Annotated in this window: 39 protein-coding genes (1 of these 39 cut by a window edge); 15 read left to right on the top strand and 24 right to left on the bottom strand. The window is 69.8% G+C overall.

The window, feature by feature from the left end; translation table 11 throughout:
• Nucleotides 1–427: 427 nt before the first annotated feature.
• The 9 genes from tyrS to AB0L91_RS31900 form a co-directional block, all read right to left on the bottom strand.
• Nucleotides 428–1,714: a tyrosine--tRNA ligase gene (tyrS, locus tag AB0L91_RS31940; protein ID WP_355281836.1), complete on the bottom strand. Its 1,287-nt coding sequence runs from the start codon at nucleotides 1,712–1,714 to the stop codon at nucleotides 428–430.
• A gap of 70 nt (nucleotides 1,715–1,784) precedes the next feature.
• Complete coding sequence (locus AB0L91_RS31935; protein WP_365016302.1) at nucleotides 1,785–2,633, bottom strand: alpha/beta hydrolase; 849 nt, start codon at nucleotides 2,631–2,633, stop codon at nucleotides 1,785–1,787.
• A gap of 192 nt (nucleotides 2,634–2,825) precedes the next feature.
• Nucleotides 2,826–3,251 carry a DoxX family protein gene (locus tag AB0L91_RS31930; protein WP_365016300.1) on the bottom strand — a complete coding sequence of 142 codons (426 nt, stop codon included), beginning with the start codon at nucleotides 3,249–3,251 and terminating at the stop codon, nucleotides 2,826–2,828.
• Between the two features lie 73 nt (nucleotides 3,252–3,324).
• On the bottom strand, nucleotides 3,325–3,957 hold the full coding sequence (locus tag AB0L91_RS31925; RefSeq protein WP_365016298.1) for a DNA-3-methyladenine glycosylase: 633 nt from the start codon (nucleotides 3,955–3,957) through the stop codon (nucleotides 3,325–3,327).
• 36 nt (nucleotides 3,958–3,993) lie between these two features.
• Nucleotides 3,994–5,142, bottom strand: coding sequence for a low temperature requirement protein A (locus tag AB0L91_RS31920; protein ID WP_355281824.1), 1,149 nt, complete (start codon nucleotides 5,140–5,142; stop codon nucleotides 3,994–3,996).
• A gap of 53 nt (nucleotides 5,143–5,195) precedes the next feature.
• The gene (locus tag AB0L91_RS31915) at nucleotides 5,196–6,620 is read right to left on the bottom strand and encodes a hypothetical protein (RefSeq protein WP_365016296.1); all 1,425 of its coding nucleotides are present in this window, start codon (nucleotides 6,618–6,620) and stop codon (nucleotides 5,196–5,198) included.
• A gap of 15 nt (nucleotides 6,621–6,635) precedes the next feature.
• Complete coding sequence (locus AB0L91_RS31910) at nucleotides 6,636–7,130, bottom strand: hypothetical protein (protein WP_365016294.1); 495 nt, start codon at nucleotides 7,128–7,130, stop codon at nucleotides 6,636–6,638.
• Nucleotides 7,131–7,203: 73 nt separating this feature from the next.
• A complete protein-coding gene (locus AB0L91_RS31905; RefSeq protein WP_365016293.1) occupies nucleotides 7,204–8,094 on the bottom strand; it encodes an RNA polymerase sigma-70 factor in 891 nt (296 codons plus the stop codon).
• Nucleotides 8,095–8,195: 101 nt separating this feature from the next.
• The gene (locus AB0L91_RS31900; protein WP_365016291.1) at nucleotides 8,196–9,374 is read right to left on the bottom strand and encodes an FAD-dependent oxidoreductase; all 1,179 of its coding nucleotides are present in this window, start codon (nucleotides 9,372–9,374) and stop codon (nucleotides 8,196–8,198) included.
• Nucleotides 9,375–9,586: 212 nt separating this feature from the next.
• On the opposite strand from AB0L91_RS31900, the gene AB0L91_RS31895 reads away from it, so the two are divergent.
• The 4 genes from AB0L91_RS31895 (at nucleotide 9,587) to AB0L91_RS31880 (ending at nucleotide 13,333) form a co-directional block, all read left to right on the top strand.
• Complete coding sequence (locus AB0L91_RS31895) at nucleotides 9,587–11,107, top strand: multicopper oxidase domain-containing protein (RefSeq protein ID WP_365016289.1); 1,521 nt, start codon at nucleotides 9,587–9,589, stop codon at nucleotides 11,105–11,107.
• Between the two features lie 73 nt (nucleotides 11,108–11,180).
• Entirely contained in the window at nucleotides 11,181–11,915 is a 735-nt protein-coding gene (locus tag AB0L91_RS31890; RefSeq protein ID WP_365016288.1) for an ABC transporter ATP-binding protein, read from the top strand.
• Nucleotides 11,912–12,676: an ABC transporter permease gene (locus AB0L91_RS31885; RefSeq protein ID WP_365016286.1), complete on the top strand. Its 765-nt coding sequence runs from the start codon at nucleotides 11,912–11,914 to the stop codon at nucleotides 12,674–12,676. Before AB0L91_RS31890 ends, AB0L91_RS31885 begins: the two co-directional genes overlap by 4 nt.
• 21 nt (nucleotides 12,677–12,697) lie before the next feature.
• On the top strand, nucleotides 12,698–13,333 hold the full coding sequence (locus AB0L91_RS31880) for a TetR family transcriptional regulator (protein ID WP_365016285.1): 636 nt from the start codon (nucleotides 12,698–12,700) through the stop codon (nucleotides 13,331–13,333).
• Nucleotide 13,334: 1 nt separating this feature from the next.
• Here AB0L91_RS31880 and AB0L91_RS31875 read toward each other — a convergent pair whose 3' ends face one another.
• Nucleotides 13,335–14,141, bottom strand: coding sequence for a class I SAM-dependent methyltransferase (locus AB0L91_RS31875; protein WP_365016283.1), 807 nt, complete (start codon nucleotides 14,139–14,141; stop codon nucleotides 13,335–13,337).
• Nucleotides 14,142–14,212: 71 nt separating this feature from the next.
• A complete protein-coding gene (locus AB0L91_RS31870; RefSeq protein ID WP_365016282.1) occupies nucleotides 14,213–15,160 on the bottom strand; it encodes a LysR family transcriptional regulator in 948 nt (315 codons plus the stop codon).
• A gap of 109 nt (nucleotides 15,161–15,269) precedes the next feature.
• On the opposite strand from AB0L91_RS31870, the gene AB0L91_RS31865 reads away from it, so the two are divergent.
• On the top strand, nucleotides 15,270–16,487 hold the full coding sequence (locus AB0L91_RS31865; protein WP_365016280.1) for an MFS transporter: 1,218 nt from the start codon (nucleotides 15,270–15,272) through the stop codon (nucleotides 16,485–16,487).
• On the opposite strand, the gene AB0L91_RS31860 is transcribed toward AB0L91_RS31865, so the two are convergent.
• Genes AB0L91_RS31860 through AB0L91_RS31850 form a run of 3 tightly spaced genes read right to left on the bottom strand, consistent with a single transcriptional unit; the run spans nucleotide 16,471 to nucleotide 19,352 of the window.
• Complete coding sequence (locus tag AB0L91_RS31860; RefSeq protein ID WP_355281793.1) at nucleotides 16,471–16,695, bottom strand: Trm112 family protein; 225 nt, start codon at nucleotides 16,693–16,695, stop codon at nucleotides 16,471–16,473. The genes AB0L91_RS31865 and AB0L91_RS31860 overlap by 17 nt on opposite strands.
• Nucleotides 16,696–16,704: 9 nt before the next feature.
• Nucleotides 16,705–17,148 (bottom strand): GtrA family protein, encoded by a 444-nt coding sequence (locus tag AB0L91_RS31855; RefSeq protein WP_355281791.1) that lies wholly within the window; start codon nucleotides 17,146–17,148, stop codon nucleotides 16,705–16,707.
• Nucleotides 17,145–19,352 (bottom strand): hypothetical protein, encoded by a 2,208-nt coding sequence (locus AB0L91_RS31850; protein ID WP_365016313.1) that lies wholly within the window; start codon nucleotides 19,350–19,352, stop codon nucleotides 17,145–17,147. Before AB0L91_RS31850 ends, AB0L91_RS31855 begins: the two co-directional genes overlap by 4 nt.
• A 296-nt stretch (nucleotides 19,353–19,648) precedes the next feature.
• On the opposite strand from AB0L91_RS31850, the gene AB0L91_RS31845 reads away from it, so the two are divergent.
• Together AB0L91_RS31845 and rffA are read left to right on the top strand one after the other, a co-directional pair.
• Complete coding sequence (locus AB0L91_RS31845) at nucleotides 19,649–20,689, top strand: glycosyltransferase (protein ID WP_365016312.1); 1,041 nt, start codon at nucleotides 19,649–19,651, stop codon at nucleotides 20,687–20,689.
• On the top strand, nucleotides 20,686–21,822 hold the full coding sequence (gene rffA / locus AB0L91_RS31840; protein ID WP_365016277.1) for a dTDP-4-amino-4,6-dideoxygalactose transaminase: 1,137 nt from the start codon (nucleotides 20,686–20,688) through the stop codon (nucleotides 21,820–21,822). Before AB0L91_RS31845 ends, rffA begins: the two co-directional genes overlap by 4 nt.
• 23 nt (nucleotides 21,823–21,845) lie before the next feature.
• Here rffA and AB0L91_RS31835 read toward each other — a convergent pair whose 3' ends face one another.
• The 3 genes from AB0L91_RS31835 to AB0L91_RS31825 form a co-directional block, all read right to left on the bottom strand.
• Entirely contained in the window at nucleotides 21,846–23,075 is a 1,230-nt protein-coding gene (locus tag AB0L91_RS31835) for a lipase family protein (protein WP_365016275.1), read from the bottom strand.
• Between the two features lie 95 nt (nucleotides 23,076–23,170).
• Complete coding sequence (locus AB0L91_RS31830) at nucleotides 23,171–26,131, bottom strand: AMP-binding protein (protein ID WP_365016273.1); 2,961 nt, start codon at nucleotides 26,129–26,131, stop codon at nucleotides 23,171–23,173.
• 140 nt (nucleotides 26,132–26,271) lie between these two features.
• The gene (locus AB0L91_RS31825; RefSeq protein WP_365016271.1) at nucleotides 26,272–27,057 is read right to left on the bottom strand and encodes a hypothetical protein; all 786 of its coding nucleotides are present in this window, start codon (nucleotides 27,055–27,057) and stop codon (nucleotides 26,272–26,274) included.
• Between the two features lie 339 nt (nucleotides 27,058–27,396).
• On the opposite strand from AB0L91_RS31825, the gene AB0L91_RS31820 reads away from it, so the two are divergent.
• From AB0L91_RS31820 to AB0L91_RS31800, 5 genes are all read left to right on the top strand, one after another.
• Nucleotides 27,397–28,803, top strand: coding sequence for a family 2B encapsulin nanocompartment shell protein (locus tag AB0L91_RS31820; protein WP_365016269.1), 1,407 nt, complete (start codon nucleotides 27,397–27,399; stop codon nucleotides 28,801–28,803).
• 12 nt (nucleotides 28,804–28,815) lie between these two features.
• The gene (locus tag AB0L91_RS31815; RefSeq protein ID WP_365016268.1) at nucleotides 28,816–30,090 is read left to right on the top strand and encodes a family 2 encapsulin nanocompartment cargo protein terpene cyclase; all 1,275 of its coding nucleotides are present in this window, start codon (nucleotides 28,816–28,818) and stop codon (nucleotides 30,088–30,090) included.
• Complete coding sequence (locus AB0L91_RS31810) at nucleotides 30,087–30,962, top strand: geranyl diphosphate 2-C-methyltransferase (protein WP_365016266.1); 876 nt, start codon at nucleotides 30,087–30,089, stop codon at nucleotides 30,960–30,962. The genes AB0L91_RS31815 and AB0L91_RS31810 overlap by 4 nt, the downstream gene beginning before the upstream one ends.
• The gene (gene idi, locus AB0L91_RS31805) at nucleotides 30,959–31,528 is read left to right on the top strand and encodes an isopentenyl-diphosphate Delta-isomerase (RefSeq protein WP_365016264.1); all 570 of its coding nucleotides are present in this window, start codon (nucleotides 30,959–30,961) and stop codon (nucleotides 31,526–31,528) included. Before AB0L91_RS31810 ends, idi begins: the two co-directional genes overlap by 4 nt.
• Nucleotides 31,529–31,726: 198 nt before the next feature.
• Complete coding sequence (locus AB0L91_RS31800; protein WP_355281768.1) at nucleotides 31,727–32,080, top strand: hypothetical protein; 354 nt, start codon at nucleotides 31,727–31,729, stop codon at nucleotides 32,078–32,080.
• Nucleotides 32,081–32,096: 16 nt separating this feature from the next.
• On the opposite strand, the gene AB0L91_RS31795 is transcribed toward AB0L91_RS31800, so the two are convergent.
• The 3 genes from AB0L91_RS31795 to AB0L91_RS31785 form a co-directional block, all read right to left on the bottom strand.
• Complete coding sequence (locus AB0L91_RS31795; RefSeq protein ID WP_365016262.1) at nucleotides 32,097–32,825, bottom strand: aspartate/glutamate racemase family protein; 729 nt, start codon at nucleotides 32,823–32,825, stop codon at nucleotides 32,097–32,099.
• On the bottom strand, nucleotides 32,825–34,315 hold the full coding sequence (locus tag AB0L91_RS31790) for an NCS1 family nucleobase:cation symporter-1 (RefSeq protein WP_365016260.1): 1,491 nt from the start codon (nucleotides 34,313–34,315) through the stop codon (nucleotides 32,825–32,827). The genes AB0L91_RS31795 and AB0L91_RS31790 overlap by 1 nt, the downstream gene beginning before the upstream one ends.
• Before the next feature lie 83 nt (nucleotides 34,316–34,398).
• Nucleotides 34,399–35,121, bottom strand: coding sequence for a GntR family transcriptional regulator (locus AB0L91_RS31785; protein ID WP_365016259.1), 723 nt, complete (start codon nucleotides 35,119–35,121; stop codon nucleotides 34,399–34,401).
• A gap of 106 nt (nucleotides 35,122–35,227) precedes the next feature.
• On the opposite strand from AB0L91_RS31785, the gene AB0L91_RS31780 reads away from it, so the two are divergent.
• The 3 genes from AB0L91_RS31780 (at nucleotide 35,228) to ilvA (ending at nucleotide 38,636) form a co-directional block, all read left to right on the top strand.
• Nucleotides 35,228–36,406: a serine hydrolase domain-containing protein gene (locus AB0L91_RS31780; protein WP_365016258.1), complete on the top strand. Its 1,179-nt coding sequence runs from the start codon at nucleotides 35,228–35,230 to the stop codon at nucleotides 36,404–36,406.
• Between the two features lie 160 nt (nucleotides 36,407–36,566).
• On the top strand, nucleotides 36,567–37,385 hold the full coding sequence (locus tag AB0L91_RS31775; RefSeq protein WP_365016256.1) for an anti-sigma factor antagonist: 819 nt from the start codon (nucleotides 36,567–36,569) through the stop codon (nucleotides 37,383–37,385).
• A 33-nt stretch (nucleotides 37,386–37,418) separates the two neighbouring features.
• A complete protein-coding gene (gene ilvA, locus AB0L91_RS31770; RefSeq protein WP_365016255.1) occupies nucleotides 37,419–38,636 on the top strand; it encodes a threonine ammonia-lyase in 1,218 nt (405 codons plus the stop codon).
• A gap of 10 nt (nucleotides 38,637–38,646) precedes the next feature.
• Here ilvA and AB0L91_RS31765 read toward each other — a convergent pair whose 3' ends face one another.
• From AB0L91_RS31765 to AB0L91_RS31750, 4 genes are all read right to left on the bottom strand, one after another.
• Entirely contained in the window at nucleotides 38,647–38,970 is a 324-nt protein-coding gene (locus AB0L91_RS31765) for a multidrug efflux SMR transporter (protein WP_355281748.1), read from the bottom strand.
• A 27-nt stretch (nucleotides 38,971–38,997) separates the two neighbouring features.
• Nucleotides 38,998–39,498 (bottom strand): hypothetical protein, encoded by a 501-nt coding sequence (locus AB0L91_RS31760; RefSeq protein WP_365016252.1) that lies wholly within the window; start codon nucleotides 39,496–39,498, stop codon nucleotides 38,998–39,000.
• Between the two features lie 146 nt (nucleotides 39,499–39,644).
• Nucleotides 39,645–41,063 (bottom strand): argininosuccinate lyase, encoded by a 1,419-nt coding sequence (gene argH, locus AB0L91_RS31755; protein WP_365016250.1) that lies wholly within the window; start codon nucleotides 41,061–41,063, stop codon nucleotides 39,645–39,647.
• Nucleotides 41,064–41,161: 98 nt separating this feature from the next.
• Nucleotides 41,162–41,490, bottom strand: partial view of an argininosuccinate synthase gene (locus AB0L91_RS31750; protein ID WP_355281740.1) — the 3' portion only. Its footprint extends 874 nt past the window's final position; 329 of the gene's 1,203 nt are visible here — the last part of the coding sequence; its start codon lies beyond the right edge, outside the window; the stop codon is at nucleotides 41,162–41,164.

The following is a 41,490-nucleotide window of genomic DNA, read 5'->3' as shown; positions in this document are numbered from 1 at the left end:
CAACCGGGGGGTATGAGAGGCCGGAACCAATAATAATATTGGCACTGACATTCATCGACACACTATTGAGTTCTCAAAGAACACACGCACAAGCAGAACCACCGGCTCTCGTCCGGATCTTCTGCAGGGCAACTGTTCAAGCCTAACGGTGCTTCCAGGCGATGTCAATCGTAACGCTGGTCACACAGTCGAGGCAACGCCAGGCGCTCCCCGTCCTACCGCGTTTTCCCTGGCCCGCCGATCCTCTGGATCAGCGTCTCGGCTCCGGGTTGGTGTCCGTGTCGCTCTGACTTCCAATAAGTTACGCGCCGGAAAACGCTGCGTCAAATCGCCTGGACAGCAGGGCATCTGCGCAGGTCAGCGCGATGCCATCGGACCGCGTACCGGCCTGAATCACACCGATGTGACTCAGGCCTCCGCCGCGCGGTCAGGCTATGCGGCGCACGCCGGCCATGTTCTTCTTGCCGCGACGCAGCACCAGCCACTCGCCGTGCAGGTAGTCGGCGTCGGACGGGGTCCACTCGATGTCGCCGATGCGCTCGTTGTTCACCGACGCACCGCCCTCGGTCACCACGCGCCGGGCCGCTCCCCTGCTCTCGGCCAGGCCGGACGCGACGAGCAGATCGACGATCGTGTTCGGTTCACCGGGCACTACCTCGGCGACCTTGCCGTCGATCGCGGTCTCGCGCAGGGCGGCACCCAGGGTGGACGCGGGCAGGTCGCGCAGTTCGCCGCGACCGAACAGGGCCTGGCTGGCCAGTTCCACCGCGGTGGTCTCGGCCTCGCCGTGCACCAACGTGGTCATCTCCGCGGCCAGGCGCTTCTGGGCCTCGCGAGCGAACGGACGCTCGGTGGTGGCCTGCTCGAGCGCGTCGAGCTCCTCCCGGCTCAGGAAGGTGAACCAGCGCAGGTACCGCACGACGTCGGCGTCGGCCGTGTTCACGAAGTACTGGTACCAGGCGTAGGGGCTGGTCAGCTCGGGGTCGAGCCAGAGGCTGCCGCCGCCGGTGGACTTGCCGAACTTCTTGCCGTCGGCCGAGGTCACCAGCGGGACGGTGAGGGCGTGCACGTGCGCGCCGTCGACCCGGCGGTTCAGCTCGACGCCGGCGATGATGTTGCCCCACTGGTCGGAGCCGCCGACCTGCAGCGTGCAGCCGTACTCGCGGCGCAGCTGCAGGTAGTCGTTGGCCTGCAGCAACATGTAGCTGAACTCGGTGTAGGAGATGCCCTCCCCTTCGAGCCGCCGCTTGACGGTGTCGCGGGCCAGCATGACGTTCACCGAGAAGTGCTTGCCGACATCGCGCAGGAAGTCGACGGTGGACAGCGGTCCGGTCCAGTCCATGTTGTTGGCGATGATCGCGCCGGTCGGCGAATCGTCGAGGTCGACGAACCGCTCGAGCTGGGAGCGGATGCGGCCCGCCCACTCGGCGACGGTGTCGGTGGAGTTCATGGTGCGCTCGCCGACATCGCGCGGGTCGCCGATCAGGCCGGTGGCGCCACCGGCGAGCACGATCGGCCGGTGACCGGCGCGCTGGAACCGCTTCAGGGCGAGCAGTGGGACGAGGTGACCCGCGTGCAGGCTCGCCGCGGTGGGATCGAAGCCGGCATACAGGGTCAGCGGCGCCGCGGCGGCCGCCGCGCGCAGTTCGTCCAGGTCGGTGGACTGCGCGATCAGGCCGCGCCAGGTCAGTTCGTCGAAGATGTCGCCGGTCACGGTGTTCTATCTTTCCGTACTCGTTCCGCCGCCCGCGCGCAGGTCGGGCCGTGTTCGGCGGACGGCGTGCTCAGACCCGGGCGCGGGTGACCCAGGCGGCGAGATCGGCCTCGACCTCGTCCCGGTTGACCTCGTTGAGCACCTCGTGCCTGGCACCCTGGTAGATCCGGTAGGTGATGTCGGTCAGCCCCGCCTCGCGATAGCGCTCGACGAGCCGATCCGACAGCCGGGTGCCGTCGTTGAGCGGGTCCTGATCGCCGACCATCACGTAGACCGGCAGATCGGGGCGCACGGTGCTCGGATCCGACAGGCGCTGGTAGGCGGTGGTGGCGAGCAGCGCCATATTGGCGTCGTCGACCGGGAAGCCGCACCACGGGTCGGCGAGATAGGCGTCGACCTGAGCCTCGTCGGTGCTGATCCAGTCGGCGTCCGTGCGCGTCGGCTGGAAGCGCGCGTTGAAGAACGCGGTGAGGTCGCCGCCGGCGGCCGCGATCGCGTCGAACAGGCCGTCGACCGCCGTCGACCCGCAGAGCACGGCCTCGTCGACGAGCGCGGAGTGGTCGAGCAGGTACTGCTGCACCGCGAAGGACCCCAGGCTGTGCCCGAACAGGGTGACCGGCAGACCGGGATGACGCTCGCGCAGCAGTCCGGTCAGCGTCACCTGGTCGGCGACCAGCAGGTTCCAGCCGTCCGCGCCGAGCTGCCCCGGCTCGGAGAACATGCTGTAGCCGTGGCCGCGGTGGTCGGCGGCGTAGACCACGTAGCCGGCGCCGGCCAGCGTGGCGGCCAGGTGGCTGTACCGGTCGGAGTGCTCCCCCATCCCGTGCGCGATCTGCACGACGCCCACCGGTTCCGCGGCGGTGGGCGACCAGCTCCGGACGTGGATGGTGATGCCGTCGCTGCTGGTGAACGTGAGCACGAATTTCTCCTGCGGAAGGCCGTCGGGGCATGTAGGCATCGATCGTCGCATCGGAAGTACCCTGCGTCCCATAGGATTCGCCAACGAGTTCCGCGCCGGGACCTTGTGCCCACGGACAACCCCACCGGTGTCCGTGGACGCCGAAAATCGCCGGACCCGAGGGGTCCGGCGATGCTCAGCGCGGTCGGTGGCTCACCGGGCCGAGAAGGGCAGGCTGCCGCGGCGCTCGTAGGCGATCCAGGCGAAGATCGCGGCCAGCACCAGCGGGAAGATCGCCATCGACGGCTTGTCGGCGATGAAGGCCTGGGTCGCGGCGGCGAGCACGGTGAGCACCGACAGGCCCGCGGCGGCGAGGGCGGTGAGCCGCGGCACCATCAGGCCGATACCACCGGCCACCTCGGCGACGCCGATGAAGACGAGCAGCCCGAGCGGGATGGTCAGGTTCTCGGGAGCGTTGTCCATCAGCATGTTCGGGATGACGAGCTTCGGGCCACCCGAGGCGATGATGAAGAACAGGCCGAGCACCACCTGCAGGGTCCACAGGACGCGGTTGCGGATCGTGCCGGGGCGGTAGGCGGTGCCGGAGAAGTTCGCGGAAGCGGTGGCGGTGGTGGTCATTTCGTGTCCTTCGGGTCGGTCGCGCGCGGTGGGTAGCGCGTTCACCAGATAGGACGGACCCCGTCCGCGGAATTCATCGCTGCGCGGAAGAATTCTTCGGCGGAAGTTCCGGAGCGCGCGGACTGCGGCGATAGACCGACACCGCGGGCGACGGCAACCGGAACCGCCACGGCACCTCGGCGGCCACGCTGACACCTACGCGCGGACCCTCGGTGATCTGGGCCGCGGGCACCGGTTCGGCCAGGTGCAGCCGGATGTCGGCGAAGGGATCGAACAGCTCGGTGCCGTAGTCGGACAGGCTGATTCCGAGCGCGCTGCCGACATTGCCGGGTCCACGCGCCAGATCGGCGTCGGTGCGGGCGGCGGGCCTGCGCGCGCGGGCGACGTCGAGACCGTCGACCACTTCCCCCGCGCGGATCAGCACCGCGCCCGCGATTCCGTCGAAACCGGTGGTCACGTTGACGCACAGGTGGATTCCGTAGGACCGGTAGACGTAGAGCCGCCCGGCGGGGCCGAACATCACCGCGTTGCGGGCGGTCGGTCCCGGCCAGGAATGGGCGGCCGGGTCGGGCCATGGCCCGGCCGGATCGCTGCCGTAAGCCTCGACCTCGACGACGCGCAGCGCCACCCGACCGGACGACAGGGTCGCGCCGAGCAGCCTGCGCGCGGCGGTGGGCGGATCGACGGCCAGTTCCTGTGCGGACACGATCGTCATTGTCGCCCATCCCGCCGCGCGGCCGGGTCAGGCGTAGGCGCTGTGCTGGCCCGCGCGCAGGATGCGCCGGTCGTCGAGGATGACGACCGCGTACGCGAGGGCGACCAGCGCGGCGAGCTGCGCCCACGCGACGGTGTACACCCCGATCGGGGCGGTCGCGGCGACCACGACGGCACCGATCAGCCGGGCGCGGGCACCGGCCAGGCCCAGGGTCGCGCGGAACCACGCCTGCCCGGCGAAGTACAGCGCGACACCGCCCGAGAGCGCGCCGGCGGCACCCCAGCCCACCGGCTCGTCACCGTGCGCGATGCTCAGCGCAATGCCCGCCGAGGTCAGGATGACGCCGATCAGCAGCGGGTAATAGGCGTAGTCGTAGGCGACCAGGGCGGGCCGGACGCGGTCGGTGGCCGGGCGCGCGGCCAGCGCGTGCTCGCCGCGTTCGTCGTCGAAGCCGAAGTAGGCCCACCACAGCACGTACGCCAGCGCGAGACCGAGGGCGACCATCGCCATCAGCCCGACCGTGATGGGCTCGTCCGCGAGGCCGACACCGAGCGCGACGATGGACTCACCGAGCGCCACGATGATGACCAGGCCGTGCCGCTCGCAGAAGTGCGACGCGCGCACCACGAAACCGCCCGCGTCGACGAGGTACGGGCTGAGGATCTGCACCGCGAACGCGGCCGCCCACAGCAGGTATTGCACCGGCGGGTGGGTGAACCCACCACCGAGGACCAGCGCGGCCGACAGCGCGTTGAGCGGCCCGATCCGCCGGATCGCCAGGCTCGCCGAGGCACCGCCCGCCGAGGCGAACATCGCCGTGTGGATCGCGGTCACCAGCGCGTACCCCACGCCGAACGCGATCCCGGTGCCGTGGAAGGCATCCGGCACGGCGAGCGCGAGCACGAAGAACGCCGACATCCCGACGAGCAACCAGGTGCGCCGCGACGAACTGCTCGGCGCGACCTCGTTGGTCAGCCACACGTACCCGCCGTACATCCACCAGATCACGCCGAACATCAACGCCACCTGCAACAGCGCCTCCCAGTCCGGGTGGTGCACGAACACGTGGGTGAGCTGGGTGATGGTGAAGACGAAGACGAGATCGAAGAACAGTTCGAGGGTGGAGACCCGCACCTGCCCGCCGTCGGGGCCGGGCGCCGGAGATGTATCTGTCACCGGCGAATAGTAGGTCGGCGGCGGGCTCGGCGCGCGGCATGATGACCGGTCGGTTATGCCCGGCCCCTGCGGCGTTCGAGAAGCTGGGCCATGAGCGCGCGATCGGCATCGCGACCGGCGCCGGTGATGGCGACCAGGACCGTGCGCTCGCCGACGCCCGCGTTGGGGGAACCGGCCGCCATGCGGGTCCAGTGGTAGTGGATCTGGGCGCGCAGGAAGGTGCGGTCGGCGGACTCGTCACACAGCAGGACGACACCGGTGAGCGGGAACCGGTCGATCACCCGTTGCAGCTCGAACTGGGTTCCGGTGTTGGCGGGGAGGTAGCCGGACAGGTCGACGACGACGAATCCGACGCGGGCGAGCAGCATGTCGACGGCGCTCTGCCAGAAACTGCCGTGACACAGCAGGGCCCGGACCGGGTAGCTGCCCGCCGGGTCGTGCACGCGTTCGGCGGTGTTGGTGATGCCGGTGAGCCTGCGTCTGCCGGGCGGCAACGGTTCGGTGGGACACGCCGCCAGCGCGGCGCGGAAGGTGCGCGGCGAGGTGGCGAACAGGGTGCGGATCGCGTTGCCGGACCTGGCTTGCGCCACCTCCGCCGGACTGACCGATCCCGAACCGCGCAGGATGTGGACGTAGCCGAATTCCCGCCACGCCCCGCGCAGGAAGCTGCGGATCCTGGCGTGGTTGTCGAACAGGCGCAGGTAGGCGATCTCCTCGGGCGGCCAGCCGAACACATTGCGGGTGGCCGATACGGTTCTCACCTTGTAGGCGGCCGGGCTCGGCCGCACGAACTGCACACGCAGCGTGGGGATGTCGGCCGCGCGGACATCGACGGGGTCGGCGGCCAGGCGATCCAGCGCGGCCGCGTAGGCGGGGTCGCGCGACCACTTCTCCGCGGTAGCGCCCGCCTGCCAGCGCCGCCAGCGGGGCAGCGCCGCGCCGACGACGGCGAGCGCGATCAGCACGAGCACCACCACGTACGGCGCCGCGGGCACGTCCCGCATGGTGCCGTCGGGCTCCTCCACCTGGACGCCCCAGATCGCGATGGCGACGACCAGGCCGACCGGGATCACCACCCACCTGGCTCGTCGCCACATCACCTGCCGATGTCCGCGGACCGCGCGCAGCGCGCTGAGGTGATCCTCGAGCGGCGGTATCAGCAGCGCGGCGTGCTCGGGCCGCCGGTCGACCGCGAGCCGCACGCTGTGCGCGCGCTGCCAGTCGTACCAGTCGCGAGTGCCGTTCCATCCGCGCTCGAACAGGCCGAAGCAGCACAGCACCACCGGGAACAACACCAGCGTCCGCCAGGTCGACAGGGGTACCTCGGGCACGGCGTCGGCGAGCGGTTCGGGGGCGAAGACGACGAGTCCGACGATCGCGGCCGCCCACGGCACCGCCAGCACGGTGTTACCCAGCGCCGAGCGCAGCGACTCCGTTTCCTTCGCGCGGACGCGTTCCCGGAGATCCTCGGCGGTCATGTCGTTCCCCCACCGTCACGTCAGCACGGCGACGAGGTAGATGACCACATAGGTGCTCGCGAAGACCACCGGCACCCACTGTTCGAGGTGGGTGATCGGGGTGTAGAGCTTGCGGTCGCGGCCCTGCCCGAGCGCCGCCCACTCCGCCCGCCAGTACGGCGAGGCGGGGAGCCGTTCCTCCAGTTCGCCCACCACCCGGTACTTGGCGGCATTGAGCTGACGATAGGACCGCAGCGTGTAATACCAAGCGCCGCACTGCACGACCAGCGCCACCGTCGGGAAGATCAGCGTCCACACGCCCCGGCCCGGCCGCAGCTGCAGCACGAGCCCGATGACGGTGAAGGCGCTGGTGTTGAGGGTGAGGAAGAAGCCGTTGGTGACGGCGCGACGCGCGCTGATCCGGTCGGCCATCTCGACGTAGAGCTTGTACTGCTCGAGGACGAGATCGTGATAGCGGTCGGCAAACTCCGCGGGCGTTCGGTCGGGGTTCCACACGCCGGGACCTGGCATCGCAGCCACCTTCCGCGCGGGGCGAGGCGTCGACCTCGATGATATTCCGAAGTCGGCTCGCCCGCAGCGGGATTCAGCCGAGCAGCTCGGTGCCGTGGTAGAGCCCGGCCAGCTTGCCCGGGTTGACCTGGAAGCGCAGGTTCTGGATGCGCCCGTCGACGAGGTCGAAGGTGAACGCGGCGCCGGGGTTGCCGCCGAAGGAGGCGAGCGTGCCGAGTTCGCCGTTGATCTCGGCGGCGCTGAGTTCGGCGCCCGCCGAGGACGGTTTGGCCAGCACACCGAGAATCCAGCGGGCGACGTGGTCGGGACCGTACAGCGGCCTGCGGGCCGCGGTGACCACCCCGCCGCCGTCGGACCAGCAGGTCACGTCGGGGGCGAGCAGGTCCATCAGCGCGTTCAGGTCGCCGCCCGCGCAGGCCGCCATGAACCGTTCGGTGATGTGGGCGCGCGCGGCCTTGTCGGTGTCGAAACGCGGCCGACGCGACTGCACGTGGTTCTTGGCGCGGTGCGCGATCTGGCGCACGCTCGCCTCCGAACGGTCCAGGGTGTCGGCGATCTCGGCGTGCGAGTAGCCGAACACCTCGCGCAGCAGGAACACCGCGCGTTCGACCGGGGTCAGGGTTTCCAGGACCACCAGCATCGCGGTGGAGACGGTGTCGGCCAATGCGGTGTCCTCGGCGATGTCGGGTGAGGTCAGCACCGGTTCGGGCAACCAGGGGCCGACGTAGGACTCGCGGGTCACCCGGGCGGAGGTGAGCCGGTTCAGCGACAGGTTGGTGACGGTGCGGACCAGGTAGGCCTTGGGATGGTCGACAGCGGCCCGATCGGTGCCGTTCCACTTGATCCAGGCGTCCTGCAGGATGTCCTCGGCGTCGGTGACGGTGCCGAGCATGCGGTAGGCGGTCGAGAACAGCAGGCGGCGGTGTTCGAGGAAAGGGTCCTGGTCCGGCATGGGGTCAACCATGGCGCATGCTCCCTCGGTGCGGCGAATCATCCGCCGGGCCGGTTCCGTCGTCGGCGTGGACTCGGGAACCGGCGCCGGCACGGTGGCGGCGGTCGGCGTGCTCATGCGGTGGCGCGAGTCGCCTTGCCGCCCTTCGACAACTGGACGCTCGCGGTCATCCGCTTGCTCATCTTGAACGAGGGCACCGGGCTGCTGCTGACCATCTCCTTGTAGGTCCGGGCGGCCCAGCCCGTCAGGTAGAACCGGCGCGGGGTGTCGTCGGCGTTCGTGAACTGGATGACCGCGGCGCGGCGGCCCAGGCTCACCGGCTGGTGGACGTAGCCGAAGCGGAACGGCCGCACCGTCTTGCCGCGCAGTTCGGCCGCGATCGCGTCGGCCGCGTAGGCGGCGGTGGGCAGCCCGCTCTGGCAGGTGCCGTGGATCTGCCCCCAGGCCTGACGGACGGCGGCGGCGTCACCGATCGCGTGAATCGTGGGGTGCGACACCGACTTCAGGGTGGGGTCGACGATGATCAGACCGCGCTCGTCGGTCGCGATGCCTGCCTCGGCGGCCAGCGGAGACACGCGCACGCCGCTGGTCCACAGGGTGAGGTCGGCGTCGATCCTGGTGCCGTCGGCGAGTTCGACCGCGTCGGGCAGCACTTTGGTGACGCGCAGGCCGGTCGCGCGGACGATCCCGAGCCGGTCCAGCACCGTGTTCAGGTAGGCGCGCGCCTTCTCCCCCATCATCGCGCCCGGTTCGGCCGAGCCGACCAGGGTGACCCGCAGGCCCGGGTGGCTCTCGGCGATCTCGGCGGCCGCTTCGATGCCGGTGAGGCCGCCGCCGCATACCGCCACCGTGCCTCCGATGGCGGCGAGTTCGGTGAGCTCGCCCGCGAATTCGTGGGCGCGGCGGGGGTCGTTCAGGGTCCAGGCGTGGTCGGCGACGCCCGGGACCGCGGTGGTGTCGGTGGTGCTGCCCAGGGCGTAGACCAGTTGGTCGTAGGCGAGGTCGCCGACGCCGTCGACATGCACGCGGCGCGCGTCCGGATCGACGGCGGTGGCCCAGCCCCACACGAAGTCGATCCCGGTACCGGCGAGCAGATCCGGGATGTGGTGGTTGGCGAGTTCCTGACCGGCGGCGATCTGGTGCATCCGCAGCCGCTCGGTGAACCGCGCCGACGGGTTGACCAGGGTGATCGCGACGTCGAGCTTGCGCGTCCGCCGGGCCAGGCGGATCGCGGCCAGCATGCCGGTGTAGCCGGCGCCGAGGACGACGATGCGGTGCGTGGTGGTGTGCATTGCGGTGCTCCTTGTCGGTGGGATGTCGATAGGACAAACGACCCAGCAGGAACGTGACAGGCAGCGTATGTGACCCGCATCACATCACCCGATCGAGGTTCGGAAACTGGTGGTGACCTGCCGGAATACCGGTGCGGTCAGGGTGTGGGCCAGGGTCGGGTGGGGGAATCTTCCCGATGCGCGAGCACGCTCGCCGTCCCTACCGTCGGGACATGGCTTCCCCCTCTCGACCCGGCCGCGTGCGCCGGATACTGCTCGGCGCCGCCGCGCTCGCCCTCACCCTGGTGCTGGCGATCGCCGGCCTGGTGACCTGGACCTGGGCCGGCGCCGACGTGTCCACCGTAGGCAGCACGGATTTCGCCCGGCCACTGGCCATTCCGCCCCTGGCGCCCTCGACCGTCGACCCGGACGGCACCCGGGTGTTCGCCCTCGACATGCGTTCCGGCACCACGGAATTCGAGCCGGGCCGGGCGACCGAGACCTGGGGGTTCAACGGCAGCTACCTGGGCCCGACCCTGCGGGCCGCCCGCGGCGAGCGGGTGCGGGTGCAGGTGCGCAACCAGCTGCCCGAGGCATCGACGGTGCACTGGCACGGCATGCACCTGCCCGCGAAGATGGACGGCGGCCCACATCAGATGGTCGACGCCGGCCAGACATGGACGCCGGAATGGACTGTCGCGCAACCCGCTTCGACGCTCTGGTACCACCCCCACCCACACGGGGCCACCGAGGACCATGTGCGCCGCGGCCTGGCGGGCATGTTCCTCGTCGACGACGACGCCGCGGGCGCACTGCCGCTGCCCGACACCTACGGCGTCGACGACATTCCGGTGATCGTGCAGGACATGCGCCTGCGCGGGGACCGCTTCGACGGCAGCCACGGCGCCTTCCGCGATGTCGGGTTCCTCGGTGACCGGCTGCTGGTCAACGGCACCCTCGCGCCGTACCAGGAGGTCGGCGACGAACTGGTCCGACTGCGCCTGCTCAACGCCTCGACCGCGCGGATCTACAATTTCGCCTTCCGCGACAGCAAGCGGTTCTCGCTGATCGCCTCCGACGGCGGTCTGCTCGAACGCCCGGAAACCATGACGGCCCTGCATCTTTCGCCCGGCGAGCGGGCCGAGATCGTGGTGCGGATGCGGCCGGGTGAGCGCGCGGTGCTGCGCAGCGAACAGCTCGACGTAGGCCTGGACTTCTGGACCAACCGGTTCTCCGGGGGCGACGACCGCTTCGATGTCCTCGAACTCCGCGCCGCGAACACCCTGCGCCCCTCCCCCGAACTGCCCGACGCGCTCGTCCCCCCGTCGACGCCGGACGGCGCCGACGCCGTCGTGGAGCGCCGCTTCGATCTCACCTTCGCCGGAATCAACGGCTCCCCCATGGCGATGGACCGCGTCGACGCGACCGTCACCCGGGGCACGACCGAGAAATGGGTGGTCCGCAATGCCGACGGGATGCCGCACAACTTCCACGTCCACGACGTGCAGTTCCGGGTGCTCGACTACGGCGGCGCCCCGCCGCCGCCCGCGCTGACCGGCGCCAAGGACACCATCTTCCTGCCGCCGAACACCGCCGCGACGCTGGCCCTGCGCTTCGACGGACCCGCCGATCCGGACACCCCGTACATGTATCACTGCCACCTGCTCTGGCACGAGGATCTGGGGATGATGGGCCAGTTCGTGGTCGTCGAGCCTGGTCAACAGGCCGCGACACCCCCTCGACACGCGCACTGACTCTTGTCCCGCCGACGTGGTCGCGCTAAATTCATCACGTAGTGAATTCAACACTCGATGAATTGAGGCGACCATGTCGCACCCCACGCCGCCACCGTCCGCCGTCCGGGTCGACGGACTGACCGTCACGCGCGGCAAACGCACCGTCCTGCACGGGCTCACCCTCGACATCCCGCGCGGTTCGATCACCGGCCTGCTCGGGCCGTCGGGCTGCGGCAAGACCACCCTGATGCGCAGCGTCGTCGGTACCCAGATCGTCGAGTCGGGCAGCGTCACCGTGCTCGGCGAGCCGGCGGGCAGCGCCGGACTGCGGCGCCGGGTCGGCTACGTCACCCAGGCGCCGAGCATCTACGCCGACATCAGCGTCCGCGAGAACGTCGCCTACTACGCCGCGCTCTACGGCCGCGATCGCGACGACATCGACTCCGCGCTCACCTCGGTCGGGTTGCGCGACTACGCCGACCAGCTCGGCGACCAGCTCTCGGGCGGGCAGAAGACCAGGGCGTCGCTGGCCTGCGCGCTGGTCGGCAAGCCGGAACTGCTGGTGCTCGACGAACCGACCGTCGGTCTCGACCCGGTGTTGCGGGTCGAGCTGTGGAAGCAGTTCCACGAACTGGCGGCGCAAGGCACGACCCTGCTCGTCTCGAGTCACGTGATGGACGAGGCCGAGCACTGCGATCGACTGCTGCTGATGCGCGACGGCCACCTGCTCGCCCAGCTCAGCCCCGACGAACTGCGCGAACGCACCGACGAACAGAACCTCGAGACCGCCTTCCTCACCCTGATCACGATGGGAGAGCGCGCATGAGCACCACCCTGCGCCCGTACACCGCCACCACCGGCCGGATCCTGCGACAGCTGCGCAACGATCACCGCACCGTGGCCATGATCCTGGTGGTCCCGGCCCTGCTCATGACACTGCTGTACTTCATCTACCAGGACGCGCCCCGCCCGCCGCACGCCCCGCTGACGATCTTCGACCGGGTCGGCATCACCATGCTCGGGATCCTGCCGTTCATCGTGATGTTCCTGATCACCGCCATCGCGATGCAGCGCGAACGCACCTCGGGCACGCTCGAGCGCCTGCTCACGACCCCGCTGCGCAAGCTGGACCTGCTGGCCGGCTACGGCAGCGCGTTCTCGCTGGCCGCCGCCGCGCAGGCGGCCGTCGCCTGCCTGGTGGCCTTCTGGCTGCTCGGGATGAACGCGGCGGGCAATCCCGGCTGGGTGATGCTCATCGCCATGGTCGACGCGGTGTGTGGAGTGGCGCTCGGACTGCTGGCCAGCGCGTTCGCGCGCACCGAATTCCAGGCCGTGCAGTTCATGCCGGTGGTGGTGGCGCCGCAGATCTTCCTGTGCGGCCTGCTCGTTCCGCGCGACCAGCTGCCCGACTGGCTGGAGGCGATCAGCAATGTGATGCCGTTGAGCTACGCGGTGGACGCGCTGCAGCAGGTGTCGCTGTATCCGGAGCCGACCGCGACCATGTGGCGCGATATCGCGGTGGTCACCGGGTTCGCGGTGATCGCGCTGTGCCTCGGCGCGGCTACCCTGCGACGACGGACCCCCTAGCGGACGAGGAGAGACGGACACATGACCGACGGCGAATCCGGTTCGGACACCACGCGATCCGGTCGGACCGGGCGCAGGCCCGGCAACACCGATACGCGCGCGGCGATTCTCGCCGCGGCCCGGATCCGGTTCGCCGACACCGGTTTCGACAAGACCTCCATCCGGGCGATCGCCGGCGACGCCGACGTCGACCCCGCGCTGGTGCACCACTATTTCGGCACCAAGCAGCAGTTGTTCGCCGCGGCCGTGGAGTTCCCCGCCGATCCGGAGGCGACCTTGACCGCGATCGACCACGCACCGCTCGACGAACTCGGGGCCACGATCGTGCGCTCGGTGGTCGGGGTGTGGGACTCGCCCGCCGGGCCGGGCGTCGTCGCCATGGCGCGCAGCATCTTCGGCGGCGGCGAGGCGAGTCCGGCTCGCTCGTTCCTGCTCCAGGTGGTGTTCGAACGGATACGCGCGCGGATCGCCACCCCCACCGACGACGGCCGGGCACGGATGGCGCTGGCGGCTTCGCAGATGATCGGCCTGCTCACCGCGCGCAAGATCGTCGACATCGAGCCGTTGGCGTCGATGCCGATCGACGAGGTCGTCGCCGCGGTGGGCCCCACGGTGCAGCACTACCTGACCGGCGATATCGGTACCGGCGGTGTGTGATTCAGCGCGAGCGCACCCGCACGATGGCCGGTGGGATGTCGCGCAGCACCGGTAGCGCGGCGAACAGCGGCAGGGTGGCGGCGAGCGGACCGTGCGAGGGTCCGTAGGAGCTCACCGTCACCTCGTCGACGGCGGGTGTCCACGACCGCAGCAGCGCGGCGATCCGGCTCCGTTCGACACCCCACGGCATCGGCGGCGCGAGGTAGTCCGGCGTCTTGCGGAAGCCGCGCATCGTCTTGCGCGAGAACCACGGTGGAATGGTGTCGAACATCAGCTCGACGCCGGGGAAGCGTTCGAGGACCGCGGTGACCAGATGGCACACGTCCTCGGGCGCGAAATACATGAAAAGCCCCTGGGCCGTGACGAACACGCCGCGCGCCGGGTCGACGTGGTTGAGCCAGCTCAGATCGAGCGCGCTGATCGGCAGGTACTCGCAGCGCTCGGTGGGCGGCAGGAATCGACGGCGGATCTCGATCGATTCGGGCACGTCGACACACAACCAGCGCACCGTGCCGTCGTCGCAACGCTGGAACTGGGTCTCCAGCCCGGCGGCGAGTTCGACCACGGTCCCGCCGGGGTGGGCGGCCAGCCACGGCCGCAGCGCCTCGTCGAAGCGCGCCGAGCGCACCGCGTGCGTGCCGTCGGGTGCGCCGAAGGTGCGGACGTAGTCGAAATCGATGGTGTCGTACAGGCGTTCGCAGTCGGGGTCGGTGAGGACCGCGTCGGGTCGCTTCACCTCCGACCCGCGGTTGTGCAGGGTCCAGAGCATGGTCAGCGGGACCCCGCTCAGAGCTACGTCGTCGGACATCGAAGGCACCTCTTCCGGTCGCCGGACGGATATCGCCACCCGCCGGGTGACGACTGAGGTAACCCTAACTCCTAAAGCGGGCCGGTGGGGAGACTCGCGTCGGCGCGTGCCCACGGCGGCAGCCAGCGGTCGGCGGGTTCGGCCGGACGGCCGGTCGCGAAATGCGCCAGCAGGGTGGGCACCGCCGGGTGGGTGTCGTCGGTGCGCACGCAGACCGACCAGGGGTAACAGGGTGTCGGGTCGATCAGCTCGATGCGGCGCAGATTCCGGCGGGAGGCGGCCTCGATGCGGGTGTCGAGGCTGATCAGGGTCGCCGTCCGCGGGTCGCCGCCGATCGTGTCGAGGAGGTGCTCCATCCCGAAGTTGGGTCCGGCGCGATCGATGTCGAGGTCGAAGTCGGCGGTGAGATCGCGGTAGTAGGCGTCCCATTCGGTGCCGGGCGCCAGGCCCGGCATCCACAGCCGCACCGCACGCAGCTCGGCCATCCGGATCGAAGGCCGTTCGGCCAGTGGGTGTTCCGCGCCGACGAGCAGTTGCAACGGTTCGTCGTAGACCCGGTGCGCGACGACCGCGTCCGGCAGCGTCGGCGTCGCGACCGCCAGCAGCGCCGCGTCGATCTCGCCGTCCGCGACCGCCTGCACGGCCGCGTCGCCGCGCAGGGTCACGACGTCGAGCTCCACGGTCGGATGGGCACGGTGGAAGCGCTGCAGCAGGGCGGCCGAACCGACCCTGGTGGCGATCACGTCGACGCGCAGGGGCCGCGTCGGTGGCCGCAGCGCCGCTTCCGCGCGGTGGCAGGCCAGCAGGATCTCGCGGGCGTGCGGCAGCAGCTCCCGGCCGGTGGCGGTCAGCTCGGCGCCGTGCGGCGTGCGGCGGAACAGCTGCGTGCCGTACGCGGCCTCCAGGCCCGCGATGCGCTTGGACACCGCCTGCTGGCTGATGCCGAGGTCGATCGCGGCCTCCTGGAACTGCCCGGTGTCGACGACGGCGACGAAGGTGGCGACGGCTCGGAAATCCACGGGACCCACCCTAGACAGGCACGCGGACATCGGCGGACAACCGTGGGTTGTGCGAATCGCGCGATCCGTTGTTTGATCCGGTGGGGTGCGCGGTGTTTCGGTGTCGGGCATGCGCAGCACCGCCGTCTCGGCGCCCCGGCTCGGCCGCGACTTCCGCAGGCTCTGGACCTCGTTCGGGGTCAGTGCCCTCGGCAGCCGGATCGCGCTGGATTCGTTCGCCCTGCTCGCGGTGACGCAGTTGCGGGCAGGGGCGTTCGCGGTGGCGGCGCTGGCCGCGATCGGACCGGCGGCCGGTGCGGTGCTGGCGGCGCCGCTGGGTGGCTGGGCGGAGCGCGCGCCCAAGCGCGCGGTGCTGATCGGCGCCGACCTGGTGCGCTGCGCGGTGCTGGCGAGCGTGGCCACGGCGTGGTGGCTGGGGATGCTCGGGTACGGACTGCTGGTGACGGTCGCGGCCGTCACCGCCGCGGCGACGATCGTGTTCACCGCCGCGCGGGGTTCGCTGCTGCGCGTGGTGGCACCGCCGGAACTGCTGCTCGCGGCCAACAGCAGGCTCGAGGCGACGCAGTGGGCGGTCACCGCGACCGGACCGCCCGTCGGCGGGGTGCTGCTCGGGGTGTTCGGGCCGGTGATCACCGTGGCGATCGATGCGGTCAGCTATCTCGGGTCGGCCTGCGCGCTGGCCGGGATCCGGGCGCGCGAGTCGGTCGCGACGCGGTCAGCGGTGGTGGGCGGTACCGGGGCGGGTCTGCGGATCATCGTCGCGGACCCGGCGCTGCGCCTGCTGTGTGTGAACACCTGCCTGGTCAGCGGCTTGATCATGGGCAGCGCGCCGGTGCTGACGGTGCTGCTCATCCACGATCTCGGCTTCGCGACCTGGCAGTACGGTGTCGTCCTCGGGGTGCCGTGCCTGGGCGGGCTCGCGGCGACCCGGCTGACCGGGCCGCTCGTGCGCCGTTTCGGCGCGGGCGTGGTCCTGCGGGGCGCGGGAGTCGCGCGGGCCGGGGTGTCGATCGGGTTGGCGTGGACGCCCGCGGGCGTGCCGGGGATGGTCGTCGTGCTGGTGATCCAGACCTGGATCGTCGCGGCGATGGCGGTGTTCACCCCCGTGTTCGCGACCTACCGGCTCGAACGCATCGCGCCCGGCGTCACCACCCGTGTGCTGACCGCCTGGACCGTCACCAACAGCGCGGTCGTCGCCGCGACCACGGTGACGGTCGGGGTGCTCGCGCAGGTGTGCGGTGGCAGGCAGGCGCTGCTGGTGGCCGGGATCGCACTGCTCGTCAGTGCCGCGGCGCTGTTCGCCGTTCCGGTCAGGACTGGGCGGTGAAGAACTCGTGCTCGGCGTCGTCGACGTCGCGGGCCTCGTCGACCAGCAGCACCGGGATGCCGTTGTCGATCGGGTAGGCCCGGCGCAGGCGCGGGTTGTAGAGCACACTCGCGTCCGATTCGGTGCGCACCAGCTGCAACGGGCCCTTGTCCTGGGGGCAGGCCAGCAGGCCGAGCAGGGTTGCGTCGATGGTGGATTCGTGCGCCATGTCCCTAACCTACCGCGCCCGCCGGAACGAGATGTAGCGGTGCCCGAAGAAGCTGAGCACCGCGACCAGACCCATCACGATCACCGACGCCGGCGCGGCCGGGAACCCCAGCGCCGTCACGGCCACCTCGACCAGGATCACGTTGAGCACCAGCCCGCCCGCGTTGACCCCGCAGAAGGCGACGAAGTCGCGCAGCACCCGCCCCCGCACCCGGAACACCAGGGTGCGGTGCAGCACGAACGCGAGCACCATGCTGACCGCGTACGCCGCGACCACCGCGAGCCCGGGCCTGCCGTCGCCGAAGACGCTCAGCCAGAACACCGTCAGCGCCATGCCGAGCAGGGTGTTGAAGCCGCCGACGATCGCGAACGCCAGCTCCTGGCGCTTGACGATGCGCAGCAGCGGGCCCGGCGTCTCGAGGACGCCGCCCGCCGACGCCGCCTCGGCGGTCATCGCACCGCGTCCGCGAGCTCGGTGTCGTCGGCGGGGATCGACTCGGCCGCGGGCGCGTCCTGTTCGTCCTCGGGCTTGCGGCCGCGCACGTAGAGCCACTGGAACAGCCCGAGGCCGAGCAGGCCGAGCACGATGGCGGCGCCGCCGATCTTCCAGCCCGGCGGACGCCAGGTCAGCTCGAGGTCGCCGTTGCGGGTGCCGGCCGGGATGTCGACCGCGACGAAGCTCTTCGCGACCACCGTGAACGGCACGTCCTTGCCGTCGATGCTCGCCCGGTAGCCCGGCCAGCCGAGCCGTGCGAACACCACCCGGCCGCCGTTCTCGGAACTGACCCTGACCTCGCTGGTGGTGTCGGACTCCGACACCGAGACCGCGGTGCCGCCCTCGACCGCGGAGACGCGGCCGTTACGGGTGGAGATCAGGCCGTTCTCGCGTTCGAGCACCGCGATGTACTTCTCGTGGCCCGGGTAGTCGACCCACTTCCAGCCCGCGGGCGCTTCCTGGGCACGCGCGTCCGGGTAGAGCGCGCGCTGCAGCACGACCCGGTCGACGTTCATCAGGTCGACGATGGCCTTGCCGGTCGACGGCTCGACCGCGAACGCGCGCCGGTACGCGTCGGGGCAGACGCTGGTGTCCCAACGCATGCAGAGCATGTCGCCGAACCAGTAGTGCCCGTTCGGGGTGTACCCGCTGACGTAGGTGAGTTCGAGGTCCTTGGCGTAGTTGCCGAACACCAGCGAACCGTAGGCGCCGTCGAGGGTGCGCTCCCCCGGCTGGATCAGCGCACGATCACCCAGTTGCAGGGTGGTGCCCGCGAAGTCGGGGAACGCGGCCATGGCGGCCGCGCGGTCGCTGGGCAGGTTCCAGCTCATCGGGGTCGGTTGCGCCCGGTCGACCTGGAACCAGGCAATCGGGAACACCGCGACGATCGCCAGCGCGACCGCCGCCGAGGTGCCCTTGTGGACCGCCAGCCACACCACCCCGGCGCCGAGCGCGGCCAGGACCAGCGCCGCGGCGACGTGGACCGCCCAGTTGTGCGGGTCGGCCGAGAACGAGCGCACCCAGAGCAGGCCGATCAGCACCGCGGCGGCGATGCCGCGCGAACGCCAGTCCTTGAAGGTGGCGAACCGGCCGAGCAGCACGCAGACCAGCAACAGCAGACCCAGCGCCACCATCGGCAGCACGCGGGCGGGCCAGCGCAGCGGGCCGATCGTGCCGGGGCCCGCGGTCCACATCAGCGCCGCGATCGCGAACAGCGCGATGCCGCTGAGCTCGCGCCACGCGGCCCGCGCCTTACCCCAATCGATGAACGCCAGCGCCGGGATCAGGAACCAGGCGATGTAAACCACCGGCAGCGGCTGCACATAGCCCCACCACGAGGTGAAGGCGGGCAGCGTCGAGGGCAGGCTGGCGTTCAGCGATTCCGACCACGGCACGGTGAGGAACTGGTCGTTGTTGATCTGGGCGGTGCCGCGCCAGGTCACCTTGGCCGACAGCATCGACGGCAGGTAGGTCGCCACGCCGGCCAGCGCCGCCAGCCCGGCGACCGCCAGCAGCCGCAGCGGCGGCTTCCACGCCTTCTGGTAGATCAGCTCGCCGACCGCGACGGCACCGATCATCAGACCGGCCTCCACCGCCGGGAAGATGTACTGCACCGAGATCGCGAGGTAGAGGTAGACGAACACCGGGATCGGCCCGCCCCGGCCGCGCGCGTAGCGGACTCCCGAGGCCCACGCGTGCACCATCCACGCGGTGCCGGTGAACGCGGTCATCCAGCTGGCCTCGTCGAAGAACAACAGCCACCCGGTGAACGGAATCGAGACGCCGGCCAGCGCGGCCCACTGCACCTTCGAGCCGTAGGCCAGGCAGATCCGGTACACGCCCAGGCCGAGGATGATCGCGAAGATCAGTTTCACCACGGTCGCGTACAGCACGAGATTGTCCACCGAGGGCGCGATCAGATCGATCAGCAGCTGCGGCGGATTCAGCAGTCCCGCTTCTTCGATCGAGTAGTTTCCGGCCATCCAGTGCTCGGGCACCATCACCGGCAGATCACCGTCGCGCAGCCGCCTGCCGAGCATCACCCACAGCGGCACGTACTGGGATTCGGTGTCGTCGGTGTAGAAGTGCCTGGCGTTGGCCAGCAGAACCGCGCCGTAGCCCGCGATCACTCCGAGGGAGGTGATCAAGCCCCACAGGTACACGGCACGACGGGGAGGGGTTCTACTTTCCACCACGAGGACCAGACCCTACAGGTATAGGATCACAGCGCCACCGCCGCACGGGCATTGCAGGAATACCCTCCGATGGCCCCACGATGCCACACCACGAAGCGTCGCATTCCGGTGTTAAAGTGCGCACCACCGCAGGAGTCTCTGCTGTCCTCGGCGCCAGCCGCCAATAGACACGAAAGTCGACGATGCCGCTTCCTCCCGCACCCTCGTCCCGCTCCGGCGCCGTTCTGCGTGCCGGTGCGCCCGACCGCAACGGGTCGCGCCCGGTGCACTCGGTGTCGGTGGTCGTCCCGGTGTATCGCGGCGAGGAGACGATCGCGGCGCTGGTGGCCGAGCTGGACCGGCTGACCGGTCCGTCGACATCGACGAACGGCGCGCGCTTCGCGGTCGAGGAGATCATCCTCGTCCACGACAACGGCCCCGACCGCTCGGACGTGGTGCTGCAGGACCTGGCCCGCACCTACCCGCAGGTGCGCCCGGTGTGGTTGAGCCGCAACTTCGGCCAGGACGCCGCGACGATCGCGGGCATGGCCGCGGCACGCGGCGACTGGATCGTCACCATGGACGAGGACGGTCAGCACGATCCGGCCTTCATCGCCGATTTCCTCGACGCCGCGCTGGCCTCGCGCGCAGACCTGGTCTACTCGAAGCCGATCAATACCCGCCCGCACGGTTTCCTGCGCAATCTCACCTCGCGCGGCGCCAAGATCGTGCTGGCGACGGTGTTCGCGTTCCCGGATTCGACGCGGTTCGAGAGCTTCCGGCTGATCCGCGGTGACATCGGCCGTCAGCTGGCCGAGGTCGCCGCCAACGGCGTGTACCTGGACGTGGCGCTGACCTGGGTGGTCGGCAACGCCGTCCAGGTGCCGGTGGAACTGCGCGCCGAGGGCCGCGACGAGTCCGGCTACAACTACCGCCGCCTGTTCTCCCTGTTCTGGAAGATGGTGCTGTGCAGCGGCACCCGTGGCCTGCGTCTGGTGAGCATGCTCGGGTTGACCCTCGCGCTCGGCGGTGTCGTGATGGCGGCGGTGATCATCGCGCAGGCGCTGACCCAGGACAACCACAATCCCGAGGGCTGGGCGTCGATCATCGTCGTGCTGCTGCTGTGCTCGGGTGCCACCTTGTTCTCGCTGGGCCTGATCGCGGAGTATCTCGGTGTGGCGCTGCACATCCTGGTCGGCAAGCCGCTGTACCTGACGGTCGAGAGCCCCACGCCGCGCCCGGATACGATGCATGCGCCGGCCGTGTCTCATCGAGTCGACGCCGTGGCGCCGGCAGCCGCGGCGGAGAAGGGTCACCACGAGTGAACGAGCGCATCATCTTCAGCAGGCCGTTCCGCGCCGCCGCCGAGCGCGCCAATCTGCTGGCCGTGCTCGATTCCGATCACAGTCACGGTGACGGCCGGTTCACCAAGTCGGCGACGGCGAAGATCAAGGCCATCACCGGCGCCGACCACGCCCTGCTGACCACCTCGTGCACGCACGCCCTCGAACTCGGCGCGCTGCTGCTGGAGCTGGGGCCCGAGGACGAGGTGATCGTCCCGAGTTTCGCGTTCACCTCGGCAGCGACGGCGATGGCGCTGCGCGGGTCCACGTGCGTGTTCGTCGATATCGACGACGCGACCGGCAACATCGACCCGGCGGCCGCGGCGGCCGCGATCACCGACCGCACCAAGGCGATCGTCGTCATGCACTACGGCGGCGTGGCCGCCGACATGGAGCCGCTGCTCGCGCTGGCCGCGCAGCACGGGGTGGCGATCATCGAGGACAACGCGCACGGCCTCGGCGGCACCTGGCGCGGCAGGCAGCTCGGCACCATCGGCACGCTGGGCACCCAGAGCTTCCACGACACCAAGAACGTGCACTGCGGTGAGGGTGGCGCGCTGCTGCTCTCGGACGAGATCCTGATGGGTCGCGCCGAGATCATGCGCGAGAAGGGCACCGACCGGGCGCGTTTCCTGCGCGGCCAGGTCGACAAGTACTCCTGGCAGGACATCGGCTCGAGCTACCTGCCCAGCGAGCTCAACGCGGCGGTCCTGGACGCGCAGCTGGCCGAGTTCGACACCATCCAGCAGCAGCGCCACCGGGTGTGGGACACCTACGCGGCCGCGCTGCCCGAGTGGGCGGCCCGCAACGACGTCCGCCCGATGACGGTGCCCGCCGACCGCGGCCACACCGCGCACCTGTTCTACCTGCGGATGCCGACCGAGGAGAGCCGCGACGGCATCATCGGCCATCTCGCCGAGCTCGGGATCGTCGCACCGTTCCACTACATTCCGCTGGACTCCAGCCCAGCCGGGCTCAAGTACGGCCGCACGCCGGTGCCCTGCACCCGATCGGCGAACTTCTCGGCGACGATCGTGCGGCTGCCGCTGTGGCCGCTGCTCTCGCAGGCGCAGCAGACCCGCGTCATCGACGCGGTCACCGAGTTCCGGGTGTAGTCCGGGCGCGTTCCGCGCCACGTTCAGCGGCCGAAGCGCGTGTTCACCCAGGCCAGGGCATCGTCGTAGCCCGCGTCGAGCAGGCCGCGGTGGTCGATGCCGGAGTAGGTGCGGTAGTCCACCGCCTGACCCGCGATCCGCTGCCGAGCCACCATGGCGTCGGTGGCGAGCGGCAGCACCACGGTGTCGCCGGACCCCTGCTGCACCAGCAGCGGTGTGGTCAGCGGCAGCGAGCTCGGGTCGTTGGCGTCGAGGACCCCGGTGAGCGCGTCGAGGTGTGGGTCATCGGTGAACACCGTGCCCGGATCGAGTCCACCCCAGGAGTCGGCGGCTCGCAGCTGCGCGACGCAGCGGTTGTCGGCCTGACCGAGCATCGACAATGCCTGTGGCGCAAGGAAAGTCGACGGGTCGATCGGGGCGACTGTTTCCGCGCCGCGGAGGAACAGTGGCAGGAACGCCACCGAACCGGCCGGGACGCGGTCCGCCGCGATCCCGGCGTGCCCGATCACGCCCAGCCCCCGCACGACGGGCCCGAGGTGCGATGCCGGGGCCATCGCCACCGAGCCGAGCAGCCGCATCCCGGGCGCCCACTGCTGCGAGCGCGCGTTGGCGAAGATCGCGGCCTGCCCGCCCTGCGAATGCCCCATCGCCACCCACCGGGTGCCGACCTCCGGCGCGACCACCCGGGCGGCGGTCGCGATATCGGCCACGGCGCGCTGCTCGGCCTCCCCGATCAGGTAGCCGTGCGCGCCGGGCGTACCGAGTCCCTGGTAGTCGGTCTGGGCCACCGCGTATCCGGCGGCGATCCAGCGCGCCTGGATGTCACGGGCGAGTGCGGTGTAGTCGTGCGCGGGGAAGGACGGGTCGGTGTCCCGCGACGGCGCGCATATGTCGGCGGTGCCGGTGGTGCCGTGCGCCCACGAGATCAGCGGCCAGCCCCCGGCGGGCGGCTCGCCCTCGGGCACCGCGAGCGTGCCGGAGACCGCGACCGGAGCCCCCTGCGTGTCCACCGACCGGTACAGCACCAGGTAGTTGCGCGCACCCGGCAGCGCGGGATCGCCGGTGAGCGGTCGCGACCGGATCACCGAGCCGTGCTCGCCCGGCACCAGATCCGCTGCGGGCGAGTAGAATTCGAGCCCGGCCGATCCGGTCTCGGCGGTCGCGACGGGCGGGGCGACCGCGAGCAGCGCGGCGAGCACGGCCACCGGCGCCGCCAGTCGAGCCGCGACAGTCCCCGTCCGAGTGCCGATCACTACCGAACCTCCGAGTCCACCCGCGCCGGAGCGCGGGACGCCGATCAGTGCCGCGGGCAATCTACCCGACGCGCACCGATCGGCCCGGACTCGACTCAGTGGCCGCCGAACAACGCCGCAGCCGCGGCGTCGGTGAGCACCTCGTAAATGTCAGCCTCCCGGTGGTAGATCCAGGTGTTCGGCCCCGCCTTCGGCAGGCCGGCGGCCTGCACCGCCGTGGCCGACGGCCGGAAGCTGGTGCTGCGCGGGATCTCGTCGACGACGTAGACCAGATCGGGTCGCTGATCGGGGGCCAGTGCCCGCATCGCCTCGGTGATGTCACCCGGTTCGATGCGGAACCCCGTGCGCACGCTCAGCGCGGCCGCTGCCAGGACGCCCGACGGCGTCGTCAACCCGTAGGCGACCTCCATGTCGACCGGGGTGATGTCGTTGAGCACGTCGATGATCGGCTGGGTGAACACCGGCCCGCGCGCCGTGCGGATCACCGTGTCGCGGCGGTCGACCAGCCAGTAGTCGCCGTCGCTGTCACGGCGGAACAGATTCTCCGTCGGCCACCAGGCGTCGCCGGCCCGGAACACGCCGCGTAGCCCGCCGTCGGACAGGTCACCACCGTCGACCGACTTGCCGAGCAGCAGACCCGGCTCGTTGTCGGCGCAGCGCCGCGCGAAACCGTCGTCGCCGACGAGGATCTGCTCGGTGACCGGGTCGTAGGCGACCAGTTCGACGTGCGCGGTGCCCGGCACCGGCCTGCCCTTGGACCCGATCTTGGCGCCGGGCACATTGGCCAGCACCACATCGCCGTCGATCGAGGCGTAGAACTCCAGCACCCGGGCCGGGGTGAACTGCTCCAGGGTGCGCCGCCACAGCCCGGCGGGCATGCCGGAGCCGATGAACAGCCGGATCGGGTGGTTGTGCCCGGCCGGGAAGACCTGCGCGTCGAGCAGGTCGCGCAGCATCGTCCACGTGTAGGTGACCACGGTGACGCCGTAGCGGTGCACCTCCTCGGCGAACCGGCCCGGCTCCATGTCCATCGGCCTGGCCAGCGCGATCCGGCTGCCACCCGCGATCGCGCCACCGAGACTCACCAGCAGCCCCGACGAATGATGCAGCGGCGCGAGGCAGTACACGGTGTCGCGGCGATCGAGGTCGGCCGCGCTGGCGGTGCCGAACGCCGACAGCGCCCAGCGGTGGTTGGTGATGTATTTGGCCTCGAGCCGGTCGCCGGTGCCGATGACGAGGATGAACGCGAGTTCGCGCGCCAGGCCGGGATTGGGCCGGTACCACGCGGGCACCCGCACCTTCGACGGGTCGATCTGCTCGAGATCGATCACCCGGTCCCCGGTCGGCAGCGCGAGCCGCCGGGCGTCACCACCGCCGAGCACCAGCACCCTGGCGCCGGTCGCGGCGGCGGTGCGCAGGTTCTCCGGGTCGGTGATCAGCGTCTGCACGCCGGTCAGCTCCATCGCCCGGTCCAGCTCGGCGCCGGGGGCCAGCAGCACCGCGACGGCGCCGAGGCGCGAGAGCGCGGCCACGGCGGCCAGCGCGCTCGGCCTGGTCTCCATGACGACGCCCACCCTGGTGGCGGGCCGGATGCCGACCGAGATCAGGCCGCGCACCACATTGTCGATGCGCACCTCCACCGCGGCGTTGGTGTGCACCCGGTCATCGAAGAGGAACAGGTCCTTCTGCGGCGCCCGCTTGGCGTGCTCGTGCAGCAGTTTGCCCAGCGAGATGCGGGTGTGCGGCTGGATCATGCCGAGCCGGGTCAGGCGCGGCAGCGCCCGCGCGGCCTCCCCCGCCATCTCGACCGAACCTCGAATCGTGTTGCTGGCGATGCCTTCCAGCGCCTTGCCGACGCCGGCGCCCGCCTCCGCCAGCGATGCCGCGGTGTGCACCACCCGGGTCGCCGCGGTGCGCGGGGCGTTGCTCGCGACATGTTCTTTCATAGGCACGATCTGCTCGGGCAGCGCGCCGTTGCCGTCCATCCAGGCGATCCAGTCGCGCACCATCGGCCAGGTGTGATTGGTCGCGGTCGAACCGGCGACGAGACCGAAATGCCCTGCCACCAAACTGGCTTCGTAGACCTCGGCGTTGGGCGCGGCCCGCACGATGCCGCGCACGGCACCGGGCTGGCCGATGTCGTCGACCTCGCCGACGAAGGCCAGGATCGGGCACCGCAGCTCGGCCAGCGAGATCGGGTGATCGCGGATCACGAAGCCGCCCAGCATCATCCGGTTGTGCGCGACGAACTGCTTGAGCAGATCCGCGACCGCTGGACCCGAATATCCCACCCAACCGTCGCTGTTGAGGAAGCGGCGCTGACGTTCCTTGGGCAGCAACGCTTCCCGGTCGTGCAGCTGCAACAGGAAGTCGATCCGCGACTTGGCGGTCTTGACCGGGTCCAGCATCTGGAAGCCGATGCGCACCATCGACTCGGTGATCGGCAGGCGGTGCATCACGTGGTCGGCCAGGAAGTCGGCGACCTCGGAGACCACGCCGTAGGGCAGCCCGAACGGCATGCCCGCGACGATGTCGACGGGACTGCCGAAGGTGACGATGGAGGCCACGCCCTTGCCGTACCGGTAGGCGGCGGTCTGATAGGCGAACATGCCGCCCTGCGAGTACCCCATCAGGTGCAGCTGCGCACCGGTGGCCTCGCACACGGTGTCGATGGCCGAGTCCACCGCGAGCACGTGGTCGGCCAGGTCACGTTCCCAGCCGCCCTCCTCGGTGGCCGGCGAGCCGAAATCGATGACCCAGCAGTCGATTCCGCTCGCGTGCAGGATGCCGACGGCACCGCCCGCGGCGTTCACGTCCCAGATGTCGGCGTTCACCATCAGCGGCGGAACCAGCAGCGCCACCGGGCGGCCCGGCGTCGTATCGTCGGGGAAGTAGTGACGCAGCCGGTACATGCGTCTGCGTTCGACGACCTCGAAGGGCGAGGACTCGACATCGTGGGCCAATCCGCCGAAGCGGATCACCTCCAGTCCGTTCTGCGCGGTAGCCAGCAACCGCTGCATCGAACCGACCACACCTTTTGGACTGATATCCACCATTCCCACCTGGCCTACCCTGCTGAAAGTGACACACCTCACACACCCCGATGTGCTCATATGAGCTAACCACACCGGACCTCCATTATGTGTCGGCTGTGACAGGCCGCATGTTGCGGCGATTCGGGTCACACCGTGGCAGTTCAGCGGCCCATCACGTTCACGTAGACGCTGTCGAACGGCTCGCTGCTCACACTGAGATCGCCGCGGAACGGATAGTCCAGCGCGGCGATCAGGAAGATCATCGCGCCGAGGAAGAACGCGAACAAGCCGCCGAGCACCAGATGCGCGTGTTTGCCGAGGCTGAACAGGCACAGCAGCACCAGGTTCACCGCGCCGCCGACCAGGATCGTCCACCACAGCACGTCCGGAATGCCGCCTTTGGTGGCATTGATCCGGTGCCTGCGGTCGGAATCGAAGCGGGCGAACTGGTCGATGGTGGCGGCGTGCACGATCTCCTCCGCGCTGTTGGACGGCCGGAATTCGAGCAGGTGCCCCTGGAACCTGGTCACCAGCGCGGTGCCGCCCATCGGCTCCTCGCCCTCCCGCAACGCGGGCCAGACCACGTCGAGCACATCGCGGGTGTAGTCGGCGAGATCCTCGCGCAGCAACTCCCGATACGGCTCCGGATAGGCGCTCACCTCCCGGTAGAGCGTGCCGATCGCCGCGGCCTCGTCGGCGACCCGGCTCTGCGCCACGTCGTAGGACTCGTAGGTGGCGGCCGCGATGAGCCCGAGCAGCAATCCGTAGAAGACCCCGCCGACGGTGAGCACCATCGTGACGGTCTCGTTCCAACCGGGTTCGGGCCCGAACGCGCGCTGCACCGCCGCTCTGCTGAGCAGGATCCCGGTCACGGTGAGCCCGACGGCCGTGCCGGTGATGAGAAGGAAGTCCAGCCAGATCGGTAGCTCGTATATCCAGGTGAACATGATCCGACGATAACGACCCCGGATCCGATTCAGGCATCGATCCGTGATTCATCCCAGGACATCTCACGGCCCGCAATCGCCTACCGCGCAAGGGATCTCCCGGTCACAGCCATGTTTTCACGAATAGCTCGCGCACGGCACCATCGACCACCTACCATCGAACTCGTCCGGAACGCACTGACACGCATCCACTTTCGTGTAACACCGTTTCACACGCCCGGTTTCACCCCGCGCAGGACCATTCGATTCGCATCGTTACCCACCCCCAGCCTGTCGCGCATCGTCGCGCCACACAGGCCGATCGGCCGTGCCGATTTCCGTCCCGAGGTGAGGATCTCCATGACCATCGAAATGCCGCTGCCCACAGACAATTCCGTCCGCAAGAGCCTCAGTACCACCGCGGCGCATCAGCTGGCGCACACCACCAAATCCGAGCCGCAGATGCAGGGCATCAGCTCCCGGTGGCTGTCCCGCGCGCTGCCGTGGGTGCAGGTCGCGGGCGGTATCTACCGCGTCAACCGGCGACTCACCCACACCGTCGGCAACGGCGAGGTCGAGTTCGTCGTCGACGGTGCGCGCGCCAGGGTGATCCCCCAGGAATTGCGCGAACTGCCCGCGCTGCGCGATGTCGACGACGAGCTGATCTTGCGCCCGCTGGCCGACAATTTCGTCCAGTACGATCTCGATCCCGGCGCCGTCGTCGCCGAATTCGGCAATCCCATGGATCAGGTGATCCTGGTCGTCCACGGGAAACTCGCCAGGATCGGCTCCGGTGAATACGGCGAGTCGACCAAACTCGGCATGCTGTCGGGCGGTGACTACTACGGCGAGGACATGCTCACCGACCCGTCGGCCATTTGGCCGGACACCGTGAAAACGGTGACCAGAACGACAATTCTGTGTCTGCCAAGACAATCGTTCGAGCAATTCCTGGAAATGAATCCCGACCTCGCCCGCATTCGCTCCGACGCCGCCCGGGCGCCGCAGCGGACGCAGAATTCCAAGGGCGAGGCCGATATCGAGATCTCCTCGGGTCACTCCGGGGAGCCCCTGCTCGAGGGCACCTTCGTCGACTACGACGCGAGTCCCCGGGAATACGAGCTCAGCCTGGCGCAGAGCGTGCTGCGGATCCACACCCGCGTCGCGGATCTGTTCAACGACCCGATGAACCAGGTCGACCAGCAGTTGCGCCTGACCGTCGAGGCGCTCTACGAACGCCGCGAGCACGACCTGGTGAACAATCCGGAGTTCGGCCTGCTGCACAACTGCGACCTCAAGCAGCGCATCACCACCGAGTCCGGCGCGCCGACCCCCGACGACATGGACGAACTGCTGAGCATGCGCCGCGGCACCAAGTTCTTCCTCGCGCATCCGAAGGCGATCGCGGCGTTCGGTCGCGAATGTTCGCGCCGCGGACTGTATCCCGACCCGGTGGAGTTCCAGGGCCACCGCGTCCCCGGCTGGCGCGGCATCCCGATCCTGCCGTGCGGCAAGATCCCCGTCAGCGCCACCCAGACCACCTCGATCATGGCGATGCGTATCGGGGAGAAGGACCAGGGCGTGGTCGGGCTGCACCAGACCGGCATCCCCGACGAGTACGAGCCGAGCCTCAATGTCCGGTTCAAGCAGATCGACGACCAGTCGATCATGTCCTACCTGGTGAGCTGCTACTACTCGGCCGCCGTCCTGGTCCCCGACGCGCTCGGCGTTCTCGACGACGTCCTCGTCGCGCGCCGGGCCGACTGATCGGCGCGCGCCGTGTCGATCCTCACCAGGGCGGCGGCGCCGCACGCGAGCACCGAGCTCGCCGCCACGGTGGCCGCCTTGCTGCACGACGCGACGGCACCCGCAGTCCTGTTCACCCGGCTCGGCACCTCGGCATCCACACTCCCCCACCGGGTTTCGCCGTCCGCGCCGCGATCGATGGGCCCGCGCCGGCTGCCGGGTCCGACCGGCCTCGGCACCACCAGCCTGTGGCGCAGCGAGCAGGCTCCACCGGTCACCGAGACGAAGAGCAGTGCACCGCAGAAGATTCCGCCTCTCTACTGCCCGCCACCCGAACGTGACGATCCCGCGCTGGCCGAGGCCGTCAATGTCGGCCTGCTCGCCTGGGCCGCCGAGATCGGCCTCTACGAAGGACGACTCGACGAACTCGGCAAGGCCGACTTCGGCCGGCTGATCATGCTCGCCCACCCCGATTGCGACGACCCCGACCTGCTCCTGGGCGCCGCCCGCTGCGCGGTGGCCGAATGGTCGGTCGACGACTACTACTGCGAGGAGGACGCCCCTGGCGACACCGCACCCGACGGCACCCCGTCCAGCGCCGCCGCCGAACTCGGACCCCGGCTCGAGCTCGCCGCGGCCGCGATGGACCCGGCGCACCTGCCCGCGCGGTACGCGCCCCGGCTCGAACAGGCCATGCAGGCCGACCCGATCCTGCGCGCGTTCCGCACCTCCTTCGCGTGCCTGGCGGGGTACGCGAGCCCGGCGCAGCTGGCCAGGTTACGCACCGAGATCGCGGGCTGGTTCATCGCGCTCGGCGCCGAGGCCGGCTGGCGCGCCGCGGACCGGATGCCACCGGTCTGGGAGTACCTCACCAACCGGCAGCCGCACAGTTTCCTGCCGTGTATGGCGCCGATCGACGTCGTCGGGGGCTACGAGCTCGGGGCCCCCGAGTACACCGATCCGGCCGTCCGACGGGTCACCACCACGGCCGCGCTGGCCGCCCAGATGGTGAACGACCTGTATTCGATGGCGCGCGAGGACCTTTCCGGCGGCAGGGAGTTCAACCTGCCGACGGTCCTGGCCGCCGAGGAGGGCTGCGGCCGCGCCGACGCGGTCCTGCGAACCGCACAGATCCACGACGAGCTCATGCACCGCTTCGAACGGGAAGCGGCCCCGCTCGCCGCCGCGGGCTCACCCCAGCTGCGCCGATTCCTGGCCGGCCTGTGGGCCTGGATGGGTGGCAACCGCGCCTGGCACGCCGGCAGCCGCCGCTACCACGACATCGCTCCAGGAGAGGACGACCGATGACCATCGCGAACCCCCAGACCGACCGCACCGTCCTGCGCACCACGTACCAGCGCTCCGTCGCGGCCTACTGGAACAACAACCCCAACGACGATCGGGTGAACACCAAGCTCGGCGAGGTCGACGGTCTCTACCACCACCACTACGGCATCGGCACCCCCGACTGGTCGGTCATCGAAGGGCCGGAGGCGACCAAGCAGGACCGGATCGTGCGGGAACTGCACCGGCTCGAGACCGCCCAGGCCGACTTCCTGCTCGACAACCTCGGGCCGATCCAGAACGCGGACCGCCTCGTCGACGGCGGCTCGGGCCGCGGCGGCACCAGCTTCATGGCGGCCGAGCGCTTCGGCTGCCAGGTCGACGGGGTCTCCATCTCCGAGTACCAGGTGGGCTTCGCCAACGACCAGGCCGCGACGCGTGGGGTCACCGACCGGGTCAAGTTCCACTTCCGCAACATGCTCGACACCGGCTTCGCCGACGAGTCGGTGCGCGGCATCTGGACCAACGAGACCACCATGTACGTCGACCTGTTCGATCTGTTCGACGAGTTCGCCCGGCTCCTGGAACCCGGTGGCCGCTACGTCTGCATCACCGGCTGCTCCAACGATGTGACCGGCGGCCGGTCCGCCTCGGTGAGCTGGATCGACGCGCACTACGGCTGCATGATCCATCCGCGCAGCGAGTATTTCCGGGCCCTGTCCGACAACGGCCTCATCCCCACCACCGTGGTCGACCTCACCCCCGACACCATCCCGTACTGGGAGCTGCGCACCCATTCCGAGCTCGCCACCGGCGTCGAGCAGCCCTTCCTCACGGCCTACCGCGAGGGGAGCTTCCAGTACCTGATGATCGTCGCCGATAAGGTGGCCAGGTGACCGATCAGCTCGCCGAACCGTCGACCGACCGCGAAGCCCTGCCCGTGGAACTGGTCGACGACGCGGGTCTGGCGATCGGAGCGTGCTCGGTGGCCGATGCTCATCGGCCACCGGGCACGCTCCACCGCGCCTTCTCGGTGCTGCTGTTCGATCGGCACGGCCACGTGCTGATCCAGCAGCGCGCCGCGGTGAAGACCCGGTTCCCGCTGCAGTGGGCCAACACCTGCTGCGGTCATCCCACGCCCGGTCAGGCGGTGCTCGAGGCCGCCGCGATCCGGCTGCGCGAGGAGTTCGGCATGGCGGCCGAACTCACCGAGGTCGGCACCTTCCGGTACCGCGCGGGCGACGAGACGACCGGCCGGGTGGAGCACGAATACGACCACGTCCTGATCGGCGTGGCCGGCGATGTGCCACCGCGGCCCGATCCCGCCGAGATCGCCACCTGGGCCTGGATCGCCCCGGACGCCCTGCGGGCCGACCTCGCCGACAATCCGGGGCGGTACACGCCGTGGCTGGCCGAGGTGCTCGAGATCGCCGACCGGGCACACACCGCCGCCCAGGCCTAGCCCCTCCCCTCCTTGCCGTTTTCCCTGACAGCACGCTGTCCACTCACACCGAGGAGGCACGTATTCGTTAGATGCGCATATCTATATCTGCTGATGTTCTGAGTTCTTGGTGAAATCACAGGCTGGCCACAGTCGCCGACCAGGCCGGGCGCGGACCCTGAACAGGGAACGGTTACACCGACGGCGAGTGAGGTAGCGATGGTCGAGGTCGAGATCAACGACGACACGGTGACGGTCAATGTGCTCGGCGGGCATCGCCTGCTCGCCCTGCGCCAGCAGGTCGTGATCGACCGCGCCGCCATCACCGGCATCCGCCCCGCCGAGGTCGACCTGCGCCCGCCGTGGGTCCGCGCCCCCGGCACCTTCATCCCCGGCGTCATCGCCGCCGGCGTCTACCGTGGCAAGGGCCGGAAGGAATTCTGGGACACCACCTTCGGCGGCAGCGCTGTCCGCATCGACCTGGACGGACCCGATTTCACCCGGCTGGTCGTCGACGTCGACGATCTCGACGCCGTCCTGCGCGCGCTGACGCCCGAGGCGATCGCCGTCTGACCCGGCGCTCCGGCACTCAGGAGCCGAACGATTCCAGCAACCCGGTGTAGGGCTTCGGTGGCGGCGTCGCGAACTCTCCCCTGCCCGACTTGCGCAGCCCGAGCGTGATCAGCGACTGCACGGTCAGGGTCGCGGCCGCGACGCCATCGATCACCGGCACACCGATCTCCGCGCTGATATGCGCGCACAGGTCGGCCATGCCCGCGCAGCCCAGCACCACCGCGTCGGAGCCGTCGGCGGCCACCGCCGTCCGGCACGCCTCGGTGACGATCTTGCGGGCGTCCGGGTCGGTGTCGAGGGCGAGCACCGGCAGGTCGCAGGCGTGCATGCCGAGGCAGAAGCGGGCCATCCCATAGCGTTCGGCCAGATCGGCGGCGCGACCGAGGGTGCGGCCGAGCGTCGTCACCACACTGAACCCGCGGCCGAGGTGGCTCGCGGTGTGCATGGCCGCCTCCGCGATACCGATCACCGGGCCCGCCGCCAGTTCCCTGGCCGCGTCCAGCCCCGGATCACCGAAGCAGGCGATCACATAGCCGTCCACGCCGTCGGCCTCGCCCTGCCGGATCGCCGCGAGCAGACCGGGCACACTCATCGCCTCGTCGTAGTGGCTCTCGATGGAGACGGGACCGGTCTCGGAGGTGACCGCGTCGAGCAGCGTGCCCGGGCCGACAACGGCCAGGGCGCACTGCTCGATCGTCTCGGTCATCGCCCGGGTGGTGTTCGGGTTGACGACCCGGATCCGCATCAGGCACCGACCTCCTGGGTAGCCGCCGCGCGCTTGGCCGCGGTCAGCAGATAGTAGGTGAGGAAACCGAGACCGCAGCCGATGAACCAGCTGTACTGGGCGGCGGTGTGCATCCCCGGCAGGCTGTTGGCCAGCACCGGGAACACCGCGACGAGGGCACCGACGGCCGTCGCCACGACCGCGGCCGGGTGATAGCCCTTGCGGTACCAGTACGCCCCTCGCTCGGACATCGTGAACAGATCGTCGACGATCACCTTCTGCTTGCGCACCAGGTAGTAGTCACAGATCAGCACCCCGAACAGCGGACCGATGAAGGCGCCGAGCACCTCGAGCGTGTAGTGGATGACATCGGGATTGTTGTACAGATTCCACGGCGTGATGAGCACCGAACCGACCGCGGCGATCATGCCGCCCGCCCGCCAGCTGATCCGCTGCGGGCTCACATTCGAGAAATCGAACGCGGGCGAGATGAAATTCGCGACGATATTGATGCCGATGGTGGCGATGGTGAAGGTGAGCGCGCCGAGCACGATCGCGAACGTGGAATCGATCTTGGCGACGGTGGCGACCGGATCGGTGATCAATTCACCGTAGACCGGCACCGTCAGCGACGCGGTGATCACCACCAGCAACGAGAACAGCAGGAAATTCACCGGCAGGCCGAGCAGATTGCCGGTCTTCACGGCCTGAAAACTCTTGCCGTAGCGGGAGAAGTCACCGAAATTCAGCATCGGTCCGGAGAAGTAGGACACCACCAGCGCGATCGCACCGAGCATCACCGGCACCGACGCCCAGCCGGTGTACTTCACCTCGCCCAGGCTCAGGTCGATCGCACCCCAGCCTGCCTTCGCGATGAGATATCCGCACAGCACGAACATGACGACATACACGGCGGGACCACAGAAATCGATGAACTTGCGGATCGAGTCCATGCCGCGCCAGAACACGCACGCCTGCACCACCCAGAGCAGCAGGTAGCTCCCCCAGCCGAGCAGCGACACCCCCAGGAAACCGTAGTCGGCGGTGACGGCGTAGGGCGCCAGCCCCGGAAACAGTTTCACCAGCACGACATCCAGCGCCGCCGAGGCGAGGAAGGTCTGGATGCCGTACCAGGCGACCGCGATCAACCCGCGGATGATCGCCGGGATATTCGCGCCGAGGACCCCGAAAGCACTGCGGCAGATCACCGGATACGGCACGCCCGTCACCTGGCTGGGCTTGGCCACCAGATTGCAGAAGAAATAGACGATGGTGATACCGATGAGCAACGCCGCCAGCACCTGCCAGCTGGCCAGCCCGAGCGCGAAAAGGCTACCGGCCGTGACATATCCGCCGACGCTGTGCACATCCGACATCCAGAACGCGAAGATGTTGTAGGTGCCCCAGCTCTGTTTCCGCAGCGGCGCCAGATCCTCGTTCGTCAGCCGCGGATCGTAGGCGGGTGGATCACCGGCGGGTACCCCCGCCGAGGAGGTGATGGTATCGGTCATGGTCGTTCCCATCCGAAGGGTGAATCTGCTTCGCTGACGGTAAGTATCAGCAGTTGCCCTTCGGTTTCCCGACAATTTCCCGGCTATTGCACCGAATATATATCTTCCGGCGCGAGCAATCCGGTATCGGTGGGCAGGGTCGCGATCACCGATTCCAGTCGGCGGTGGTGTTCCTCGGCGGCGGCGAGCAGCCGTTCGACATCGCGGGCCAGGAACGCGTCGAGCATCGCGATGTGGTCGGTGTGCAGCCGTTCCCGGTCGCATCGGTCGATGTGGACCATCGATTGCACGGGTTCGGTGACGTTCCACGCGGATTCGAGCATGTGCAGCAGCCGGAACATTCGCGACGGCCGGGTCAGCGCGACATGGAAGCTGCGCGACTGCCGCTGATAGGTCTCGGGGTCGTCGTCGAGGATCGCCCGCTCGAGCAGTTCGTTCACCGCGAGCAGGTGCGCGCGCTCGGCCTCGCCGGCATTGGTCGCCGCGGCCGCGAGCGAGGCGGTTTCCAAGGTGTCGCGCACGATGTACATCTCACGCAATTCGCGGGCTGTGAGCTGGGCCACCTGGTAGCCGCGCTGCGGGCGATGGGTGACCAGTCCCTCGCCGATCAGCGTCTTGAGGGCCTCGCGCACGGGGATGTGGCTCACCCCGAACAGCACGGCCACTTCACGCAGGGGAATCACGGTGCACGGCGGCACGGCGCCGTCGAGGATCACCCGGCGTAGTTCGCCGAGGATCACCTGGGGGCGGCCGGGCTCGTCCACCACGAGCCTCGCGAGCAGCGCCGATCGTCGTCTCGGGGGCATATCCACATGCTATGGACGATGTATTGCGCCCGCGGTCATCTATGTGACGGTCAGGAAACGATCACCGTACCGACCGGTCCTGTGTGCGGGGTGGCATGCTCGAACGATGGGAGTTTCGACAACGCAGTCGGTGGATCGCCGTTTCGTCAGCCTGGTCGCGATGTTCGACCGTCTGTTCCGCAAGCCGTCGCACGGTGGTGGCGCGCTGTGCGTGTACCTGCACGGCGAACCGGTGGTCGATGTGTGGGCGGGGTACGCGAGCCCCGGCGTGCCCTGGGCCTCGGATTCGGTGGCGCTGGCCTTCTCCACCGGAAAAGGCGTGGCCTCCACGGTGATCCACCAGCTCGCCGAGCGCGGACAGCTCGACTACGACACCGCGGTCGCCGAGTACTGGCCCGAGTTCGCGGCGGCGGGCAAGGGGCACATCACGGTTCGCGATGTGCTCACCCACCGGGCCGGCCTGCACCGGCTGCGCGGTCTGCTGCCCGGGCCCGCCGAGCGCTTCCTCGACGACGAGGCCGTCACCGCCGCGCTGGCCGCGGCCACCCCCGATCCCCGGCATCGTGTCACCAGCGGCTATCACGGGATCAGCTACGGACATCTGGCCGCCGAACTGGTGCGCCGGGTGACGGGGCGCGATTTCGTCGACGTCGTGCGCACGGAACTCGCCGAACCGCTCGGCGCCGACGAACTCTGGTTCCGGGTGCCGAAGGAGGAGCGGCACCGCATCGCCACCACCTTCCCGCGGCTGCGGGCGGCGGGCATGGAGTGGGACCGCGGTTCGGACCTGCTCACCCGCACCCGGTACGCGGCCGCCGCGGAAACCACCCCGCGCGGTTTCGCCGACCTCATCGTCGACCCGCGCGTGCACGACTCGGTCATGCCGGGCGTCAACGGCGTGTTCTCGGCCCGTGCGCTGGCCCGCGTCTACGCGGCGCTGGCCAACGACGGCGAGCTCGACGGCACCCGTGTCCTCGAGCCCGGGTCGATCCGCCGCTTGGCCGCCCGCCAGGTCTTCACACCCGACTATGTTCTCGCGTTCCGCATTCCGTGGGCGCTGGGTTTCCACGGTGTCCCGATGAAACCGTCCAAGTCCGACCCCATCTCGGCCTTCGGCCATTTCGGCCTCGGCGGTTCCGGCGCCTTCGCCGACCCCGAGACGGGCATGTCGCTGGCCTTCGTCACCAACCGGCTCGGCGGCAAGCTCACCCCGCTCGGCGACGCCCGGCTCACCCGCCTCGGCACCACCGCCCACAACATCGCGAAAGCCGACAGGCTCCGCTGAGGCCCGAGACAACGCCACACCTCCGCACCGGCAACACCGGCTGTGAGCAGGTCCCGGGCGGTAGTCTTGTGCGTGCGTTTCTGATTGTTCTCGATGCTGACACCTTCGATTCGAGGAGTGCACAGATGGCGAACGACCAGCGAGTTCAGCGTCGGTTTCGGTGACGCGTCCCACGGGAGCCGATGCCGGAACCCGGCTGCCGCTGTGTGTCGTGATCGGCAGTCGAATCGAGCAGATCGAGCGGGCGCGCGCCCGACTCACGCCGATCCTGTCCGGCCTGTGGGGCGACGAGTCCGCGGTCTGGCCGATCGAACTGGCACTACACGAAGCGGTGGTCAACGCGATCGAACACGGTGGCGACGGCACTCCGGACGCCACGGTCGAGATCGTCCTCGATATCGAGGACGACGAACTACTGATCGAGATCAGCGACCAGGGACCGGGATTCGACCCCGAGACCGTGCCCGATCCGCGCCGCCCCGAGGGAGTGCTGCGCGCGTCGGGACGCGGTGTGCACCTCATGCGCACAGCCGTCGATTCCCTCGCGGCCGCCCACGGTCCGCGCGGGCGGTTCACACTCACCCTGCGCACCAAGCTCCCTCGCTCCGGCGCGCGGGGAGTACCACCACACAGAGGAGGTTCGATGGAGATCAAAGAACGTAGCGTCAACGGCGTCACCATCCTGGACCTGACCGGGGACCTCGTCCTCGGCATGGGCGAGATTCGGCTCACCGAGGAGATCCGGAATCTGATCGACGCCGGGACGAAAAAGATCCTGCTGAACCTCGCAGCGGTGCGCCGCGTCGATTCCGCCGGAGCCGGCGGTTTGGTATCGAGCTACAAGAGCGTCACCCGCGAAGGCGGGAAACTCAAACTGGTCAACGTGACCGAACAAGCTCGAGATCTGTTCATGCTCACCGGGCTCCTCACGGTGTTCGATGCCTACGACACCGAGCAGGAGGCGATCAACTCCTTCTGACCTCGCCGGCGCTCGGGGCGGTACGTTCGGCCCATGGAGATCGTCGGGCTCGAGCGGATCGAGGCGGCCGCGCGGCTGCTGGCACCGGTGATTCGGCGGACGCCGACCGTGGGGTCGCGGGTGCTGTCGGAGCGGATCGGCGCGCAGGTGCTGCTCAAATGCGAGAACCTGCAGCGCACCGGGTCGTTCAAGCCGCGTGGCGCCTACAACCGGATCGCGAATCTCCCCGCCGCCGAGCGGGCACGGGGTGTGGTCGCGGCCAGTGCCGGTAATCACGCGCAGGGGGTGGCGTGGTCGGCGGCCGAACTCGGCACCACCTCGACGGTGTTCATGCCGATCGGCGCGTCACTGCCCAAGCTCGTGGCGACCCGCGCCTACGGGGCCGAGGTGCACCAGGTGGGTGACACCATCGACGAATCCCTGCTCGCCGCAGAGGAATTCGCCCAGCGCACCGGTGCGACGCTGATCCACCCGTTCGACCACCCCGATATCGTGGCCGGGCAGGCGACGGTGGCGCTGGAGATCCTCGAGCAGGTGCCCGAGGTCGGCACCGTCGTCGTGCCGACCGGCGGTGGCGGCCTGCTCGCCGGTGTCGCCGTCGCGCTGGCCGCGCTCGCGCCGCAGGTCACGGTGATCGGGGTGCAGGCGGCCGAGGCCGCGGCCTGGCCCGATTCCCTGGCGGCGGGCAAGCCGGTGCGGGTGCCACGGATGGCGACGATGGCCGACGGTATCGCGGTCGGCCTGCCCGGCGCGGTGCCGTTCGCGCATGTCGCGGACCTGGTCAGGGAGATCGTGACCGTCGACGAGGACGCCCTGTCCAAGGCGCTGCTGCTGTGTCTGGAGCGGGCCAAGCTGATCGTCGAACCGGCGGGCGCGGCCGGTGTGGCCGCGTTGCTGTCGCCCCTGCGCGACCGCGCGCTGCCCGGCCCGGTGGTGACCATCCTGTCCGGCGGCAATATCGACCCGCTGCTGCTCACCCGGGTGATCGGGCACGGCCTCAGCGCGGCGGGCCGCTACCTGGCCATGCGGGTGACCATCGCCGATCGTCCCGGCGCGCTGTCGGCGCTGCTCGGGGTGGTCGGGCGGGCCGGGGCGAGCGTGGTCGACATCGTCCACTCGCGCACCGGGATGTGGCTCGAGGTCGACGAGGTCGAGGTGTCGCTCACGGTCGAGACGCGCGGCCCCGCCCACCGCGACGACGTCCTGGAGGCGTTGCGCGACGCCGGGTTCCGCGTCCGCGCCGAGCTGTAGCGCACCGAAGTCAGTGCGCGCCACCGAGTTCCAGCGCGAGCACGCCGAGAATCACCAGCCCGATCCCGGCCACCTGCACCAGGGTGAGCCGCTCCCCCAGGAACAGCACCCCGATCGCCGCGATCGCCGCGACACCCACCGCCGACCAGATTCCGTACGCCACCCCGATCGCCATCCCCCGCTTCAACGCCTGGGACAGGAAGTAGAACGCGGCGCCGTACCCGATGACCACGACGATCGAGGGAACGAGCTTGGTGAAACCCTCCGAGAGTTTCAGCGACACCGTCGCGGTGACTTCGGAGGCGATGGCCAATGCCAGCAGGACCAGGGTCATGGCCGCAGGGTAACCGTCGCGCGACGCTCACGCCTCGATCGCGCCGCGTGATCCCGAGCGCGCTCGCGCCGCGAGGACCGTCATGACCAGGGCGAGCAGCGCGTATCCGGCGATGATCGCGATCCGGATCCCATTGGTGGCCATATACCGTTCGTACGCGGGATGCAGGCCGCCCGCGATCCACACCGAGCCCGCGTCACGCACCTGCTCGGCCCACGCGCCCCACCACCAGATGCGCGTGACGAACACCGACAGTTGCAGCACCAGGGTCAGGATCGGCAGCCAGATCGGTACGCCGCGGGGCCGGATCCACAGCACCAGCACCGAGAGCGCGACGCCGAGGACCCCGGCCGGGATCACGGTCAGATCCGACAGCGTCTCGTAGCCGTCGTCGAAGGCGGTCATGCGCGCGGGGCCGAGGTAGCGGAGCGCGCGGTGGTGCATGTGGGTCATCCAGGACAGACCGGCGCCGAAGGCGGTCGTCGCGGTCAGCAGAGCGAGTACGGGCAGTGCCCAGCGTTGTCCCATGGTGTCCTCCGATGCGGAAAGCCTTCGGGGACAACGATGCCCGCGGCCGCCGGCCGAAGCATCGGCCCACGGAACGGAGCCGGGACTCCCCCGCGGGACGGAGCGGGCACCGCCGGATACTTCGTGCGCGGTAGCCCGCTCCCGGGTCAGCTCAGCCAGGCGCGGGCGTCGGCGGCGGTCTTGCGGACCTCGTCGAGCTGCTCGGCGACGCGGACACCGGCGGTGCCGCCGCGCGCGTTGCGGGAGGCGATCGAGCCCTGCACGGTGAGGACGTCGCGCACGCCCGCGGTCAGCGAGGCGTCGACGGCGGCGAATTCCGCGTCGGTCAGTTCGTCGAGGCCGACGCCGCGCGCTTCGGCGGCCCGCACGCAGGCGCCCGCCGCCTCGTGCGCGACCCGGAACGGAACGCCCTGGCGCACCATCCATTCCGCGATGTCGGTGGCGAGGGTGAAACCGGCGGGCGCGAGCTCGGCCATCCGGTCGGTGTGGAAGGTGAGGGTGCCGACCAGACCCGCGATGGCGGGCAGCAGCAGTTCGAGCTGGGCGACCGAGTCGAACAGGGGTTCCTTGTCCTCCTGCAGGTCCCGGTTGTAGGCCAGCGGCTGGGCCTTCAGGGTGGCCAGCAGGCCGGTCAGGTTGCCGATCAGGCGACCCGCCTTGCCGCGGGTCAGCTCGGAGACGTCGGGGTTCTTCTTCTGCGGCATGATCGACGAACCGGTCGACCACGCGTCGGCGAGGGTGACGTACCCGAATTCCGGCGTGCTCCAGATGATGACCTCTTCGGCCATCCGGCTCAGGTCGACGCCGATCATGGCCAGCACGAACGCGGCCTCGGCGGCGAAGTCGCGCGCGGAGGTCGCGTCGATCGAATTGGCCGCCGACGCGGTGAAATCCAGCTCGGCGGCGATCTGCTCGGGGTCCAGGCCCAGCGACGACCCGGCCAGCGCGCCCGAGCCGTACGGGGAGATCGCGGCGCGCTTGTCGAAATCGCGCAGGCGTTCCAGGTCGCGCAGCAGCGGGTGGGCGTGCGCGAGCAGGTGGTGCGCGAGCAGCACCGGCTGCGCGGCCTGCAGGTGGGTCTTGCCCGGCATCACCGCGTCCGGGTGCGCGGCGGCCTGGGCGACCAGGGCGTCGACCACGTCGAGCACGCCGGCCCCGACGCGGCGCACACCGTCGCGCAGCCACATCCGGAACAGGGTGGCCACCTGGTCGTTGCGGGAGCGGCCCGCCCGCAGCCTGCCGCCGAGCTCGGTGCCGACCCGCTCGATCAGGCCGCGCTCGAGCGCGCCGTGCACGTCCTCGTCGGATTCGGCGGGCCCGAAGGCACCCGAGGCGACGTCGGCGGCCAGGGTGTCCAGCCCGGCCAGCATGCCGGTCAGGTCGTCGTCGGCCAGCAGCCCGGCCTTGTGCAGCACGCGGGCGTGCGCCTTGGAGGCGCGGATGTCATAGGGCGCCAGCGCCCAGTCGAAGTGCGTCGACTTGCTCAGCGCCGCCATCGCCTCGGCCGGGCCGGACGCGAATCGCCCACCCCAGAGGGCACCTTCGTTGGTTCCGCTGTGGGTCATCGGATTCTCCTCCGGTCGGGCTGGCGGGCATGGCTGGGCACGGCACCGGCCGGTCCGTGACGGGACCGGCCGGTGTCGAGACTACGACGTGCTTACTACTACTTCTGGTTCAGGTCGCGACGCGCGGCGACCTTCGAGGACAGACCGTGGATCTGCACGAAGCCCTTGGCCAGCGACTGGTCGAAGGTGTCGCCCTCGTCGTAGGTGGCCAGGTTGAAGTCGTAGAGCGACTGCTCGGAGCGGCGGCCGTTGACGACGGCGGAACCACCGTGCAGCACCATCCGGATCTCGCCGGTGACGTGCTGCTGGGTGTCCTGCACGAAGGCGTCCAGCGCGCGCTTGAGCGGGGAGAACCACAGGCCGTCGTAGGCCAGCTCGCCCCAGCGCTGCTCGACCTGCCGCTTGTAGCGGCCCAGCTCACGCTCGA

It is taken from the genome of Nocardia sp. NPDC051833, from assembly GCF_040681225.1.
Classification (GTDB): domain Bacteria; phylum Actinomycetota; class Actinomycetes; order Mycobacteriales; family Mycobacteriaceae; genus Nocardia.
The sequence above is the reverse complement of the archived record's forward strand: the minus strand, read 5'-3'. Positions and strand labels throughout refer to the sequence as shown.

Excerpts from the sequence above, each read along its gene's own strand:
- AB0L91_RS31790 (WP_365016260.1), bottom strand. The coding sequence starts at position 34,315 with ATGACCGATACCATCACCTCCTCGGCGGGGGTACCCGCCGGTGATCCA.
- ilvA (WP_365016255.1), top strand. The coding sequence starts at position 37,419 with ATGGAGATCGTCGGGCTCGAGCGGATCGAGGCGGCCGCGCGGCTGCTG.
- AB0L91_RS31830 (WP_365016273.1), bottom strand. The coding sequence starts at position 26,131 with ATGGTGGATATCAGTCCAAAAGGTGTGGTCGGTTCGATGCAGCGGTTG.
- AB0L91_RS31890 (WP_365016288.1), top strand. The coding sequence starts at position 11,181 with ATGTCGCACCCCACGCCGCCACCGTCCGCCGTCCGGGTCGACGGACTG.
- AB0L91_RS31860 (WP_355281793.1), bottom strand. The coding sequence starts at position 16,695 with ATGGCGCACGAATCCACCATCGACGCAACCCTGCTCGGCCTGCTGGCC.
- AB0L91_RS31880 (WP_365016285.1), top strand. The coding sequence starts at position 12,698 with ATGACCGACGGCGAATCCGGTTCGGACACCACGCGATCCGGTCGGACC.
- AB0L91_RS31855 (WP_355281791.1), bottom strand. The coding sequence starts at position 17,148 with ATGACCGCCGAGGCGGCGTCGGCGGGCGGCGTCCTCGAGACGCCGGGC.
- AB0L91_RS31760 (WP_365016252.1), bottom strand. The coding sequence starts at position 39,498 with ATGGGACAACGCTGGGCACTGCCCGTACTCGCTCTGCTGACCGCGACG.
- AB0L91_RS31885 (WP_365016286.1), top strand. The coding sequence starts at position 11,912 with ATGAGCACCACCCTGCGCCCGTACACCGCCACCACCGGCCGGATCCTG.
- AB0L91_RS31895 (WP_365016289.1), top strand. The coding sequence starts at position 9,587 with ATGGCTTCCCCCTCTCGACCCGGCCGCGTGCGCCGGATACTGCTCGGC.
- AB0L91_RS31865 (WP_365016280.1), top strand. The coding sequence starts at position 15,270 with ATGCGCAGCACCGCCGTCTCGGCGCCCCGGCTCGGCCGCGACTTCCGC.
- AB0L91_RS31765 (WP_355281748.1), bottom strand. The coding sequence starts at position 38,970 with ATGACCCTGGTCCTGCTGGCATTGGCCATCGCCTCCGAAGTCACCGCG.
- AB0L91_RS31820 (WP_365016269.1), top strand. The coding sequence starts at position 27,397 with ATGACCATCGAAATGCCGCTGCCCACAGACAATTCCGTCCGCAAGAGC.
- AB0L91_RS31900 (WP_365016291.1), bottom strand. The coding sequence starts at position 9,374 with ATGCACACCACCACGCACCGCATCGTCGTCCTCGGCGCCGGCTACACC.
- AB0L91_RS31930 (WP_365016300.1), bottom strand. The coding sequence starts at position 3,251 with ATGACCACCACCGCCACCGCTTCCGCGAACTTCTCCGGCACCGCCTAC.
- AB0L91_RS31875 (WP_365016283.1), bottom strand. The coding sequence starts at position 14,141 with ATGTCCGACGACGTAGCTCTGAGCGGGGTCCCGCTGACCATGCTCTGG.
- AB0L91_RS31785 (WP_365016259.1), bottom strand. The coding sequence starts at position 35,121 with ATGCCCCCGAGACGACGATCGGCGCTGCTCGCGAGGCTCGTGGTGGAC.
- AB0L91_RS31780 (WP_365016258.1), top strand. The coding sequence starts at position 35,228 with ATGGGAGTTTCGACAACGCAGTCGGTGGATCGCCGTTTCGTCAGCCTG.
- AB0L91_RS31795 (WP_365016262.1), bottom strand. The coding sequence starts at position 32,825 with ATGCGGATCCGGGTCGTCAACCCGAACACCACCCGGGCGATGACCGAG.
- AB0L91_RS31800 (WP_355281768.1), top strand. The coding sequence starts at position 31,727 with ATGGTCGAGGTCGAGATCAACGACGACACGGTGACGGTCAATGTGCTC.
- AB0L91_RS31910 (WP_365016294.1), bottom strand. The coding sequence starts at position 7,130 with ATGCCAGGTCCCGGCGTGTGGAACCCCGACCGAACGCCCGCGGAGTTT.
- AB0L91_RS31915 (WP_365016296.1), bottom strand. The coding sequence starts at position 6,620 with ATGACCGCCGAGGATCTCCGGGAACGCGTCCGCGCGAAGGAAACGGAG.
- AB0L91_RS31905 (WP_365016293.1), bottom strand. The coding sequence starts at position 8,094 with ATGGTTGACCCCATGCCGGACCAGGACCCTTTCCTCGAACACCGCCGC.
- AB0L91_RS31810 (WP_365016266.1), top strand. The coding sequence starts at position 30,087 with ATGACCATCGCGAACCCCCAGACCGACCGCACCGTCCTGCGCACCACG.
- AB0L91_RS31825 (WP_365016271.1), bottom strand. The coding sequence starts at position 27,057 with ATGTTCACCTGGATATACGAGCTACCGATCTGGCTGGACTTCCTTCTC.
- argH (WP_365016250.1), bottom strand. The coding sequence starts at position 41,063 with ATGACCCACAGCGGAACCAACGAAGGTGCCCTCTGGGGTGGGCGATTC.